This is a genomic window from Chloroflexota bacterium, from assembly GCA_016235055.1.
GTDB lineage: Bacteria > Chloroflexota > Anaerolineae > JACRMK01 > JACRMK01 > JACRMK01.
On sequence record JACRMK010000047.1, the window covers coordinates 1 to 57,671 of the forward strand.

Below are 57,671 nucleotides of genomic sequence, written 5' to 3' on the forward strand. Positions count from 1 at the left end.
TCCCAACGAAGTTGGGAGGGGGTCGGGGGGAGGGCAGCGCCACTTTTTCGGCGGGCCAGCTTGCGCGACAAGCGCCTGAGAGCCAGCGCATCGCAAGCGGCATTGGAAAGTACCCGTACAAAGCCAAATTGAGAATTGCTGAGAGCGCGCTCGACCCCTTGACATCGCAGCTCATTTGTAGTACTATATCGGCATCGGATATATCCGGTGGAGATACAGTATGCCGATACCCTATTCTGAGACGCCTCTACCGTTGCCGCCTGCGGCGTTCCATATCTTGCTGGCGCTGGCGGACGGTGAAAAGCACGGCTATGCCATCATGCTGGAGGTCACCGCGCTGACTCGCGGTCACCTCAAGCTTGGACCCGGTACACTATACGGCACCATCAAGCGCATGCTGGGCAACGGCTGGATTGAGGAATCGGGCGATCGGCCCGCCCCCGAGGAAGACGACGAACGCCGGCGGTATTACCGCCTGACCGACCTCGGGCAAGCGGTAGCGCGCGCGGAGGCGACGCGCTTGGCGCGTCTGGTTGACATTGCACGCTCTAAAGGGCTGATGACCAAGCCGCGCCCGGCCGGCGTGAGGAGCTTATGACTGGCGACCCCTTAACGGTTTCCCTGCGCGTATTCCGGCAACTGCTGCGTCTGTATCCATCGCAATTTCGCTCCGACTATGGCGACGAGATGTTGCACGTATTCCGGCACGTGGTCAGCGACGAGTACACACAGGGCGGCGCGCGGAGCCTGACCGCATTGTGGTTGCGAACGGTCCCGGATCTCGTGGTGAACGCGGCAGACGAACACATACAAGAGGGGGGTGTGACAATGCGCTCAAATCTAATTCGAGTTTTTGCATTGGCCGGGCTGGCCAGCGGCGCGCTCTTGATTGCGTACAGTCTGATCGCCAATATGCGGTCTCCCGGCATCGTAAATGGTCCGCACCGCGACTTGGATGACATCGGCATTTGGTTTATCTGGGGCTTGCTGCTGTTTGCTGCAAGCATGCTGGGCGTATTTCTGCACTTGTCCCGCTGGTGGTCCCTGCCGACAAGGGTCATGTGCTTGCTTGCTGTGTTCGGACCAGTCCTATCAATGCTATCCGGTCTGCTCAGCGACTACTTTCTCGTTTTCATAGCAGGCTACTTATTGATGGTCGGTGGTCTGCTCTTCACCGGTGTGCTGCTGCTGCGCCAGCAGGGCATGCAGATGTTCGGGTGGCTGCTGCTCAGCATCGGCGGCTCGTGTCTCTTCTTCAATTCGGAAGATGCGCGCGTGCTGTTTCTCGCCATCGCCGGCATGTTGATCATGGCGCTGTCGGTGGTGCTCATCAGGGGAGTACCGCAAGATAGGAGCGAACCGCCGCTGGCGGCATAGTCGGTCGCGACGCTGCTCCGCGACACCTCCATCAGTCAGCTCGTTTTTTTCAGAATCGCCGCAAACCGCTTCATCCGGCGGTTCCTCGTTTTGAGGGAAAGGGAGGAAGGGTTATGAGAAGGATTCTGGTATGGGGTGCGCTGATCGGGTTCTGCCTGGCGGCATGGGCGGGCAGCGCGGCGGCGCAGACGGCGAGCGCCACCGCCGAGTTGAAGAACGCCGCAGGTCAGGTAGTCGGCACGGCGACGCTCGTGCAGGCGTCGGGCGGCGTGCGCGTGACAGCCAGCGTGAAAGGGTTGCAGGCTGGCAAGCACGGCATTCACATCCATGCCGTGGGTAAATGCGAAGGTCCCGACTTCACAACCGCCGGCGGGCACTTCAACCCGGACGGCAAACAACACGGCGCGCAGAACCCGGCTGGAGCGCATGCAGGCGATCTGCCGAACCTGACCGTCGCCGTCGATGGCAGCGGCGCGTATGATGCGACCGCGGCGAAGGCAACGCTGGCGAGCGGAGCGCCCAATTCATTGTTTGACGCCGACGGCAGCGCCCTCGTGATTCACCTGAGTGAAGACGATGAGAAAACGGATCCGACCGGCAACAGCGGTGCACGCATCGCCTGCGGCGTGATTGCGCTCTCCGTACTGCCGCAGTCCGGCGCAGACGGCACGCTGCCCGCGCCGCTGTGGCTTGCGGCCATTGTGGGGGCATGCGCGGCGCTGGGTGCCGCCTGGCGCTTGCGTCGCGCATAGCGCCCGGCAGACATGGCTAGTCGCGATGCGCCCGCGTGTGCGGGCGCATCGCTTTTTTCTTGCGAGGACGACGCTCGCCACGCGCTAGCGCGCGTGAGGTCAGTCGGCCCATGCCATTCTCCGGCTGGACGCCTAACACACGCTTCGCTATGCATTTGAGTCTCGGTCTGGACTTGTTGTTACGGGTGTTCCTGCAGCTGATCCGGCGGTAGGCATATGCGGGCAAACAGTGGGACTATGATCCTATTGCGTTTGCGTCCCAACTGTGTTTGACAAACACCCGCATAAGTACCATGATACATATTGAATTACGGCTGCGAGCGCCCGCGCGGGCGCCTCGCTATTGCGCGTTGCTAAAAGGAGGGCATCTATGAATGTGCAACGCAGGTTATTCGTCGCTCTTGCTCTCGTTCTCTCCGTGGCGACGCTCCTTGCGGCGCCGGCGGCGCTGCAGGCCGCCGTGAACGAGCCCGGCCAGGCTGATGAGGGCGTGATGGCGGTTGTCGACATGGTCGGCTACGGCATCGGCGGACCAGGGTGGAACGTGCCGCTGGACACGCCCGGCCTGGTTAATCCGGCAGACAGCATGGACGGGTTGACGACCGTGGCGATGCTGCCGGCGGCAAGCCCGGCGCCGGCTCCCGCTGCGACGAACGTAATCGTGCTCTGGACGTACGGCGTCAAGCGCGGCGACACGCTGTCGGCCATCGCGAAGCGGTATGGTACCACCGTCGGCACGCTGGCGACCATCAACCGCATCCGCAACGTCAACCGCATCTATGTCGGCCAGGCGCTGAAGATCCCGAAGGTCGTGGACGTTACGACGACCGACACCGGCACGACCGATGCCACCACCGACGTCATTCCGGGCAGCGTGCACACGGCTATCTGCAACCCGCTGATTAGCGTGACCGCGCCGCAGGTGAACGAGACGCTGGCTGGCAACTCGGTGCAGATCGTGGGTTCGGTCTCATTGCCGGCCGGTTTCGACCCGGGCTCGAGCGGCTTTTCGTTCTACAAGGTCGAGTGGGGCCAGGGCGTGAAGCCGATCCTGTTCAACGTGATCAATGACGTTCACTACAACACGGTCAGCGGCTCGACGCTTGAGACATGGGACATCACCAACCTGCCGAACGACGTCTACACGCTGCGCCTGTACGCCGTTAGCTCGCGCGGCAACTTCCCGCCGCCGTGCGAAGTGCGGGTCACGATCCAGAAGTAACCCAACCGCAGATCGAGTATTGCGGCCGGCCAATGATGTCCGGCCTTTTTGTTGCCTGCGCCCGGTCGCGGGTTGGCTGAACTGGGATGAATGGCTGTGCAGTCCCGAAGTGTTTCTGACGAGCCGCCCAGCGTCGGAGGCGCGCCGGCGAATCCCTTTCGGGTCTCGACGCTCGGAGCGGCGCTGGCAGTTCGTCGGTATACCCGCAATTCTCTATAACTTTGACAGTCATCCCGGCTGTGCTATACTGTGCCTGTCCCTGTGGAGGGATGGCAGAGTGGACGAATGCGGCGGTCTTGAAAACCGCTATGGCGCCTCGCGTCATCGGGGGTTCGAATCCCTCTCCCTCCGTCGGCCAGCCGCCTGCGCAGCACAATCAGGCTGGCACGAGGACACGATTGGGGAGGTGGCCGAGTGGTCGAAGGCGCCCGCCTGCTAAGTGGGTATAGGGGTGTAAAACCCTTATCGCGGGTTCAAATCCCGCCCTCTCCGCCAAATGGTAACGGCTCGCCCCAATCCGGGCGAGCCGGTTGATTTTTATCGGCCCGACCATCCTCTGCGCTCGATTTCCGACTATGTCCTGGGTTTACCTGATGATCGCCATTGTTTCCGAGGTGATCGCCACGTCGACGCTGAAAGCCACCGCGGGTTTCACCCGGCTGATTCCGTCCGTGATCGTCGTGCTCGGGTACGGCGCTTCGTTCTACTTCCTCTCCCTGACGCTCGACGAGATTCCGGTCGGCATCAGCTACGCGATCTGGTCGGGCATCGGCATCGTGCTCATCGCCGTGATCGGGTTGGTGGTATACAAACAGGCGCTGAGCATCCCGGAGATCATCGGGCTGGTACTCATTGGCGTCGGGATCGTCGTTATCAACCTGTCGTCCAGCAGCACCGCGCATTAGCGCCGGCTCAGTTCATAGCCCCATGCAGATCCTCGCCATATCCGATATTCACGGCAACCGTTCGCAACTGCGCGCCATCCTGGCGCAAGCCCGCCCCGCCGACCTGATCGTGCTGGCGGGCGACCTGACGCACCTCGGCAACCCCGACGAGGCGCAAGCGATCGTCGCGCTGTGCCGCCAGCACACACCGGAGGTGCTGACGGTGACCGGCAACTGCGACGACGCGCTGATCGAGAAATACATGGCGCTGGACGGGCATTCATTGACCGGCGCGGGGCGCATGGTGAGCGATACCGGTTTCTTCGGCGTCTCGGCCGCGCAACCGTTCATCGGCAACACCTGGGAAGTCGATGAGAGCCAGTTGGCGGCCTGGGCTGCGGCCGGCCATGCCGCCGTGGCGGACGCGCCGCGCAAGGCGCTGATCTCGCATCCGCCGCCGCACGGTTTCGTGGATATGTCGTACCACAAGACGCATGGCGGCAGCCGCGCCGTGCGCGAGGCGCTCGACCGGTACCGGGTCGACCTGCTGGTGTGCGGACACATTCACGAGGCGCGCGGTGTGGCCGCCTACAACGGCACGATGATCGTCAACTGCGGCCCGGCGTGGATGGGCTTCTACGTCGAGGTCGATTGGGACGAACGTCCCGTGGTTCAACTGCGGATGGCGGCGTAATACCGATTCCACTTGATGCTGTTCCCATCGAACAATCATGCATGACAGGACAAGGGGACGTTCTCAAGTCGAAACAGGTTGACTTCCGGATTTTAGGTCCTTCGCGCGCGCAGCGCCATGGAAGTGGTGGATACCGCCTGCGCGCTCAGGATGACCTTCATTGGCTCGTTCGGTTCCGTGATCTACTGGGACATGGTCGCGTCCTACCGGCATAACGACCCAAATACAACAAAAAGCGGGGGACGCCAGCACCAGGCGTCCCCCGCGCATTTCAACACGTTCAGTTCTGCAGCGGCGTCAGATAGAGCGTCGTGCCGCTGACCCAGTAGAGCCGTCGGGTCGCCTCGTCGATGGCCAGCCCGCGCAGGTCGCTCATCGACTGCGCATCGTCGGGCTTGTACTGGCGCACATATTCGCCGGTCTTGTTGAACTGCACGATGCGGCGGTTGCCCGCATCGGCCACCCACAGCGACGGCGAATTCGCCTGCGCCACGATCGCGACCGGCTTCCGCAGCGGCGTGTCCAGCCCGCGTTTGTCGAACGCGACCAGGTTGCCGGCGTCGAACTTCATGATCGTGCCATCGGCCAGCGCCACCCACACAAAGCCATCGACCGCCATGCCGGTCGCCCCGGCGAAATCGACATGCTGCAACGGCGACAGGTAGTCCACTGGCGGCGTCTTGTACTCCTCGCCGGTCGGCGCGAACTTGAGGATGCGGTTGGCCTTGGCATCGAGCACATACAGGCTGCCGTTGAACGACTCGCCGAAGGTCGCTTCCTGCCAGCCGGGCGCCACGGCGACCGACAGCACGGTGATGCCGCGCGCCGGCGCGTACTCGATCACCTGCTTCTGTGCGGTCAGCGTGAGCAGGCCGGTGGAGATGCGCCCGCCGCCCGCCGTGCCCCAGAAGATATCCGACAGCGCCCCGACCACGATCGAGCCGCGCTCATCCCCCTGCCGCATCACGACCGGATTCGGCGACGGCACCGGCGACGGCGAGCGCGTCGGGGTTGGCTGCAACTGGTCGCGCGCATCGTTCAGCAGGAACTTGTACAGGCGGTGCGTGCCAGAGTCCAGCACGTACAGCTCGTTGCCGCGCGCGACAACGGCGCCCGGTTTGCTGCCCGGTTCGTCGAACGTATACAGTTGCGGGTGCAAATAGAACGTCGTCGCCTTGTTGAGCACGTCCAGTTCTTTGCCGACCTGCCCCTGCAAGTCCCTGGCACGCGAGTCGCGCACCGCGCTGTCCGACGGCTGGATTTTGATCGCATCATTCAGCAATGCAGCCGCCTTCTCCAGGCCGGTGCGCCGCGCGTTGCCTTCGCTGGCCATCGCCGTCTGGTAGGCGCTGGTGGCCTGCGCCACCAGATCGGAATAGCGCCGGGTGTTGTCGGCGTTGCTCCGGAACCACATGACGGCGCCGAGCGCAATGACGACCGCGGGCAGTCCGAACGCCATGAGCCTGGCGAAACTGGAGTCCAGCGGGTTGTTGTTGTATTCCACCCGGCGCACCGACGGCGTCACGCGCGGCGTCGTGGATTCGTGCTCCGGCAAAGCACGCACGGCGATCGCCCCGCCGATGCGCAGGAACGCCGCCAGCGCCTTGGCGAGATATAGCACGGAGATCGCGACCACCTCAAGGTACGGCCGCAGATCCGGCAAGTGGAACTCGCGGGGCGGCTTGGCTTCGGCCGGCGGGTGCGGCACGGCCAGCGTCAGTCCAACGCGCGATGGCCGCGCTTGCGGCTCAGGATCGGGCACGCGCGGCTCTCGCGGGGCAGATGACTTTTCGACAGCGGGCACCGCTTCGCGCGCGGTGCGCCGGTTTGGCGTCGGCACAGCCGCTGTGCGCGCGTCGGATGGCGCAGGCTCAACGGCGCGCGCGCGCTGCATGTTCGCCGCCGGTATGGCCGACCGGCTGGCTGGCTGGCCGGACGGCTCAATGGCCAGGACGGTAAAGTCGACGTCGGGTGCCAGGCGGTGCAACGCCGCGCCGGGGTCGGCTTCGGACAGCGCCTCCGCGATCAGCAGTTCACCCACGTCGCGTGCCACCGTCGCGGTCGCCAGCATGAGCTTGTCGTCTGCATACAGCCCGATACGCAGCAGGTCGGGGTCGGATTCGCCGAGGCCGCCGCGCATGTGCCGCAGTACCTCGCCGCCGGTATCGCCATCCAGCCAGACCGATTCCAGCGGCCAGCGCATCAGGTGGCCGTCGCGCAGAATCCAGCAGGCCGCCGGTTCCACCTGCGCCAGCAGCGCCTCGTCTTTCTGGATGATCAGCGCGGTCAATCCGCACTGGGCGCCGGGCGACTGACGCAGCACCTGTCCGGCGGCGCGGACCACCTGCTGCAGCGCGCCGGTCAGGCTGCCGCGCGCGCGGCGATAGGTCTCGTCAATGGCGAAGATAATCCGGGCGGCCAACGCATCGTCGGCGCCCGTTTCGACAAGCACGTAGAGCGGCGGTCGCTGGGGAACGTCCGCGACGCTGAGGATATTCGGTGCTCCGGCACTTCCTTGGCCGTTGCGCACACGAAAGCGGGTAATCGCAGCTTGTCGGCTCATCGAGGGATCGCAGCTATTGTACCATAGTTCGCGCGTGCCATGCCAGCGTAGTTTTTGCGGACGGTGTATACGGGCATTTCCCCGTTCCGGCGGCCCCGGAATACCAGGAGCCACCTTCCACAAAACCCGTAGATGCGGCACAACATCGCGGCTGCGCCTCGATCCGCAGGGTGTGCGGTCCCTGCCAGCGCACAGCACGCATGTTTGTATGGTGCGGACTGTCCGAACCGTTCGACTGACTCCCCTTCGACAAGCTCAGGGCACGCCTGTGACAAGGTATACCCGAAAAGTGTCGGAGGCACGATGTCGCCGCCACGAAATAACCCGTCATTCCGGCATGGTTCTGGCCGGAATCCACTCAAAACAGTGACTCTGGTTATGGAGAGAGTGGATGCCGGCTAACTACCTGCCGGCATGACGATTGGTCGCAGCCGCGACAGTTTGTTGGTATACCCCTGTGACAAGTCTGAGGTCGCGTCAGCGCTCGAGTAGTATAGTATACTGCGATAGACCAAACGCACACGGGGAGGCAGACAATGGGCATCTACGAATCGCTCGGCGTGACGCCGATCATCAACGGCACCGGCACGTTTACGCGGCTGGGTGGCACGCTCATGCCGCCGGAGGTCGTCGAGGCGATGGCGCAGGCCTCTCGGCAGTTTGTCGCCATTGAGGACCTGCAATACCGCGCGGGCCAGGCGATTGCCGGTATGGTTGGCGCCGAGGCGGCCTACATCACGTCAGGCTGCTACGCGGCGGTTGTGTTGTCGGTGGCAGCCTGCATCACGGGTGGCGACCCGGCGCGCATGGATCGCCTGCCGCGCACGGAGGGCATGAAGCACGAGGTGATCTTGCTCGCATCGCAACGCAACTCATACGACCACGCTATCGAAGTAGCTGGCGGCCTGATTGTCGAAGCCGGCCACGCCGATGGAGCGACTACAGACGATGTCGCCGCCGCGATCACACCGCAGACGGCCGCCGTTGTCTTCTGGCCGGACTGGCCGGGCACGACGCTGACCATCGCGGATATCGTCGCCGTCGCGCGCCCGCGCGGCGTGCCGGTCGTCGTGGACGCCGCCGGGCGGCTCGGCGTACCGGAGCGATTGAAAGCCTACGTGGCGCAGAAGCCGGATCTCGCCTGCTTCAGCGGCGGCAAGCACATCCGCGGGCCGCAGGTATCCGGCTTCGTCTGCGGGCGCGCCGATCTGATCTCGGCCATCGCGTGGCAGCACCTCGACATGGACTTCACGCCCGCCGTCAGCGTGTCGCCGCGCGCGCTGCTCAACGTGGAGCAAATGCCGTTCGTGCCACGCCAGGGCATCGGGCGCGGATTCAAAGCCGGTAAAGAGGAGATCGTCGGACTGGTGACGGCGCTGCAGTTGTTCATACAGCGCGACCAGAGCGCCGAGCGTGCGCGCTGCGAGCGGGCCATCGGCGACGTCATCGCCGGGCTGGCCGGCAACCCGTTTGCGCGCGCCGAGGCCGTGCCGGGCGACGGCTATTCACAAGTGCGCGTGGTGCTGAACGAGGCGGCGCTGGAGATGAGCGCCTACGAGTTTTGCCTGGAGTTGAAACGCGGCGCGCCGCCGATCCATCCGAGCGAGCGCGAACTGGAGAACGGCGCACTCGTCTTCAACCCGTTCAGTCTGGTCGCGGGCGACGCGCAGACGATCGCGCGGCGCATTAGCGAGATCGTCGCGCGGGCGCGGCCCGGCTAACCCTCGCCGTCGTCGCCGCGCATCAGCCGCTCGGCGCGCTGCAGGAGTTCCTGCGCGCGCGCGGGCGGCACCTTCTTTTCATCGAAGTAGCGCGCCAGCGCCTCGACGGGCGTCAACCCCTCGACGCCGGCCGCCCCCAGCCGCACGCGGTCGGTCTGCCGCACCTCGCGCGTGATGCCCGCCACATGCCACGCTGGCTTGAGCGCCTGCCGGATGTCGTTATCGCGCAGCAGCCCGGCCCTCTCCGGCGTCGTGCGAATGACGAGTCGCACGATCGCGCCATCGATGCTGCGCGACTGGATTGCGGCCAGCACATCGGTCGTCGGGTCGTCCGACTCGGCGTCGGCGCGGATCGTGACGAACGGGCGCGCATGGATGCGCACGAACTGCCAGTCGGCGCGGCCGCGCGCCAGGTCGACGAGCACGAACCCTTTGTCGTCGTTCTCTTCGCCAAAGTCGATGCGGTCGAGGCTGCCCGGGTAGATCACCGGCGGGTTGCTGTTGAGCACTTGGTGCTTGTGGATGTGTCCGAGCGCCACATAATCAAACGCCGGGTGCGCGACGATGCTCGGCGGCAGGACCAAGTCGGCGCCCAGCATCACGCTGCGCTCGGAGCCATAGGTGGCGCCCTGCACCGTGCCGTGCGCGGCCAGGATGGCCGGCACGGCCGGGTCGAGCTGCTCGATCAGGTCCTCGACGATGCGCGCGACCTTCTGCACCATGACGCGGTTGAGCGCGTCAAGCGACAGGTTCTTGAAATCGTCGCGCGCCAGGATCGTCGAGCGCACCAGCCATGGCAGCGCCACGATCTGCACCGGACCGTGGGCCGTTTCGATGCGGTAAATGTCCGGCTTCGAGGCCAGCGTGACGCCCGGCACGTCGAGCGTGGCGAAGATCTCGACCGAGTTGGCGCGCCCGGCCGCGTTTGGCAGGTCGTGATTGCCGACCAGCAGGAAGACCGGGATGCCGGCCGCGCGCAGCCGGTTGATGCGCGCCACAAACTCGCGCTGCTGCGTCGGCGATGGGTCGCGCGTGCGGTAGGCATCGCCGGCGAACAACACCAGGTCGACCGGCGCGGCCACGGCGGCGTCGATCAACTCGTCGAGCGAGTGCAGGAAGTCGAGCAGACGCGTATGCAGGCCGGTGGCCGCGTCGGTCCGGCCGTAGTTCTCCATGCCGAGGTGCAGGTCGGCAAAGTGCAGTATCTTCATCGGCGCTGATTCTACACCCATTGGCCGCGATGCGGCTATCTGGCTATTCGGTCAGGGTATACCGCCAAACTGTCGGAGGCACAACGGATCGTCATGCCGGCATGGTGTTAGCCGGCATCCACGCCAACCGCAACCCTGAGCGTCTGTGTCGAACCGCTTGAGTGGATTCCGGCCAGAAACATGCCGGCATGACGGATTGGCCAGCCGTGCGGCCCCGACACTTTTGCGGTATACCCGTCTGGCCGCCCGCAATTCGATTTGCGCGGGAGGGGGCGGATATGTATAATACTCGCGCCGTATTTCACAAGACCTCCAGCAAGGAGCGTGGCGATGCTCTCCGATTATGCAGCCGTAGGCGTATTCCTTTTAGTGGTTTTGACCATCCCGTTCGGCGGCTACCTGGTGACGTGGCTCCTGCGCCCCAAAAAGCCGTACGCGCTCAAGAACCAGACCTACGAGTGCGGTCTCGAAACGGTTGGCGATACGTGGGTGCAGTTCAAGGTGCAGTACTACATCTATGCCCTCGTCTTTGTCGTCTTCGACATCGAAACCGTGTTCATCTACCCCTGGGCGGTTGCTTACAACGCCGTCGGCATCTTCGCCATGATCGAGATGATCGTTTTCGTCCTGATTCTCGTCGTCGGTTTGCTGTACGCCTGGCGCAAGGGCGCTCTGGAGTGGATTTAACCGCTTGATTCGGATACGATATCTATGACTCCCATCAAAGAGTTGGACATCATTTACTGGCCGTTCCGGGTCATCGGCAACTTCCTGTATGACCTGCTGAATGGCCTGATCGTCAAATCGCTCGGTTGGCCGGGCTGGGTCGTGCAGTTGATCATGATCCTGCTGGGCGTCACCTTCGTGGTCGTGTTCGCCATGGTGACCATGATGTTCCTGACGTGGCTGGAGCGCAAGGTCATCGGCCGCATCCAGGACCGCATCGGCCCCAATCGCGCTGGCCCGTTCGGGTTGCTGCAACCGGTCGCCGACATGCTCAAGTTGTTTACGAAGGAAATGATCGTGCCGGACCGCGCCGACAAGATCGTTTACTATCTGGGACCGGCGATTGTCGTCGTCCCCGCCTTTCTGATCTTCTCGGTGCTGCCGTTCGACCAGTCGGCGATCATCGCCGACCTGAACATCGGCTTCCTGTTCATCGCCGCCATCGGCTCCACCTCGACCATCGGTCTGCTGATGGCCGGCTGGGCGTCGAACAACAAGTACGCCCTGCTCGGCGGCATGCGTGCCGTCGCGCAATTCGTCTCATACGAGATCCCGCAGGTGCTGTCGGTCGTCGGCGTGCTGCTCCTGGCCGGCTCCCTGCAGATGGGCAAGATCGTCGACTCCCAGGCGTACGTCTGGAACGTCTTCCTGCAGCCGGTGGCGTTCGTCATCTTCCTGATCGCTTCGATCTCGGAAATCAACCGCACGCCGTTCGACCTGCCGGAAGCGGAGTCGGAAATCATCGCCGGCTACCACACCGAGTACGGCGCGATTGGCTTTGCCTACTACCAACTCGCCGAGTTCATCAACATGTTCGCCGTCTCCGCCATCGGCGCGACGCTGTTCCTCGGCGGCTGGCAGGAGCCGTTCGGCATCAGTTGGCTCCTCGGCTTCCGCCTCGTGCCGGGCATCGTTTGGTTCATCGGCAAAACGTACCTGCTGGTCTTCGTGATGATCTGGCTGCGCGGCACGCTGCCGCGCCTGCGCGTGGATCAACTGATGAACTTCGCGTGGAAGGTGCTGGTACCGCTGGCGCTGGTCAACCTGGTGCTGGCGGGCGTGGGCATCAGTCTCTCGGACTATATATTCACGTTGATCTATGGCGCGGCGCCGAAGGCGGGCTACACGTCAGCCAACTACTTTGCGGGTTGGTGGACGGCGGTCCCGGTCTTCGTCGTGCTGAACGTGATGATGTACTTCACGTTCCGCGCGCTCTACCGGCGGCCGAAGGTGCAGCGCCGCACGGTCACGATGGTTTCGCGCCCGGCGCCCAGCCAGCCGGTGGCGGGCGGCGGCTCGTAGCCGCGAGGCTCCGAACTCTAACTAGCGGAAGGCGTTCATGGAACTAATCGTCTTTCTGGGCGCGGCCGGCATCGCCGTCATCGGCGCGGCCCTGCTCGTCTCCCTGCACAACCTGGTGCGCGCGGTGCTGGCGATGATCCTGTCGTTCACGGGCGTCGCCGGCCTGTACCTGCTGCTGAACGCCGAGTTCCTGGCGGCGGTGCAGATTCTGGTGTACGTCGGCGCGGTCGCTATATTGATCCTGTTCGCCGTGATGCTGACCAACCGGGTCTCCGACCCAACGCAGCCGGTCAACAACAGCCAGGCGTGGCTCAGTTTTACCGTCTCGTCGGCGGTCTTCGTGCTGCTGATGGCCGTGATGGCCCCGCTCAAATGGCCGGAATTGCCCGATGTCCCGAACCTGCCCAACACCACGGTGCAGGTCTCGTCGGTTGCCAATCTCGGCGCGCAACTGCTCAGCACGTATCTGCTGCCGTTCGAGGTGGCGTCGGTCGTCCTGCTCGTGGCCCTGCTCGGCGCGATCATGCTGGCGCGCGAATAAGCGCCTGAACCCTTCGGAGTGCATGCGTCATGTCTCTTAACGGCTTTTTGATCGTCAGCGCGCTGCTGTTCAGCATGGGGCTGTACGGCGCGCTTGCGCGGCGCAACGCCGTCGCAATTCTGATGGGCGTCGAACTGATGCTGAACGCCGCCGTCATCAACCTGGTCGCGTTCTGGCGCTATATGAACCCGAACGCCCAGTTGACCGGGCAGGCGTTCGCCATCTTCGTCATCACGCTGGCGGCGGCTGAAGTCGCAGTCGGCCTGGCGCTGATTATCGCCATCTACCGCAACCGCAACACGGTCGTGGTCGAAGATGTCGATATGATGAAGGGTTAGCGCGACAGCCGCCGATGAACGATAATCGCCGTGGCTGCCTGGGCGGCCTGCTCGAGTTGTTCCTGCTAACCACGCTATTCGACTGGCTGCAGGACCGCTTCGGGTTCGGCCGAGGCTGCTCCTGTACAGGCATTGGCTGCGGATTGATTATCCTGCTGTTTTTCATCTGCGCGCTCTGCTCAATTGTCACCGGGGTTGACTGGACGAGAATCGGATTTTGAGAGCGCGCGAACGCTGGTAAGCTAAAGCCTGTCAAACCTGACAGGCTTCATTTTTTCGATACAATCCGCCCATGAAACTTTCCGACTTACTTGCCTCCCTGCCCGGCCAACCGCTGTCCGCTGGCAGCCCCGACCCCGTGATCAACGCCATCGTGAGCGATTCGCGGCGCGTGCAGCCCGGAGCGCTGTTCGTCGCCTACGAAGGCGTCAGCCTTGACGGGCACCGCTTCATCGCCGACGCGCTGGCGCGCGGGGCGGTTGCACTGGTCATCGAGGAAAAGCACCGCGCCAGCCTGCCCGCCGGCGTGCCGGTGGCGGTCGTGCCCGACGGGCGCGAGGCGCTGGCGCGCCTGGCGGCGGCCTGGCATGGCTTCCCCTCGCGGCGTATGCGCATCGTCGGCATCACCGGCACCGACGGCAAAACGACCACCTCCTCGATCCTCTGCGCTGTCCTGCAGACGGCCGGCTTCGAGACCGGGCTGGTCAGCACCGTGGCTGCGTTCATCGGCGAGAAGGCGATCGACACCGGCTTCCACACCACCACGCCCGACGCGCCCGACCTGCAACGCTACCTGGCGCAGATGGCCGACCTGGGCGCGCAGTACGCCGTGATCGAATCGACCTCGCTGGGTCTGGCGCAGAAGCGGCTGGCCGCGGTGGAGTACGACGTGGCGGTCGTGACCAACATCACGCACGAGCACCTGAACGACCACCACAACTCGTTCGACGAGTACCGCAGCGCCAAACGCATGATGTTCGAACAGATGCTGTCCAGCGAGCGCAAGCCCGGCGTGCCCAAGGTGGCCGTGCTGAACCGCGACGACTCGTCGTATGAGTTCCTGCGCGCCATCCGCCCGGACGTGCAGTTGTCGTACGGCCTGCACCCGGCGGCCGATGTGCGCGGCGAAGCCGTGCGGCATTCGCCGGCCGGCGTCAGCTTCACGGCGCACCTGCCGTCCGTGGGCCCGCTTACGATCGAGTCGCCGTTGATCGGCAACTATAACGTCTACAACATGCTGGCCGCGCTGGCAGTCGGCTGGTCGCAGGGGCTCGCCCCTGACGTGATCGCGCGCGGCATCAAGGCGGTGCGGCAGGTGCCGGGCCGCATGGAGCGCATCAACCGAGGGCAGCCGTACACGGTCATTGTGGACTTCGCGCACACGCCCAACGCGCTGGAAAACGCGCTTAAGACCGCGCGCGGGCTGACGGAAGGCAAGGTCGCGGTCGTGTTCGGCTGCGCCGGGCAGCGCGACGTGCAGAAGCGCCCGATGATGGGCGAAATCGCCGCGCGGCTGGCCGACCGCGTCGTCCTCACGGCGGAAGACCCGCGTACCGAGCCGTTGGACGCGATCCTCGACCAGGTCGCCGCAGGCTGCGAGCAGGCCGGCGGTTCGTACACCCGCGTGCCGGACCGGATGGAAGCGATCCGCTTTGCGCTGTCGCAGGCCGCGCCGGGCGACGTGGTCATGATCACCGGCAAGGGACACGAGCGCTCGATGTGCTTCGGCACGACCGAGTATCCCTGGAGCGACCAGGACGCGGTCAAGCAGGTGCTCGGCTGATGACGCGGCGGATCGCGGCGCTGTTCGTCGCCGCGCTGTTCATGCTCGCCTGCGCGTTCGGCGAGGTCGCCACTCCGGAGCCGACGCGCCGTCTCACCCGCACGCCGCAGCCGTTCACGCCCGAAGCACAGACTATAGCCACCGCTATCCCGGTCCCGTCGCCCACGCCCGACCTCAGCGCCGAGTTGTGCCCGCTGACCGGCCTGCGCGATCCGGCCAAACCGTGGCTGGCGCGGCGGCCGCTGCTATTCAAGATCGACAATAGCCCGCCGGCGCGGCCGCAGTCTGGCATCAGCCGGGCGGATATCGTCATCGAGCATCTGGCCGAAGGCGGCGTGACCCGCTTCGATGCGGCGTTCTGGTGCAGCAGCGCCGACGAGATCGGGCCAATCCGCTCGGCCCGCATCATCGACCTGGACCTCGTCGCGATGTTCCAGGCCGTGCTGGTGCATGTCGGCGCCAGCAATGAGAACCTCGCGGCCCTGCGCGCCGCCTATGGCAACCGGCTGATGGACGAGGGCACGGACAAAGCGGCGTTCCACCGCACAAGCGACCGCGAAGCGCCGTACAATACCTACACGAGCAGCGAGGGCGTGCAGGTGCTGCTGCCGGGCCGCACCATCGCCCAGACCGGCATCGCGCTGAAGGGGCTCAAGTTCGGTGAGGCGGTCCCGGGCGGCGGCAAGCCGGCGGCGCGGGTGCATGTGCCGTACGACCGGCAGTTTTCCGATTCGACCTGGGAATACGCGCCCGATGCGAAGCAGTTCAAACGCGGGCTGATGGGCGAACCGCTGATCGACGCCAAAGCGGGACAGGCGGTGCAGGTCGCCAATGTGGTCGTGTTGTTCGCAGAGCACACGGTCACCGATATTGTCGAAGACTCGCTCGGCTCGCGGTCGATCCAGATCGAGCTGAAGGGCAAGGGGCGCGCGGTCGTGCTGCGCGACGGGCAGGCGTTCGAGGGCCAGTGGTTGCGCGATGACCCGAAGGGTTTCATCCGTTTCACCGATGCGAACGGCCGGGACATACCACTGCGGCCGGGCCGCTCGTGGTGGCAGGTTGTGCCGACGGATCTGAAACTGACGTATCCGTAGGGGCCGACGGTCGGGCGCACACATAGGTGCGCCCCTACCGGTTCGCCACGTGTAGGGGCCGACCTGCGTGTCGGCCCGGCAAATCCAAAGACCCGCAACGTCGCGGGCCACACAAGGAGGTGCGATGAACGCGTTTGTCTTGAGCGGGGGCGGCAATCGCGGCGCGCTGGAAGCCGGCGCGCTGGTCGCGCTGTTCGAGCGCGGCATCCGTCCTGATATCCTGGTCGGCACATCGGCCGGCGCGGTCAACGCGGCGGCGCTGGCGCTTAACCCGACGCTCGAAGGCGCGCAGCAGGTGGCCGCGATGTGGAAGACGATGAAGCAGAGCGACATCTTCCCGGGCAACTGGCTGACCTTCGCGTGGCGATTCCTGACCGGCGCCGACAGCCTCTCGCCAAACGATAACATCCGCAAGTTGATCGAGCGGCAACTGCCGCCCGGCGTGCGCACCTTCGGCGATATCCAGGGCGTTAAGCTGTACACGACGACCGCGAACATTAACACGGCCGAGATCTTCGTGTACGGCGACGATCCGTCCGCTCTGCTCGTCGATGCGGTCATGTCGAGCGCCGCGCCGCCGCTGGCGCTGCCGCCGATCGTCATCGACGGCTACCAGTATGTGGATGGCGCGGTGTGCGCCGACGTGCCGATCAGCATTGCGGCGCAAAAAGGGGCGACGGACATTTACGCCGTCAATGTCGGTACGGGGGCGTTGCCGCGGAAGAACATCCACGGCATCGTCAATCTCGTCCAGCGCTCGATCGCGGTCACCGTGTACCAGCAGTTGCTGAACGACCTCGACGATGTGTGGCAGAACCCGTCGATCCGCCTGCACTACGTGCCGATGCAAACGTACCCGGAGATCGCGGACTTCGATCACGCGCCGCTGTTCATCGACGAGGGCTACCGGATCATGAAGGCGTATCTGGACGGCCAGCCTCCGGACGCGGTCGTCGTCCCGCTGGAGGCAACGCCGCCGCCGGGGGCCGTCAAGTGGGTGCGGTCACGACGCTGGAAGTGACGCGGGAGGTTGGGTTGTCGTTGTGTTAAATCGAACGCTACCCTACGGCCAACGGCGCTTCTCGACCATCGCGCAGGCATCATGTACAAGTTGCAGGCCGTTGGCTTCGCAGTAGGCGATCGCGGCGGACGATTCGGCGCCGGGCTGCATCCAGATGCGCGTGAAGCCGAGTTCGCGGCACTGGCGCACGACCATCTCGGTCTGTGCAGGCGGCACGACGATGTCGATGACCTCCGGTACCACCGGCAGGTCGGCGAGCGAAGGGTACGCTGGTTCGCCCTCAATGATCGTTTCTTTGGTGTTCACGGCATACACGATGTAGCCGGCGCGGCGCAGATCGCGCAGTATCTTGTTGCCGAACTTGCGCGGGTTGCCGGTCGCGCCGACCAGCGCCCACGTGCGGCGGTTGACGAAATCGCGGATTAGATATTCCACCGGGCTATTATCCTGTGGGGAGTAAACAGTGAACAGTGAAGAGTGAGCAACCGGCGCATCAAGGCCGCATACTGTTCACTGTTCACCGTTCACTTGATTATACATGGAACGGAGTCTGTCTTTGAACCGGAACTGGTTGTTAATGTTGCTGGTCTTTGTGGCGGGCACGGCGTCGCTGGCGTCAGAGGTCGCGGCGTCGCGCTTGATCGGGCCGTTCTTTGGCACGTCGGTGCTCGTCTGGGCCATCCTGATCGGCAACACGCTGGTCTATCTGACGATCGGCTACGCGCTCGGCGGGCGGCTGGCCGATCGCCGTCCCAGTGAGCCGGCGCTCTACTGGATCGTGGCGCTGGCCGGCTTCGCGCTCGGGCTGGCGCCGTTCGTTGCGCGGCCGGTGCTGCTGCTGGCCTGGCAGGGCTTCGCGACGTACGACGCGGGCGTGCTGGGCGCGACGCTGGTCGGCTTCAACCTCATTTTCGCCGTGCCGACGATCCTACTCGGCATGGTGTCACCGTACGCGGTCCGGCTGACGCTCGGCAAGGTGGCGCAGGCCGGACAGTCGGCCGGATCGGTTTACGCGCTGTCCACACTGGGCAGCATCGCCGGCGCTTATGTCCCGGTCTTCCTGCTGACGCCGCGCACCGGCGCGCGCCTGACGTTCGTCATCGTGGCGGCGGTGATGGCGCTGGCCGCGTTTGTGCCGTCGCGCTGGCGGCGCACCGCGCTGATCGTCACCGCCGGGTTCGCCACGCTCAGCGTCGAGTTGACCGCGTCGCGCGTGCTTGGGCCGGACTTCGGCACGTCGATCCAGATCTGGGCCGTGCTGATCGGCATGTCGCTGTTGTACCTGACGCTCGGCTACGAGTTCGGCGGTCGGCTGGCCGATCGCTGGCCGAATGAGGGCGCGCTGCGGCGCGTGGCGCTGGCGGCGGCGGGCTTCATACTGCTTGTCCCGCTCGCCTCCGGACCGGTGCTGTCGGTCACGCGCGGGCTGTTTGCCGGCGCCAGTTGGGGCTATATGGTTGGCGCGCTGGCGGCATTCAATTTGCTGTTCGCCATCCCGATTCTCCTGCTCGGCATGTTCCCGCCGTTCGCCATCCGGCTCTCCGGCCCGCTGCAGGCCGTCAGCGGCGCGGGCCACACGGCCGGCTCGCTGTACGCGCTCTCGACGGTCGGCAGCATCGTCGGGACGTACGCGCCGGTGCTGGTGCTGGTGCCGCTAATCGGCACACGCAACACCTTCCTGCTGTTCGCGCTTGCGCTGCTCGCCGTCGCCGTGCTAGGGCTGGCGGTGCGCGCCTCGAAGCAGGCGCCGCTGGCGGGCGGCCTGGTGGCGGTGCTGGCCGTGGCAGCATTCGCCTTCCCACAGTCCTATATCAAGCCGCTGGAAGAAGGCGGCAAGCGCACGCTATACGAGACCGAGTCGCTCTACAACTACATTCGCGTGATGCAGTATGGCGACTACACAATTCTGGAGCTCAACGAAGGCCAGGCGATCCACTCACTGTACAACCCGCGCGAGTTCCTGACCGGCGGCGTGTGGGATTACTTCCTCGTCGCGCCGTACTTTGCGAACGACGAGCGGCCGGCGAACGTCAAGAGCATGGCGCTGATCGGCTCGGCGGCCGGCACCGTCGCCAAGCAGTACACGCGCGTGTACGGCCCGATCACGATCGACGGCGCGGAGATCGACCCGGAGATCGTCTCGGTCGCCCGGCAATACTTCGGCATGACCGACCCCAACTTCACGGTGTATAGCGAGGACGGGCGCTACTTCCTGCGCAACACACAGCGCAAATATGACGTCATTGCGGTGGACGCGTATCGCCCGCCGTACATCCCGTTCCACCTGACGACGCGCGAGTTCTTCGCGGACATCAAGGCGCACCTGAACGAGAACGGCATCCTGGTCATCAACGCCGGGCACACATTGAGCGACTACGGCCTGGTGGACGTGCTGGGCTCGACGATGAAGGCCGAGTTCCCCAACGTGTACGCGCTCGACGTGCCGATGCGCGGCTCGACAGTCGGCAACTCGCTCGTCATCGCGACCCGGCAGCCGACGAAGCTGGCGAATTTCAAGGCGAACCTGGCCGCCGTCAACGATCCCGTGCTAAAGCAAATTGGCGACAGCGCGGAGAACGTGCGCGAGGTGACCGCCATGCCGGTCGTGTTCACCGACGACCTGTCGCCGGTTGAGGAAGTGGTGCACCGCGTGCTGATCAACTTCATCCTGACGGGGCAATAACGTCAACGGATGATCAACGGATAAACGGATGTGGGCCGCTCAGCTGCAGGGAATCCGATGAGGCTTCGCGCAGTCGCGCTCGTCAATCCGTTTATCCGTTTGCTATCCGTTGACAAACACATCGACACCAGCCCCTGCGAGCTTCCGGAAAGCCGCAGGGGCTTTGTTATTGGCGTCGATTCGCGTTATTCGCGGATTGTTGGTTGTGGCGCGGACAGTTGCACGTCGCGCCAGGCGACCAGCGCGAAAAGCACGCAGCAGGCCGCCACGTCTACGCCGAGCACCAGCGGCAGTGTGCCCGGCCCGGCCGGCTCGAACCACTGCCCGATCAGCCACGGGATGAGCATGTTGCCGGCGCTGGCGCCGACGAAGAACCACCCGGTGACGGCGCCGGTGATGGTCATGTGCCGCGCGGCGAGGCTGATCGTCATGGGGAAGATCGACGCCATGCACAACCCCACCCCGGCAGCGCCGATGGCGGTCAAAACGAAACTGCTGCTGCCCGCCGCACCGATAAGCCCGATGCAGAGCAGGCATCCCGCCAGATCGATTGCGATCAGCACAGCCGGCCGCACGCGCATCGATAGGGGAATCGCGAGCAACCGCCCCAGGGTGAAGGTCCCCCAGAACAGCGACGTCAGGTACGCCGCTACCGTTTCGTCGCTCAAGCGCAGCGCAACCGCATAGCTGTAGACCCAGCCGCCAAAGGCCGACTCGGCGCCCGAGTTCCCGAAGAAGAAGATGACGATCAGCGCCAGCAGCAAGCGGTTGGTCCGCACCACCCCGCCGTGCTGCTCGGCGTGACGCGCGGCGGGCGGCGGCAGGCGAAACAGCCACGCGATGCACGGGATGAAGAGCAGCGACAGCGCCCAGTAAGCGCCGGCGATGCCGCCGCTCAGGATAATCGCTGCGGCGACGACCAGCGGCGACAGGAACGCGCCGATGCCGAAGAAGAAGTGCAGCGCGTTCATGAACGGCCCGACGCGCTCGCGGATCGCCCAGACGATCAGCGTGTTGCCGCCGACATCGAGCGCGCCCTCCCCCATGCCGAGCACGAACAGCGCGGCCGTCAGCGCCGGCAGCCATGCAAGCAGCGGCGCCAGCGCCATCATCGCCGCGATCAACGCCAGCATCGCGGCCATCAGGCGATGACCGGGAATGCGGTCGTAGGCGCGCCCGCCGAAATACGAGCCGACGAGGTAGCCGAAAGCGCGCGCGGTGAACAGGAAGCTGATTTCGTTCAGCGCGGAACGGGTCTGCGTGGCTAGCCCGGGCAGCGTGGGTCCCAGCGATGCAGCGGTGAGCCCCAGCGCGATGAAGGCCAGGTAGTATGCGGCCGCCTGCTGGTACGGCAGCGGCATGGAGCGAAGCGCGCGCGTGTCAGTCCTCCGAGGCGATCTTGACGAACCGCGCGTGATAATAACGGCTCTCATGCCGAAAGTCAATGCGCCCGCAGCGTCAGGTATAACGGCAAACTGTCAGAGGCCAAGAAACCGGCCGCGGCCTAACAACTTGTCATTCCGGAACGCTTTTGGCCGGAATTCACTCGAACGGGGTAACATCGGGGATGAGAGCAGCAATTCTCATTTTGGCTTTGGACAGGTATTTTCCAATGCCGGCTTGCTATGAACTGGCCCCTGGTACTTGTCACGCAAGCTGGCTCGACAAGAAAGCGGCGTTGCCCTCCCCATTAGCTTTTCCCCTTCTCCCCGCGCGCGCGGGGAGAAGGGGCCAGGGGATGAGGGGCATACTGGCGACCGACTCCAAAATGAGAATTGCTGGGATGAATCGCTATGAGGACATGGCCAAGTTGAAATAGTATTAGAGTGGATGCCGGCTAACTTGCATCCTGTGCCGCGCCGCGCAGCGGCGCCGACGCACCTGTGGCGCGTGGCACAGGACATTGCCGGCATGACGAGCCTGTGCGTTTCGACAGATTGTCGGTATACCCTCGCGCCACCGGCGTATGAACGACAGAAACAGATCGCGAGCATACTCAAACGCGCCAATGTCGCAGCGGCTCGTCAACCAGCAGGCTTTTGACCGAAAGACAAGCGCCATTAAAATCAGTGAACGTCAGAGACAAGGTTCACCGATCAAGGTTGCCATGAAAGATGTGCTGATTTCGCAGATGCCGCTGCTGGCTTCATTGCCCGCGGACGAATTGGAGCGCCTCTCGGCCACGCTGACCGTGCGCGTGTTTCCGGCGGGCACGGTGCTGTTCCGCGAGGGCGAGCCGGGCACGGTATTGTACAGCATCGTCGAAGGGCAAGCGCAGATCGTCAAGGCGCTTGGCACCGACGATGAGCGAGTCATCGGCGTCTGTGGACCGGGTGATTTCGTCGGCGAGATGAGCCTGCTGTCGCCAGACGCGCACCGCACGGCCAGCGTACGCAGCGCCGGCGAGTTGCGGGCGCTGGAGTTACCGCTCGCAGAACTCAGCGCCGTGCTGAAGCGCTATCCGGAGGTCGGCTATCAGTTGGTCGCCACGCTCAGCCGGCGACTCGATGCGACCAATGTCGCCACGATCCACGACCTGCATGAGAAGAACGTCGAACTGAGCGCATCGCACGGACAGTTGTCGCAAGCCTATAGCCAACTCAAGCGCACGCGGCATTTCGCCATCGCCTTGCTGGTCGTGTTGCTGCTGATTGCCGCGGCCGTCGCCGGGCTGCTCGCGTACTATCAGTTCGCGGTGCGCACCGCGCTCGAAACACCGTCCGATCTGCTGCTGACGATGGCCCAGGTTGGCCGCACGTTGAATGTGCCGGCCGAAGCCGACGCACTCAAGAACCCGATCCCGCTGACCTCCGACGGCGTCGTTATCGCGCGCCGCACATACACTGGTCACTGCAACACCTGTCACGGGCCGGACGGCAAGGGCGACACGCCGGTTGGCACGCATACATTTCCGCGCGCGTCGGATTTGACGGCGGCGCAGACGCAGGGACGCCCCGACGGGGCGCTGCACTGGCTTATCGAAAACGGCTCGCCGCGCACCGGCATGCCGGGCTGGAAGGGCACCCTCGACGAGGAAGAAATATGGCAACTCGTGTCGTACATGCGCCTGCTGGCCGAGGGCCAGCAGGCGATCGTGAAGCGCCTGCCGACCCCCATGCCCAGGCCGAGCGCACCGCCGGCTCCACCCACGCCCACCGCCGCACCCGGCGCCACGCCGGTACAGGCCGCGCGCACGTTCACCGTGACGATTGACGACTACCAGTTCGTGCCGGCGGAGTTGGTGGTGCCGGTCGGGTCAACCGTCGTGTGGGAGAATAAAGAGGGCGATTCGCACAACATCATCTCGCTCAGCAAGCCGCCGTTCCTGGAATCGCCATTGCTGTACTTCCGAGGCACGTACGCCGTGGTCTTCAACACGCCCGGGACGTACACGTACGCTTGCACCTTCCACGACTTCATGCACGGCACGGTGGTGGTGCAGTAGCGCGGCCGGGGGCTCCGGAAGCGACCTGCGTGCCGCCGAGCATCACACGCCGCGCGTCACATGCGCCGACACGGCAAGCCAGCGCCCTTCCCGGCGCGCCCACACATCGGTGTAGCGCCCCGACGCCGCGCGTCCGTCCGGCAGTGTGTAGTTGGTGCGGGCATGGATGATGGCAACGTCGCCCATGATCCTGATCATGACGTCGTGCGCCGCGAGGTGCGAGATCTGAACCGGCGCCGCCGTCTGCTTCAGGAAGCCCTCCCGGTCCACCAGCGATCCGTCGGGATTGGAGCAATAGAAGTCCTGCGCCAGAATCGCGTCGAAGCGCTGTACGTCCGAGTGCTGAACCGACCGGATATAGTCGTCGTTGAGCGCGAACAGCGTCTCGTAGGCGGAACGGGGCGTGCTGTCAGCGTGCATAAGGCGCCTCCCTTTTGATGGCGTTCAGCGCAGCGGGTGACCACGTCTACCGGGCTTGCGCACGAAACAGGACAGTCCGCGTTCATCTCTCATGGCGCGCGAAGTTCATCCCAGCAACGCGCCGGCTCGCCTGCAGACGATTAACCGATAGGCTCCGCATTGGCTAGCCGCGCTTCCATGTCCAGCACGTCGATGACGCGCTTGTAGAGCGTCTCAGCGGCTTCGTGCGTGTCGGCAATGGCCGTGAAGCCAACGCTGCCCATGTCGCCGATCGCCGGCAGCATATGCAGGACGATGCCGGTCTGCGTCGTGTGATCGAAATGCAGCTGGTGGCGGCTGACGATATCGAACAGGTCCTCGGACGTGAACACGCGATACGCCGGCGATGTGAGATGGTCGGTCGCCACGTAGCACTTCTCGTGGCCAAGCGCGGTTCTGAATACCGCATTCTCCGAATCGTACATGCCGTCGGTCAGGTACGCCAGTGTGAGGAACGGGTGCGTGGTGCCGCCCTTGCGCAGGTTGATCTCGATGGCATAGACCTGCCATTCGCCGCCGTCGCCGCGCACGGCGACGAAGTCGAGCGCGAAACGGCCGACGATGCCTTCTTTGGCGAAGCGCCGCCCGACCTTCGCAGCCTCGCGCATGATCGCCGGCCCGTACTCGGCGTTGGCCGGGAAGCGGCAGCCGAGGTACGATTGCCCGCTGGGGCCGCCAAGCATCTGGTCGTGCGTCGAAAGCAGTTCGACCTGGCCGAGCGGCGTAGCGCGCAACTGCGTGCTGGGGCTGTGGAAGTCGGTGCCGCTGATCAGCTCCTCGACGATGCCGCCGCGCTCGCGCAGCTTGTCGATGTAGGCGTCGTAGCTCTGGCCCACCAGCTCGAACTTCATGGTGCGCAGGCGCTGCCCCAGCGCAGCCGCCTCGTCCGGATCGCCGGGCGGCGGCACGCCGTTCAGTTGGACGACCGCGTTGCCCTCACCGGACACGCCCTCATTCAGCTTGACGATCGCCTTCTGCATCGACGGGCGTTCGGCACGCATCATCGCCAGCGAGCGCACGATCTCGTCGGGCGCGTAGAGGTTCTCGTACCCGAGCGGATATGGCACGCCCTCTTCGCGGAACATGCGGCGGCTGCCACTCTTGGTGCCGAAGGCGAAGTATTCCGGGTCGGCGGCGTACATCGGAATGCCGAGCCGCAGCGCCAACTCGCGCTCCGTGTCGGTCGTGTTGTACGGCACCAGGTGCGCGCGGTCGAGGTCGGGAATCAGCGAGCGAATCTTTTCGATCAGGCGCGGGCGCTCCAGCAGCTTCTGCGAGAGCGTGCGCGGCGACGAGTCCTGCGGCGCAATGAGGAACAGGCGCTTGCGCGCGCTGCTGATGACCGCGCCGGGCAGGATCTGCAGGTAGTAGTCGATCGTGCTGGGGCGGATCTCCTGCGAGGTGACGTAGATCAACCGGATGTCGGGCTGGCGCAGCAGGAACAGCATGAACAGGAAGCGCTCTTCGTAGGACTGCAGCTCCGAGCCGACCATCGAGGCGCTGTCGATCGACATGGACGGGATGACGACGACCGTGTTCTGCTCTTCAATCGAGCCGCCGGGCGTGCTGCGTCCGATGGCGTTCCAGAGCGGCACCAGTTTTTGCTGGAGCGCGGTGAAGCGGGCTTCCACTTCGGCGTGGGTGGCCGGTGTGCTCATGACGTTCCTCCGGAAGGACAAAGGAATAGTAACGGCGCGCGGCGCACGCCGCGCACGACAATGCCGAGTATGATATGAGTGTTACGGGGATAAGTCAATTTGCGCGCGATGCGCCTGTGCATAGCGGCGCGCGCGTCGTGCTATAATGGCTCGACACTGTGCCCGGTCGGCCCAATGAAGGCGCCTTACCGCCGCAGCCGATGGTGTCGCAGATCCGGGCGGTGCTGCAGCGCTATCAGAGCGCCGGCGGGCGCGTGCAGATGGAGATGTTCGAGGGCTCCGGACACGGCCCGCTCTTCGATGCGGCCAAGCGATGGAGTGCGCTGTATTTCGGGTTCCTGCAGTCGATTGCGTAGCAGTCCGAGGTGCGTGCGGCGAAACTGCCAGATCGGGACCGGGTTTCCCTGCACAGGTGGTCGATCACGAAGGCGGAGGCATATACCATGCCGGACATGGATGCGCGTTTCCGAGCAGCCGAAGAAGCCTATTTTGCGCTGCGCGGCAAGTTGAGCACGGGGCGTATTGCGCGCGCAGAGTTCGACGCCGAGCTGCGTGCCCTGACGGTGCAAGATGCGCAGGGCCGCTTCTGGGCGCTGGGCGCAGACAACGCCCAATGGCACCTGTACGACGGCACGCAGTGGGTCGCCGCTAATCCGCCCACCCAAACGCCGCCGGCCGGCGGGCCGCCCGCACTGCCGGAATCCCGCCCGGCGATCGCTCCGCTCCCCGCCGGCCCCGCCCCGCGCGCGAACCCCGCGCCCGCGCAGTCGGGGGGCGGCTGCGGCCGGACGATCGGATGCGGCTGCCTTGCGCTTGTGCTGCTGGTGCTGCTGTGCGGCATCGGCGGCTATTTCGCCTTTCAGAACCGTCTCATCACGCAGACGACGATCCTCAATCTGGCGGGGCTTGGCCCGGGCGACATCGAGGTGGACAACTTCCGCGACGACCAAATCGCGATGCGCGTAACGCAGACCGACCCGGGCAAGGACCCCGTGCCGCTGGACGAGATCAGCCTGAGCGCGTTTGATGTGAAATCATTCCGCATCCCGCAGCCGGGCCGGGTGCGCGTCGAGTTCTTGTCCGCCGGTCGGGCGAACCTGGCAGTCTGCACGCTGACGATCCGGTCGGGCGACCGCTATCAATTCGTCGCGCTGCCGGACAAGTTCGTCGTGAACCGCGTCGGCAGTCCGCCGTCCACCGGTCGCGATCTCATTCTGGCCACGTCGTCGCTGTGCCGCTAGGAGGCCATGATGCGTCGTCAACTTCTGCTCGTGGGCGTCGTCCTGTTCGTCACGGTGCTGGCGGCCTGCGGCCCCAGCGTGACGGTCAGCAATATGACCACGATACCCGTGCGCGTCATCATCACATCCGCCGGACAGCACAGTATGGTTTCGCCATCGCCCCATGAAAGCTCGACCGCCGAGGTGCAGGCTGGGCCCTACGTGGCATCGGTGGTTCAAGACAGCGAGTGGCTCGCGTACGCGAAGTTGGTACGCCAGGACCTCAACGAGCAACTGGCAAATGCCGACCGGCTCAGCGGCGCGCAACTGCTTGACGTTATTCGCCGGCTCAAAGACATCGCCGCGCGGATGCAGGCATTTGAAAAGGCGGCCGGTGTCGCGGCCACGTGCACCGGGACCGTTGAAGAAGACGGTTCGGCGGCGGTCGAAATCACCCAGGCACCGACCGGCGCGCTCGTGATCCGCTGCAAATAACGCGCGGCCAGGCCCGGCCATTTCGCAGGCCGATTCAGGAGCATCGCATGACTCAATCCAATCGCAACTACCTTGACAACACCGGCCGCGACGACGTGCTGTCCGGCGGCGTCAAGCTGATACCAATCGAGACGCCCAAGGGTGCCTTCCGCGTCTGGACCAAGCGGGTCGGCAACAACCCGACGATCAAGCTGTTGCTCCTGCACGGCGGTCCCGGCGCCACCCACGAGTACTTCGAGCCGTGCGACTGCTACCTGCCCGCCGCCGGCATCGAGTATTACTATTATGACCAGCTCGGCTCGGCGTACAGCGACCAGCCCGACGAGCCGTCGCTCTGGGAACTGCCGCGCTTCGTGGAAGAGGTGGAGCAGGTGCGCCAGGCGCTCAAGCTCGACGCGCAAAACTTCTTCCTGCTCGGCCACTCGTGGGGCGGCGTGCTCGCCATGGAATACGCCCTCAAGTACCAGCAGCACCTCAAGGGCCTGATCATCTCGAACATGATGGCCAGCGGCCCGAAGTACAACGCCTACGCGCATGACGTGCTGATGCCGGCGATGGATCAGGCGGCGCTAGCCGAAGTGCAGCGGCTGGAAGCGGCGGGCGACTACAATAACCCGCGCTACATGGAACTGCTGATGCCGCACCACTACGAACACCACATCCTGCGCATGCCTGCCGCCGACTGGCCCGATTCGGCCAACCGCGCGTTCAAGCGCATCAACCCGGCGATCTACGTGCCGATGCAGGGGCCCAGCGAGTTGGGTCTGAGCGGCGCGCTGCTGGAGTGGGATCGCACGGCCGACCTGCACCGCATCGCCAAGCCGACGCTGGTCGTCGGCGCGCGCCATGATACAATGGATCCGGCGCACATGGAATGGATGTCCACAGCCGTGCAGCGCGGGCGGTATCTGTTCTGCCCCAACGGCAGCCACATGGCGATGTTCGACGACCAGGCCACCTATATGGCCGGGCTGATTCGCTTCATGCAGGATGTGGACGCCGGGCAGTTTTGAGCGCCGGCGAGGGGCAGAGGGGAAGAGAAATCTCTTTGGGGAGTTGAGCCGTAGCCGATGGACCGTATTACCCGCGAACGACGCACGATAAAATACATGATCGAGATCTACTGCAAGGAGCACGGGCATGCCGGCAATTCGCTCTGCTCGGAGTGCCAGTCTCTATACGACTACGCCATGCAGCGCGTCGACAAGTGCCCGTTTAAGGACGACAAGCCGACCTGTGCCAAGTGCCCGGTGCACTGCTACAAGCCGGCTATGCGCGAGCAGGTGCGGCAGGTCATGCGCTTCTCCGGACCGCGCATGGCGCTCCGGCACCCGCTGCTGACCGTCCTGCACTTCCGCGACGAGTACGTGCGCGCGCGGCGCGAGAAGGCCGCCCTGAAGCGTGAGCGCGCGTAAGCACCTGCCCGCGCACTACGCATAAATGCCGAAGGCCGCCTTGTACAGGCGGCCCTCGTATTTTTGTGAAGTTTTGGCAGCTACGCCTGATCCGCCTTCTCGATCTTCGCCCAGGTGTCGCGCAGCGACACGGTGCGGTTGAACACGAGCTTGCCGGCGCTGGAATCCGGGTCAGCCGTAAAGTAGCCGGTACGCTCGAACTGGTAGTGACTGCCCGGCGCGGCACCCGCCAGCGACGGCTCGACCCAGCAGTTCGACAGCACCTCCAGCGAATTCGGGTTGAGCGCGGACTTCCAATCCTCGGCCTCGTCGGGTTTCGGCACGGCGAACAGCTGCTCGTACAGCCGCACTTCGGCGGGGATGGCGTGCTGCGCCGACACCCAGTGGATCGTGCCCTTGACCTTGCGGCCGTCGGGCGTGCCGGTGCGGGTCGCCGGATCGTAGGTGCAGCGCACCGCCGTGATCGCGCCGCTCTGCGGATCCCTGTCCACGCCCACGCACTTGATGATGTAGCCGTAGCGCAGGCGCACTTCCACGCCCGGCGACAGCCGGAAATACTTCTTGGGCGGGTCCTCGCGGAAGTCGTCCCGCTCGATCCAGATCTCGCGCGTGAACGGCGCCATGCGCGTGCCCGCCGACGGGTCTTCCGGGTTGTTGACCGCTTCGAGCTGCTCGACCTGACCGGCCGGAAAGTTCTCAATGATAACCTTGAGCGGGCGCAGGACGGCCATCACACGCGGCGCACGGCGGTTGAGGTCTTCGCGCACGCAGTGCTCCAGCAGCGCCACCTCGATCAGGTTCTGGTTCTTCGCGACGCCGACGCGCTTCGCAAAGTCGCGGATCGACTCCGGCGTGTAGCCGCGCCGGCGCAGGCCGGACAAGGTCGGCATGCGCGGATCGTCCCAGCCCGACACCAGGCCCTCGTTCACCAGTTGCAGCAGCTTGCGCTTGCTCATCACCGTGTGGCTCAGATTCAGGCGCGCGAACTCGATCTGCTGCGGCGCGTGGATGCCGAGCGCATTCACGAACCACTCGTACAACGGGCGGTGATCCTCGTACTCCATCGAGCAGAGCGAGTAGGTCACGCCCTCGATCGAGTCGGACTGGCCGTGCGCCCAATCGTACATCGGGTAGATGCACCACGTGTCGCCGGTGCGCTGGTGCGTCGCCTTGCGGATGCGGTACATGACCGGGTCGCGCAGGTTCACGTTCGGCGAGGCCATGTCGATCTTGGCGCGCAGGGTGCGCGCGCCGTCCGCGAACTCGCCGGCGCGCATGGCGTCGAACAGTTCGAGATTCTCCTGCACCGGACGGTTGCGGAACGGGCTTTCGCGGCCCGGCTCGGTCAACGTGCCGCGGTACCCGCGCACCTCGTCGGCCGACAGGTCATCCACATACGCCAGCCCGGCCTTGATCAACTGCGCCGCCCACTGGTATAGCTGCTCGAAATAGTCGGAAGCGTAGTACAGGTGCTCGCCCCAGTCGAAGCCGAGCCAGCGGATGTCATGCATGATGGCATCCACGTACTCCTGCTCTTCTTTGGTCGGGTTGGTGTCGTCGAAACGCAGGTTGCAGTGGCCGCCAAAATCCTCGGCGATGCCAAAGTCGACGCAGATCGCTTTGGCATGGCCGATGTGCAGGTAGCCGTTGGGCTCCGGCGGGAAGCGCGTCACGACGCGCCCGCCGCGCTTGCCGCTTGCGACGTCCTCAGCGACGATGGCGCGAATGAAGTCGGCCCCGCGAGTAGTTGGTTCTGGTGCGCTCATAAACACATCCCTATCCGGCTGATTTGCACGCGGAGCGCTCGTCCATCCGCGTCATGCGGTCACACTCCGAATGCAAATTATACACAAAAAGCCACCCGCGGGCGAAGCCACCCGCGCTGGCAACAGGGCTTTTTCATTTTCGGCAGGCGGGTACGGAACTGCACCGCTCCAAGCGCGAATTGCCTGTCCAAGCGTTCAATTGAACGTCCGTACGCCATGATCGCAGCTTTTCAAGCGAACTTGAAAAAGCCCTACGCCGGCAAGTAGGGCTTCCCCAAAGTCCAATAACCCGTCACTGCGAGCGAAGCGAAGCAGTCTCGGTCTGACAGAAAGAGGTCGCTTCGGCGCAACCAACACGTCTCGCAACGACGCTAGAGCACAACCTGGGTCGACTGTCAACCGACAATGGAAAAGCCCAGCACTTCTCAATTTGGCTTTGGACGCGTACTGTCCAATGCCGGCTTGTCATGCGCTGGTGTTCAGGTGCTTATCACGCCAGCCAATTCGACGAGTAATGGCTGCTTCCCTCCCCCCGGCCCCCTCCCAACGAAGTTGGGAGGGGGAGAGATTCTAAGGGGGATGAGGGGGCATACTGGCGGCCGACTCCAAAATGAGAATTGCTGGGGAAAGCCCTATGATATCGTGATCTCCCCGGACCCAAGCTGCCGATCGTGGTTTGACTGCCTCGACGGAGGATGATATGAGGCAGTGACCGCACTGTCCCACAGGACCGCAGCGTCGCGATGATGAATCGCGGCGTTTCTATTTCAGTTCTTGGCAGGTGGTGCCACAGGCGCACGTTCGGCGAACGCTTCTCCATAGCGCTGACCTGCTTTCGATTTGACAGTGGACAACCGACGTTGTAGGCTGTGTGCATCACAGAAGTCCGGAGAGAATCGCATAGGGTGAAGAATTTATGCCCAAGTCCTCTTGACGGATGTTATACGGAATTTTTCCACTAATTTGCAAGTTTGGCGGTTCACTACACTGCCGCGCATTTTTGAAGTCGTCCGACTGAGATGCCCTCTACGAATGGACAGGAAATCAAATGTCATCTGAACATTGGTCAGAACAAGACAAGGACAAGCTTTTGCTGAGGGCCTTTCGAGATTTAGAGCCTCGCGGCATCAAATCCGAATTGGCAAAGTCGGCAACACCTTTCACCCAACTTCGAAATGAGTGCGAGAGGCTCATGTGCAACGGATCTTTTGCCAAATCTGTCGAAGAGTATTTACGAGTGCGAAGCATTCTGCGTCGTTCCGTGGAAATGTTCTTCACTTATATTGCCATGTCAGCGCGTGCTAACTGGGAAAATGTTCCGATTGCAATCCGACCTATCACAGCGCGTGGCTGGTTTTTAGGCCGATGGCTTCCAACCTTTCTTGTCATTGACGGACCAATCGGACGTTTCCTGAATAGCCGCGAGTCGCCGCTAAGCCAAATCCTACCTGTTGCTTCTCCGATGCTGGATGCCGCCCGCGATTTCTTGCGAAATAAGGAGTTTTACACGCTACGCAACGGTTTCGCTCATTGGGGATTCGATTGGGAAATAGTCGGTGAAGAATCCTACGTGGTTGCGTACAATTGGGAAAACGACCTTCCGATAATGAAATTGCACCAAAAAGAAGCAGACGCATATCACATCATCACTTTTGCAATTATCGAAATACTCGACATCACAATGCTCCATCCGAAGTCAGACAGACCTCGGTAATTTCAATGCAGACAACCGCCCAACACCGGGTTGCGGCCGACACGCTCCGCTGCGCCTCGGCCTCGTGGCTGACGCTGGCCGTTGGGCCGCTCGTTCTAACCACGCTAATCGATAAGTTAGGCGACATCCCTTTGGATAACGGGAGCGACCAATGGAACTTGTAATAAAGTTGCTGACAATTCTTGGTTTGGGTGCAATTGAGCTCTGGGCAGCTATTCCCGCTGGCTTGGCGTTGCAGCTCCATCCCGTGTCAGTAGGTATTACAGCAGCCATTGGCGCTATGCTGGGCGCACTGGTAGTTGTCTTGTTCGGTGAGCGCGTGCGAACTTGGCTAGCACAACGTCACGGCCGGAAAGAGGAGAAAGGGCGACGCGGACTTATCTATCGGATTTGGCGCCGCTATGGAGTGATAGGGCTGGGATTACTGGCCCCTCTGCTCACGGGTGCGCCGCTGGGGGCCGCGTTGGGGCTTACACTTGGCGTACCCGCTGGCCGTCTATTGTTTTGGATAAGTCTTGGCACGATTCTCTGGAGCACGGGGCTGACGTTGGCTGGCGCACTGGGATTAGCAGGCATCGAGACGCTAGGCCACTAAAGGCGAGTTATCGTAGGGCCATCGCCTTGAGCTATGGCACGTCACCTGACACTCATCTCGCGACCAAGCCGCGCTCTGCGTTTACATCAGGCTCACCTTCAGGGCAAAGAGCGGGCTGACGGTCGCGTTGCGGCCGGCCCGCTGCGCTACGCGGGCGGATAATGTACGCCGTTGGGCCGCTGAAACCTGCGGGCTCGCCGGCAGCAAGGAGACGAAGTGACTCATCCACTTGTGCTTCAATTGCGTTTCACGCGCCATGAATTCCGGCGCGCGCTCAAGGGCCTCGGCGATACCGAGGCGCGCCGGCGATTCACGCCGATGAACTGCATCAGTTGGAATGTCGGCCACCTGGCCTGGCAAGAACAAAGGTATTTCGTCTTCTACGGTCAGGGCCGGATGCTCTTGCCAGAGATTGACAAGGCGTTTGCCTATGGCGCTCCGGCCAGCCGACCGGCGCTGGATGAAATGTGGACGGCGTGGAATACGGTGACGACCGCCGCCGATCCATGGCTGGATGCGTTGACTGTCGAGAAGTTGCGGCAGCGCGTTATGCGGAACGGCAAACGCAGCCCTTATCTCTTCGGCTCGCTGCTGCAGCGCGTGATATACCACTACTGGTATCACATCGGCGAGAACCTGGCAATTCGCCAGCGGCTGGGGCACAAGCGCTTGCCACAATTCGTCGGCGATCTCGATGGTCAGGCGCCGTACGACCCGGAGCGTCCACATCCAAACCGGTTCATGCAACCGGCAGACGGGTGAATGCGGCGGGGAGCGCAATACCATACAACTGACAACTGGATCACGCTGAGCAGCGCCTTGCGCATGCCCGGCCGCCCCTGGGAGGGGGAGACATGAACACACGAGTCATCTATCTCGCGCTGGCTTTGGCCGTGAGCTTGCTCACGCTGTCGCTCGTCACACTGGCGCTGGCGCAGGGCGGCACCGACAGCCAGCCTGACGGGGCGCTGGTCCGCCCCGCACAAGCAACGCCGGCCGCGCCGTCGCCGACAGGCGACGACAGCAATCCAATCAACCCACCGCACGTCGTCATTCCCGACGCGTACCGCTCAAATGCGGCCAGCGTCGCAGCGGCGGCTGAATCGGTGGTCTATTTCACGCCGCAGGATGAGAATACCAGCACAACGGTGCTGTTTCTGTACAACACCAACTCGACCACAGCCACGGTGGGCTTGCAGACCTACTACATTAACGGTTCGCTCACGATCAGTACCAGTGTCGCGATCCCGCCCAACGGACTGGTGCGTATTTGCGGCGACACCGTTATGACCGTCTCGGCGTCGTGGTCGAACTACGTGCTGGTGAACTTCACGACGTTCAGCGCATACGGCAAGTTGACGCTGCCGCCCGGCGTCAAAGCGGAAGGCTATGTGGCATGGGATTATACGGGCGTTTACGATCCGCTGACGAACACGCCGACGCTTCCCATGCGGTTCAGCCAGGTCGCGCCCGGCGCGTCGACCGTCTACTTCACACCGCAGGACGAGAACACCAGCACGACGGCGTTGTTCCTGTACAACACGAACCCGACCACCGCCACGGTCAATCTGCATACCTACTATGTTGATGGCTCGCTCACGATCAGCACGAGCGTAATCGTTCCGCCGAACGGGATGACGCGCATTAGCGCGGACACCGTCACCACTGTGTCGGCGTCGTGGTCCAACTATGTGCTGATCAACTTCACGACGTTTAGCGCATACGCCAAGATGACGGTGCCGCCCGGCGTGCTGTACGACGGCTATGTGGCATGGGATGTTTCGGGCATCTATGATCCGCTGGTAATATCGCAGACGCTGCCGCTGCGCTTCAGCATGGATCCGTCCATGGTTTTCCTGCCATCCGTCCAGCGGTGACGTCACACGAGCCGCCGGGCGTTTTGGCGCGCTCCGCGCCTTGCGGCCCGCCGCGACATGGACTACAATCGCGCTGATTCAGATTCGTTGCACGGTATCCACACGCGATATTCGGGTGACGTATGACCGCGTCGCTCGTCGCAAACACGGAGCAGACAGTAAGGCGCCTATGAACGAAAAACCGCTTCACGTTATCACCGGCGCATTTGGCTATTCTGGCAGCTACATCGCAGCGCGGCTTCTCGCGAACGGGGCGCGCGTGCGAACCATCACGAACTCGCTCGACCGCCCCAGTCCCATGCAGGGCCGCATTGAAGCGCACCCGCTCAACTTCGACCACCCGGAGAAACTGGTGGAGTCCCTGCGCGGCGCTGACGTGCTCTATAACACCTACTGGGTGCGCTTTAACGCGGCGGACTTCAAGCATTCGGCGGCGGTCGACAACACACGCACACTGTTCGCGGCCGCGCGCGAGGCCGGCGTGCGGCGCGTCGTGCACGTCAGCATCACGAATCCGTCCGAAGACTCGCCGCTCGAATACTTTCACGGCAAGGCGGTGCTGGAGCGCGCGCTGCGCGAGTCCGGGCTGTCCTACGCGATCCTGCGGCCAACCGTTCTGTTCGGCCTGCAGGACATCCTGATCAACAACATCGCTTGGCTGCTGCGGCGCCTTCCGCTGTTCGGGGTCTTCGGCGACGGCCAGTACCGCCTGCAGCCGATCTTCGTGGACGACCTGGCGGCGCTGGCGGTGGCGCAGGGCGCGGGCCGCGAGAACGTCGTGATCAACGCGATCGGCCCGGAGACGTTTACCTACCGTGAACTCGTCCAGACAATCGGGCGCGCCATCGGCTGCGTGCGACCGATCGTCGGCGTCCCGCCCGCGCTCGGTTACGGCGTCGGCTGGGCGCTCGGCAAGCTCGTCGGCGACGTGATCATCACCCGCCCGGAGATCGAGGGGTTGATGGCCGATCTGCTGCACGTCGACGCGCCGCCTGCCGGCCCGACGGCACTCTCAACCTGGGCCGCCGCGAACGCCGCCACGCTCGGCGCACAGTACGCCAGCGAGATGGGTCGCCGGCGCGACCGCAAGCGCGAGTACCGCGCATAAGTTGCCGGGCGTTCGCCCATGCGGCTTGGCTCAATGCGATGGTCACTACGCTGAGCCGTTTCGGCCCCAGATTCCCGCAGCGATGCACAACCCTCCGCCCATTGTTCAGGGCGCAAAGCGGGTTTACTGTCACCGCCTGCCCGAACTGGCGGGTCAATGATCCGCCTCCACACGAGCCACCTGCGCCGGTCATTGACACGCTTGCGTGGCTGTGGCAGAATCCAGGTCGTGCGCCGCCTGGCGCGCGTTAGATGAGGGGCGTATCCGCGCCCGGAGTAGCCATGACAAACCCTGACCCGTCCGCTTTTCCGCTGATTGCCACGCACTGGGGCGCCTATCGCGCCGAGACTGGCGCAGATGGCGCGCTTCAATTGCACCCGTTCGAGCGCGATCCGCACCCCTCACCGATCGGCCGCTCCATGGTGGGCACGCTCAACGACGCCGCGCGCATCGCCCAGCCGATGGTGCGCCGCGGCTACCTGCGGCACGGGCCGAAGGCCGGCGACAACCCGCGCGGCGCCGAGCCGTTCGTGCCCGTTTCGTGGGACACGGCGCTGTCGCTCGTCGCTCAGGCGTTGACCGACGTGAAGCAGAAGCACGGCAACGAGTCGATCTTCGCCGGCTCCTACGGCTGGTCGAGCCCCGGCCGTTTTCATCGCAGCCAGGGGCAGTTGCAGCGCTTCATGAGCCTGTTCGGCGGCTTTGTCGGCTCGGTCAATACCTACAGCACGGCGGCGATGGACGTCATCCTCGGCCGCATCATCGGCAACCAGTACGAGCTGTTCGGCTTGATGCCGACCTTCGAGGAGATCGCGGCCAACGCGAGGCTGGTCGTCGCGTTCGGCGGCATGGCGCTCAAGAATAGCCAGGTCAACAGCGGCGGCGTCGGCGTGCATTCGACCGAAGACGGCCTGCGCTCGCTGCGAGCCGCCGGAGTGCAGTTTGTGAACATCAGTCCCGTGCGCGACGATGCGGCCGCCTTCCTCGACGCCGAGTGGGTGGCGCCCCGGCCTAATACTGATACGGCAATCATGCTTGGCTTGGCGCATACTCTTGTTGCGGAAGACCTGCACGACAAGGACTTTCTGGCGTGCTGCTGCACCGGCTTCGACCGCTTCCGCGCCTATCTGATGGGCGAGAGCGACGGTCAGCCGAAGGACGCCGCGTGGGCGGCCGGCATCTCCGGGCTGGACGCCGATTGGATTCGCGCACTGGCGCGCCGGATCGCCGCACAGCGCACCCTGATCGCGCTGAGTTGGTCCATCCAGCGCGCCGACCACGGCGAGCAGCCGTACTGGATGGCGGTCACGCTGGCGGCGATGAGCGGCTCGCTGGGCCAGCCGGGTGGCGGCTTTGGCACCGGCTACGCCGCCGAGCACTCGATGGGCCACGCGCTATCGCCGTCGGCAGCGGCGCTGTCGAGGCTCACAAACCCGGTCAAGACGGTTATCCCCGTGGCGCGCATCGCCGATCTGCTGCTCTATCCGGGCCAGACGATCGACTACAACGGCCGCAAGATCACGTACCCGGACATCCGGCTCGTCTACTGGGCCGGTGGCAACCCGTTTCACCATCACCAGGACATGAACAAGTTACTGCGCGCGTGGCAGCGACCGGAGACGATCATCGTCCACGAACCGTGGTGGAACCCGCTGGCGCGGCACGCCGATATCGTGCTGCCCTGCACGACGCCGCTGGAGCGCAATGACATCGTTTCGGGCGATGGCGACACGATGATCCTGGCCAGTCAGCGCGTCGCGGAGCCGTTCGGGCAGGCGCGCACCGACCACGACATCTTCGCCGCGCTGGCCGGGCGACTCGGCGTCCGCGAAGCGTTCACCGAGAATCGCAGCGAGATGGAGTGGCTGCGCTTCCTCTATGACTCGACGCGCGAGCGCATGCTGGGGCGCGGCGTGACGCTGCCGGAGTTCGATGAATTCTGGGCGCGCGGCTACGCCGACAACCCGCCACCGCCCAAGCCGGTCTTCCTGGCGGCCCTGCGCGCCGACCCGGCTGCGCACCCACTCAAGACGCCGTCCGGCAAGGTCGAGATCTACTCGGAGGCGATCGCGGCGTTCGGATACGACGATTGCCTGGGGCATCCGGCGTGGATGGAGCCGGCCGAATGGCTGGGCGCGCCGCAGGCGCGGCGCTACCCGCTGCACATGCTGTCCAACCAGCCGCGCAACCGCCTGCACAGCCAACTCGACAACGGCGTGTATAGCATCGAAGGTAAGGTGGCTGGCCGCGAAGCGTTGACGATGCACCCGCAGGATGCGGCGGCGCGCGGCCTGAGTGCCGGGAACGTGGTGCGCGTGTTCAATGCGCGCGGCGCGTGCCTGGCCGGGCTGGTGGTGAGCGACGGGGTGCGCCCCGGCGTCGTGCTGCTGCCAACCGGCGCATGGTACGACCCGCAGGACCCCGGCGAGGTGGGCAGCCTGGACAAGCACGGCAACCCGAACATGCTGACGCTGGACAAGGGCACGTCGAAGCTGGCGCAGGGGCCGAGCGCGCAAACCGCGCTGGTCGAGGTCGAGAAATACGCCGGAGCGCTGCCGACCGTAACGGCGCACCGGCCGCCGGCGACTGCGACGCCGTAGGGGTGGTTGCGAACCGTCCGTGGTGCGTCGGGACGCATGGCCGTGCACCCGTACAGCATCGGTGATGCCGGCGCACCTTACGTAGGGGCGATTCGTGAATCGCCCTTGCGCCGTGACCCCTGGGAGGATAACCAGTCCGGTCACGGCGCTTTCCTGTGTCACGCCAACGCAGTATCATGACCTCCCATGCCCCCGCCCAGCCATAGACCGCGCCATACCTTTCGCAATGTGCTGCTCATCGCCACGCTAGCTCTGCTCTTCGTATGCGCCGGCTCGTTGGTGCTCAATCGCGCCGCCATCAGCGGCTATCTGGGCGGGGTGACCGGCGAAGACGAGTTCAGCAAGCAGGCGCGTGCCTTCCCGGAATACCTGTCCGGGATTGCGCGCCAACAGCCCCGCACCGACGACTTCGTGCCGATCGCGCACAACGGCGTCAACCCGTTTGGCGTCAACACGTTCCTGAACCAGGAGGTCGAGCCGCAAAAGCGCGCGCGGCAGCTCGACCTGATTCGCGATGCCGGCTTCAAGTGGATCCGGCAGGAGTTCCCGTGGGAGGATATTGAGATTCACGGCAAAGGGGACTTCGACGACCGGCGCAACCCGCCGGCGGTCGTCAGCGCATGGGACAAGTACGATGGCATCGTGCGCATGGCGGCTGAGCGCGGCATCGGCGTCATCGCACGCCTGAGCACGCCACCGCGCTGGACGCGCAGCGATCCGAACGCGATCGCGACGACCCCGCCGGACAACCTGAACGACTATGGCGACTTTGTTGCGGCGGTTGTGAGCCGCTATCGCGGCCAGATTCGCTACTACCAGATCTGGAACGAACCGAACGTCTACCCGGAGTGGGGCGACCGCGCGGTCTCGCCGGAAGGCTACGTCGATTTGTTGAAGGCCGGCTACACCCGCGCCAAACAGGCCGACCCCGAGGCCGTGATCATTGCCGCGCCGCTCGCGCCGACCATCGAGCTCGGGCCGCGCGACATGAACGACTTCGTTTTCCTGCAACGGATGTACGATGCGGGCGCGAAGGACTTCTTCGACATCCTGTCCGTGAACGACTACGGGCTCTGGTCGGGGCCGAGCGACCGGCGCATGCGGCCGCGCGTGCTGAACTTTGCGCGGCCGCTTTATGTGCGCGACATCATGGTGCGCAACGGCGATGCGGGCAAGGCGATCTGGGCCAGCGAGATCGGCTGGAACGCGATCCCGGAAGGGCACCCGGCGGCGCCGGCCTTCGGGCGCGTCAGCGACGACGATCTGGCGCGCTACATGCCCGCCGCCTACCAGCGCGCGCAGGCCGAGTGGCCGTGGATGGGCGTCATGTCGTACTGGTTCTTCAAGCGCGCCTCCGATGCGGAGAGGGACCAGTCGTTCTACTACTTCCGCATGCTGGAGCCGGACTTCACGGCCCTCCCAGTCTACGCCGCGATGCAAGCGTATACGCGTCAGAAGCCAATCATCTACCCCGGCTACTTCCAGGAAGATCACTGGGCGATCAGCGCAAGCGATGGCTGGCAGACGGTGAAAGACGCGCGTGCAGTACTCGGCGCGTATCGCCAGAGCAGCACGCCGAACGATTCACTGACGTTTACCTTTCAAGGGAGCGGGCTGGACGTCGTCTTTGTGCGCAGACCGGGCGCGGGGGTCGCGCGCGTTAACGTGGACGGCCAGCCGGTGGAGTTCAATCTGGTGGCGTCTGATACGCGCTTCGGAGAGCGAACGAGCATCGCGCGCGGTCTGCCGGGCGGGCCGCATACGGCGCGCATCGAGGTCGTCTCCGGCAGCGTGGGCGTAGACGGGATTTTGGTGCTGAGATGACGGACGTAGCAACTCCGCTGGGACCTCGCGTCCGAGTACGAGCGGTTGAGCCGCTCGAACGATTCAACGTCCGCGTGACATTTGACAACGGCGTGACATGCGAGATTGATCTTGCGCCTTATCTGCGGGGGCCAATATTCGACCCGGTTCGCTCCGACCCGGCTGTGTTCCGCGCCGTGCGGGTCGAGGGCGGCACGGTCGCCTGGGAAAACGGCGCCGATATCGATCCTGATGTGCTCTACTACAAACTCAAACCCGCTTGGATGGAAATCGAGACGCTTCCCTCAGCGTAGCCGCTACCGCTTCTGCAGATTCGCCTGCGTCTGCTGCCGTGCTTCATTGGATACGGCGTAGAACTCGGCCGTCCATGGCAGCGCGGGCTTGAAGAACTCCTCATACAGCACGCGCGCGTATTCGCGGATTTCGTACTGCGCGTCGGGCGCGGCGCGCAGGTCGAGGAAGTGCATCAGCGCGTGCGCGTTCATCTTCACGATCATCACGCTGTAGGTGTTCAGCGGCAGGATCATGCGCGCCAGTTCGCGCGCCACGCCTTGCTCGAGCATCTGGTGGTAGAGGCGATACGAGCTCTGGCAGGCCGCCTCAAGTTGCGCGCTCAGTTCGGCATGCGGCAGGTCGCCGGTGTGGCTGGCCTGCTTGTTGCGCGCATCCTGCACGCGCCACGCGGCCGGGATGTAGAACTCCTCCTTCAACTCCGAGTAGCGTCCGCTCCACTCATTGTACTCTGCCACTCTATGCCTATGCCACTGGCGGAACACAAAGATCGGCGCCTTGACGCGGAACGCGAACTCGACCATCTCGAACGGCGAGGTGTGGCGGTGGTACAGCAGGTACTTCAGCAGCTTCTTGTCGCGCTCGTCGCCCCGGCTGTCGCCGCCGTACGACACCCGCGCCGCTTCGACAATCGTGTGGTCATCGCCTAAAATGCCTGTGCAGGCGATTTCGCCTTTGTCGAGTACCGGAACGCGTTTGCCGACGAGGGACTGCGGATTGGCGTGCATGCGGATTCTCCTCCAGGATGGCCGCGCCGATAGGCGCACTTGACGCGCCCGATTATACTTGAGCCTATGTCTGGGATGAAACGAGCAACGCTCATTCTGATCGCGCTGCTGGCGCTGGCGGCCGGGCTGCGCTTCTACCGCATCGACGCGCAGAGCCTCTGGTCGGACGAGGGCTCCAGCGTCGCGCAGTCGCTGCGCGACATCCCGGCGATCGCCGGCAACGCCGCGCGCGACATCCATCCGCCGCTCTATTATATCGCGCTGCACTTCTGGGTGCTGCCGTTCGGCACAAGCGAGGCCGCCGTGCGCGGGCTGTCGGCGCTGCTCGGCGTCGCGCTCGTCGCGCTGTGCTACGCGCTCGGGCGGCGGCTGTATGGCGAGCCGGCCGCGTTCGTAGCGGCGTTCCTGGCGGCTGTGAACCCGTTCCAGGTGTACTACGCGCAGGAAGCGCGCATGTATATGCTGATGGCCGTGCTGGGCGCGCTGTGCGTGCTGGCGTCGCTCTGGTGGCTCGATGATGACGCGCGCACGCGGCGGCTGGGTCTGCTGGTGTATGCCGTCGCGGCCGTGCTCGGCCTCTACACGCACTACTTCTTCCCCGTCGTGATCGCCGTCTGCAACGTGATCGTAGTTGCACGCTGGCTGGCGGTCGGTCGGGTCACGCGGCAACTCGCCGTGTGGCTGGTCGCACAAGGAGTCGTGCTGCTGGCATTTGCGCCATGGCTGCCAGTCGCCCTGCACCAGGTCACGACCTGGCCGGCGGGCGCGCAGACGTTCACGGCGACCGATGCGCCGCTGGTGCTCTGGCGGCTGCTGGCGCTTGGTCTCAGCGCGCCACGCGATGCCGGGCTGGCGCTGGCGCTCTGCGGCCTGCTGGCGCTGGCCGGCCTTTATGTGCGCGGCGCGGCGGGCAGCACGCGGGCCGCCCGCTGGGCGGCGTCGCCGACGTTCGTCGTCGTGCTCTACCTGCTCGCGCCGGTCGCGCTCATGTTCACGCTGGCGCTCTTCAAAGACGCGTTTCTGAAGTTCATGCTGATCGCGTCGCCGCCGTTCGTCTTGCTGGCGGCCAACGGCGTCGTAAACATCGGGCGCGGCGCGGCAGGACGGAACCGGTTTGCCGTGGTCGTGCGCGGCGTCAGCGCCGCAGCCTTCCTCGGTGCGGTCGCGTTCTGGTCGGCGCTGTCATTGCAGAGCTACTTTACCGATCCGCAGTACGCGCGCGACGATTACCGCTCGCTGGCGGGATTGATCGATGCGCTGGGCCGCAACGGCGATGCGGTCATTCTGGATGCGCCGGGCCAGCAGGAGATCTTTGGCTACTACTATCGCGACAGCTTGCCGGTCTACCCGCTGCCGCGCCAGCGCCCGGCCGACCGCGCTGCCACCGAGACCGAACTGGCGGCGATCACGGCCAGGCATGGGCGGCTGTTTGTCGTTTTCTGGGCGACCGACGAGAGCGACCCGCAGCGACTGGTCGAAGCGTGGCTCGATGCCCATGCCTACAAGGCCAGCGAGGCGTGGTACGGCAACGTGCGCCTCGCCCTGTATGCGGCCGTGGCGACCGCCAGCGCGCCATCGCGTATGCTTAACCTTCGCTGGGGCGACCGCATCACGTTGCGCGGCGCCAGCCAGCCGGACGGACCCGTGGCCGCGGGCGAGATCATGCCGCTGACCCTGTTCTGGACGGCCGAGCAAGCGGTCGGCGCGCGCTACAAAGTCTTTGTACACCTGCTCGATCCGCGCGGCTTCGTCGTCGCCCAGCGCGACTCGGAGCCGGTGGGCGGCTCGCGCCCGACGACAAGTTGGGTCGCCGGCGAGACAATCGCCGATCCGTACGGCCTGTTCATTCCGCCGGGCACGGCGCCGCTGGCCTACCCGATCGAAATTGGACTGTACGACCCGGAATCCGGCCGGCGCCTGCGCCTGTCAAACGGCGACGATCGCCTGCTGCTGCCGTCGCTGCGTGTCGAAGCGACGCTGTCGGCGCGCGCGATACCGGGGCTGGTGCCGTTGGAGGGTGGCGCGCGCGCCAACGGACTGATCCTGATAGGCTACCATCTCGATCTGGTGGGCGCGGAAGGGCAGCGTGTGGCGAGCGTGCCGCGAGGCGCGCGGCTGCGGCTGTCGCTGTACTGGCGCAAGCCGGGCGGCATGCAGGGCAATGGCGAGTATCGCTGGCAACTGGGCAGTGCGCGGAAGCAGACGACGCCGACCGACGGTCTCTATCCGGTGTGGCAGTGGCGCGAGGGCGAGGTGGTGCGGGATGACCAGTTGGTGCCGGTGCCGGCGGACCTGCCGGCCGGCGCATACGAGTTGTTGGTGGACGGACGAGTCATCGCCCGCGTGGACGTGCGAACTAGCGACTAGCGGCTAGCGACTAGTTGCTAGTTCGCCGGGTCGGGTATAATTAGTTCCTGTCCGATCCTGATCAGGTCGGCGTTGGCGATGCCGTTCGCGGCCAGGATTTTGGCGGCCGGGACGCTGAAGCGCGCGGCCAGGCCGGACAGTGTATCGCCCTGCTTGACCGTGTAGCGGAACGGGTACTTGAGCGGTGTGCCCGGTGTGTAGATCGGGATGGCGGCCTTGTTGACAGTCGGGGACGGCGCCGGTGTTGCGGTCACGGCCGGCGTCGGGCTGACCACGCGGGTGGGCGTCGCCGTCATGGTTGGCTGCGGTGTCGGCGTGTCGGGTGGTGCGGGCGTGCCCGACGGCTGCGCGCCGGCAGTCGTCGGCGTGGGCGTCAGCGTGATGCGCGGCTGACGCGCATTTTCCAGCCGCGTCGCGGCCTCGCCGCCCGCCTGAAACAGCAGGACCGCGAGATTGCTGAAGACCAGATAGTTCGCCAGGACCAGAACGACGATAATGCTGACAACGCGTGCGCGCGACATGCTGAGATTATATGATTCTATGGGGCGCGCCGTCAAATAGGTTTTTTTGCGGCGCGACCCGCGTCATGATTGCAACGCGGCATCAAGTTCTCCCTCACGCCCTCGCTGGTTTTGAAAACCTGTGAGGACTGGCCGGCCATGCCCACCGTATCCCTGATTGCCACCGTATTGAACGAGGCCGAGTCGATCGGCCGCCTGCTCGATTCGATCGGCGCCCAGACCCGCCCGCCCGACGAGGTGGTGCTGGTCGATGGCGGATCGCGCGACGACACCGTGCGCCGCATCGAAGCGTGGGGCGCGCAACAGCCGTTCGCGGTGCGCGTGCTCACCGTGCCGGGCGCCAATATCTCGCAGGGGCGCAACGCCGCCATCGGCGCGGCGAGCGGCCCGGTCATCGCTTCGACCGATGCCGGCGTGCGCCTCGATCCGGTCTGGCTGGCGGAGTTGCTCGAACCGTTTGACGCGCCGAACCCGCCGGCGGTCGTCGGTGGGTTCTTCCAGCCGGATCCGCGCAACGCGTTCGAGACGGCGATGAGCGCCACGGTGCTGCCCGCGTTCGCCGATGTCGATCCGCGCACGTTCCTGCCGTCTTCGCGCTCGATCGCCTTCACGAAGGAGGCCTGGTCGGCGGTTGGCGGCTACCCGGAGTGGCTCGATTATTGCGAGGACTTGATCTTCGATCTCGGCTTGCGTGCGCGCTACGAATTTGGCTTCGCGCCGCAGGCGGTAGCCCATTTCCGTCCGCGCGGCAACCTGCGCTCGTTCTTCAAGCAGTACTACCTCTACGCGCGCGGCGATGGCAAGGCCGATTTGTGGCGCAAGCGGCACGCCATCCGCTACGCGACTTATCTGGTAGCTGCGCCGGCGCTGGTCGTGCTGGCCGTGCTGGCGTCGCCGTGGTGGTGGTTGGCGCTGGCGCTCGGCGTGGCCGCCTACACGCGCGCGCCGTATCGCCGCCTCGCGCCACACCTCGGCCGGCTTGGCCCCGGTGCGCGGCTGTACGCCCTCGTCATGGTGCCGGTCATTCGCGTCGTCGGAGACCTGGCGAAAATGATCGGCTACCCCGTTGGCGTCTGGTGGCGTCTGACGCGCCAGTCCGGGCGCACATGACCCGGACCGACGCGCCGGCCCGCCCGCTGTCCGACCTGCACAGTCCATCCCGCAATCGAAGCTATCGCTGCTGCCCGGCAAGGAATTCGCCGATGAGCGTCGCAAACGCCTCCGGCTGTTCGTCGAAAGAAAAATGACCCGCCTGGGGAATGATGCGGAAGGTCACGTTGGAGAGCGCATCGGCGTACGTGCGGCTCGCCAGTTCGGTCTGCATGTCGTTCGCCCCGTGGATGATGAGCACCGGGGCGCTCACGCTCTGCATGGCAGCGCGGTAGTCATGGCTCTGACCCATGCTGAGGTACATGGCTTGCACCATCCACCCGCCCGCACTCCCGTGGGCCGGGATTGGGGCGTTGGTGGCTGCCGTGTAGTATCTGGACAACTCGTCGTTCAGACTGATCAGATCGCTTTCTGACTTCGAGAAGATCTGTTGAAAGTCAAGGTATCTCTTCAGGAAGGCGGCGTACTCGGCTTGCATCGCCGGCGGCAGGCGCCGCTCAATTGCCGCAAAGAGCCCGCCGTCGGCCGCCGGCATCACGAGCACGTTGGCCGGCGCAACCAGCACCAATGCATCAACGCGCTCCGGGAATTCTGCCGCATAGAGGGACGCGAGCAACCCGCCCCAGGAATGTCCGATGACTACCAATCGCTCATCACCCAGAATCCGGCGTATGCGCTCGATGTCAGCCACTTGCGCGCCGAGGCCGAGCGGCCTGTCCAGGGCGAGCATGTTCGCGTAGTAATTGGATGACGCGAAACGGTCGATGGGTCGCGTCGATTGGCCGCACCCGCGCTGATCGTAGTAGTGGAACCGGTAGCGGTCCGTCAGCGACGCCAGGGCAGGCCAGGGCCGGGTGAACGGATAGCCGGGCCCGCCGTGAATGACGAGGACATTGCGCCCCCGCCCTTCGGCAAAGTGGAACAACTGAATATCTGGCTCGACCGTCCAATACGCCGCGTCGCCGGATTGTGCCGGCGGCGCCAGTGGTCCGCGCAGGCGGCCGCCAGCGCGCACCATGCCCGGCTCATAGAGCGGCTTCCCCATGCTGTACCAGGCATACCCCAAGATAATCAGGGTGGCCAGGAGCAGCACCGCGCCACCGGCGAATATGAGCTTTACCGATCTCCTCATGGACGGCCTCCGTATCGTGCTTCCCGTGGGGCCCGCGGCCGAACCGCAGGGCCGGACGCATGACCGCCGCTCGCTAGGCTTTCTCCACGGGGAGCTGTACCTCGGTCAGGTAGGCGCTGGCATCGCCGGACTCGGGCCCGCGCAGGTACACCTCGCGGCTTGGCCCGACGGTTCGGTAGCCGTTGCTCTCGATCCAGTTCATGAGCGCCGTGTATGCGGAGCCAATGGCGTCATAGCTACCGGAGTGCAACAGACACGCCATTAAGCCGCCGGGTAGCTGCCGGATGGCGGTCTCGTGGGCGGCGCTTGTGGCGTTCACGGGGATATCCAGCTCCACGTCCACATCATGATCGCGGTATTCGGCGTCATAGTAGAGCGCAACCGGCGCACCGACGGGCTTGAGCTCCAACCGGCCCAACTGGGCAAACACCCGGCCGAACAACTGGCCCAGATCGGCGTACGTCGGTATCGTGTCGTGGACGTAGACAACAGTTTGCGGTTCGATTGTTTTTACGACCACATCGTAGGTTGGCATCGCAGTCTCCTGTTCGATTTGTCTGAGTCGCGTCTCGATGCGCACAAGGCGCGACTGCTGTTCGTCGATTTGGGCTTGAAGCTCAGCCCGCTTTGCTTGCAGCAAGCGGTACAACTCGCTGGCGGAACCGTCCTTGTCCAGCAAGCCGGCGATTTGCTCCAGCGCGAAGCCCAGGTCCTTCAACGCCAGAATACGGTTGAGCCGGCGTAACTGCTCCACGGCGTAGTAGCGGTAGCCGCTGAAGCGATCGGATTGCAGCGGCCTCAGCAGTCCGATCTCGTCGTAGTAGCGCAACGTTTTCACCGACACCCGGCTGAGTTTGGAGAAGTCGCCTATCTTGAGCATCGTCGCACCTCTTTCCCCGGCTATTCGTGCTCATACATGCACATGATACACCCTCCAGCGACCGGAGAGTCAAGGGGGTGAGTCGAGATCCAGCAATTCTCATTTTGGCTTTGGACGGGTACTTTCCAATGCCGGCTTGCTATGAACTGGCCCCCCTGGTGCTTGTCACGCAAGCTGGCTCGACAAGAAAGCGGCGTTGCCCTCCCCCCGACCCCCTCCCAACGAAGTTGTCCATTCATGGGAAACCCTTGCCGCATGGCACAGGCTATTGCCGGTATGACGGACTTGTGAGTTCCGCCAGTGCGTTGGCATGCCTGCACACCGGCCTCATAATGTGATCCGTAAGCAGATGGCACTATAATAACGGAATAAGCACCATCTGTCGGTTCGGCGGGCTGGAAGTTTGCCTCGCTAACATAGTTTGGACCGCCGGGCATCCGATGCGCAGCCTTGATTCGCGTGAATAGCCTCATGCTCCGTGGCTCGACTGGTCCTCTACTGATGATTCGGCGCACTATGCAAGAAGACGGAATCCGCAACCTTGCCTTTATCAGGGCTTTGCTCCATTGAAGATCGCCCCTCTACCGGTGCCCAGTAGTGCACGCCGATACCGTCAACTGTGCGTCACCAAGGAGAAGGCATGCCGCCTGACCACGCCCTTAAGTTGATGCTTGTGGCCTGCATGGTGAGCGTGCTGGCATCGTGCGGCGCCGCTGTGCCGACGCCGAATCCGGTCCCATCGTGGGCGCACGAGCTGATGTTCTACGACTGGGATAGTGACATGCCCCGGTCCGTGCTGGATGCCTTCACGGCGGAGTATGGCGTGCCGGTCAAATACCTGACCTATGAATCCAGCGAAGCCGCCGTTGACGCGATCAAGTCGGGCATGGTGCTCGATGTCGTCGTGATGGAAGCGCGCCTGGTGCCGTTATTGATCGACGGCGGCTGGCTGGCGAAGCTCGACTACCGCAACATCGCCAATTTCAAGAACGTCTCGGCCAACTTCCGCGATCTGTCGTATGACCCGAAGAACGCCCACAGCGTGCCATTCAACTGGGGCACCACCGGTCTGGTGGTGCGCAGCGACCTGGTCGCGTCGCCGGTCAGCCGCTGGTCCGACCTGTGGGACCCGCGCTATGCCGGGGCCGTCGGCATCTGGCGGGGACAGCAACGCGACGTGATGAGCATGACGCTCAAATCGCTGGGCTACTCGGCCAACTCGGAGGATCCGGACGAACTGGACGCGGTCCTGCGGCGACTGCTGGCACTCAAACCGCACTGCATCTTCATCGACGACTTTGACCCCTCCACGTCGGCGCGGCTACTGGCCGATGGTCGGCTGATCATCGCAATGGGCTATGCGACAGACGCACTCCAGGGGCGCAAGTTGAACACTGCGATCACCTATGTCATGCCGTCGGAAGGCACGGCCATGTGGGGGGACAATTTCGTCATCCCAGCCGCGAGCAAGAACCAAACCACGGCCGAACTGTTCCTTAACTTCCTGTTGCGGCCCGAGATCAGCGCCCAGATCATCAACGCCAACTTCTATCCGATGCCGAACGATGCGGCGATCCCCTATATCGCTCCCGAGATCCGCAACGACCCGGCTGTATTCCCGCCAAGCGACTTGCTGAAGAGAGCGGAAATCATCATGCCGCTCAGCCCGGAAGGCCAGGCACTGCACGACGATATCTGGGCGCGCTTCCTTGCGGGCGGCCGCTAGCTTGCCGATGACTCGCTTGTCCCGAACCGGTCGGCTGCCGCGCGCAATCGATTGGCGCTTCTGGCAGACATTGCGCGCCCGGTTGATGGGGCTGCTCGGCATCATCTTCCTGGTGACCGTGCTGGTTGTCACGCTGGGCGTTTCCGCATTTGTCTCGCGCACCGAGGACGAGGCGTGGCGCGACCGGCAGGGTGAGGCCGCGAACAACGCCGCGATTCGCGTCGCGCTGTTCCTCGACGGCATCGCCGATACCATGCGCACCCTCGGCATCATCAAGCGTTCCGATCTGGAAGATGATCCACAGATCGCGCAGCGACTGCTGACCCGGGATTCAGGCCTGTTGGAATTGATCCGCATCGACACCAGCGGGCAGGTTTATGCCGGCGCATACCGTGACGAGCCGCTGCTGGCCAACTTGTATACCATCCGGCAATCCAACTGGTTCAGGCTGGCCCGCGCGGGGGAACCGTACATCGGTGACGTGCAGATCTCCTCGCTCAATGAACCGTACCTCATCCTCGCCCTACCGCTGCCGGAGCATGAAATTGTGGCGGCGCGGGTGCGCATGCAGCTCCTATGGGATATCGTCGCGCATCTCACCTTCGGCGACACTGGAAGCGCGTATGTGGTCAACCGCGACGGGCTGATCATAGCGCACACACGCCCGCGCTTCGTGCTGGCCCATACGACGATCCAGGCGCGACCCGAGTTCACGGCCATCATGCAAACGCGCAATCATGCCTGGAGCGGCCAGTACACGAATCTTGAGGGCGCGGCGGTGTTTGCGGTATCGGCTCCGGTGGTCGGATCGGATTGGATCATCATCACCGAATTGTCGCAAGTGGAGGCCAAGGCGGCGAGCTGGACCGCGCTGCTCACGCTGGGCGGCGGTATGCTCCTGTTCGCGCTGGGCGTCATACTGATCGGTCGGCGGTACCTGGAATGGGGCGTCTTCCGCCCGATCGAGGCGCTGCGCGACGGCGCCGAATTGATCGGGCGCGGCCACTTCGATCATCGCATCACCGTCATGCGCCGCGACGAGATCGGGCAGGTCGCCGAGGCGTTTAACGAAATGGCGCGCCGTGTGCGCGAAGGCAATCAGCAGCTGCAGCATGCGAAAGATGAACTGGAGCACAAAGTCGCCGAGCGCACGACGGAGGCGCGCGCCAGCGTCGAGCGGTTGACAATATTCAATGAGATCAGCCGCTCGGTGTCCACGACGCGCCGCCTGGACGATGTGCTGGACACGATTCACGCTCGCGTCAGGCGCCTCATGCCGCTGGACGTGTTTGTCGTCGGCCTGTTTTCATCCGACGGGCGCGAGATGTCGTTCCCGGCAACTTATGACAGCGGCGTGCGTTACGAAGGCACGCGCGCGCCGCTGGCGCAGATGCCGCTGATGGCGCGCGTGCAGGCATCGGGGAAACCGTTATTGATCAATCTCTCGCCGGACGATATGGCGCAGTTGCCGCCGCACTCGTTTGGCGATCCGACCCGGCATTCAGCGGCGCTGGTCACCGTGCCGCTAGTCGCGGAAAGCGGCATCATCGGCGTCATGTCCGTCCAATCCTACACGGCCGGCGTGTACACCGCCGCGCACATCGAATGGCTCGAGGGTGTCGCGAATCAAACCGCCATCGCGATTGAGAGCGCGCGCCTGTTCGACGCGCTGGCCGCCGAACTGGCCGCGCGGCAGCTTGCCGCCGCCGAACGCGAAACGCTGATCGAGAAGCTGGAGGAGCGCAACACCGAGCTGGAGCGCTTCACCTACACCGTCTCGCACGATCTCAAAAGCCCGTTGATCACCATGCGCGGCTTCCTCGGATATGTGGAGCAAGACGCGCGCGCCGGCCAGTGGGATCGCCTGCAGCAGGACATGCAGCGCATCACCGACGCCACGGGCAAGATGCAGCGGCTGCTCGACGAGTTGCTGGAGCTCTCGCGCATTGGCCGCAAGATGAACGCACCCGAAGACGTGCCCTTTGAAATGGTGGCGCGCGAGGCGGTCGGCCTGGCGGGCGGGCGGCTGGAGGCGCGCGGCGTGACGGTGGTCATCGCGCCGGGTTTGCCGGCGGTGTACGGCGATCACGTGCGGCTCGTGGAGGTCGTGCAGAACCTGGTGGACAACGCGGCGAAGTTCATGGGCGACCAGCCCGCGCCGCGCGTGGAGATCGGCGTGCGGACCGGCAGCGCCGGCGGGCCGGTGTTCTATGTCAAGGACAACGGCATCGGCATCGAGCCGCAGTACCATGCGCGCGTATTCGGCCTGTTCGACAAGCTCGATGCGCACAGCGAAGGCACGGGCGTCGGGCTGGCGTTGGTGAAGCGCATCGTCGAGGTGCACGGCGGGCGCATCTGGGTGGAATCGGAGGGCCAGGGCAGAGGCGCGACGTTCTGCTTCACGCTGGCAACGCCGGCCGCCGCAGCGCAAGCGTAGCGACTGGCATGCGGACAAACCGGCGACCTGTCTCTACATCCTGTACCATGTAAGGGTACGCACAACTCTTCTGCACAGGGTATACCGCAAAAGTGTAGGGATCGTACGGAATGCCAGCACGTCATTCCGGCACGTTTTTTGGCCGGAATCCACTCAAAAAGATGGCGCTGGTTATGGGGACGGTGGATGCCGGCTTACTACACGCCGGCATGACGGACTGCAGAGTTCCGACAGTTCGTCGGTATGCCACTGGAATGGACGCGCATCACGCGCTTTGTCGGCCTTTGGCAGTGTGCTACAATAGCCGCGTGGCGAGCCTGTCGATAGTTATTGTCAACTTCAACACCTGCGAACTTCTGCGCGACTGCCTCCGCTCCGTCTTGGCCTCGCAGGCCATCGCGGTGCCGGAAGTCTGGGTCGTTGACAACGCCTCGTCCGACGGCAGCGCGGCGATGGTGCGCGCCGAGTTCCCGAGCGTCCGGCTGATTGCCAACGCCGACAACCGCGGCTACGCCTACGCCAACAATCTCGCGCTGCGCCAGTGCCGCGCGGATTTTGTGCTGCTGCTGAACCCTGATACCGTCCTGCCGCCGGATGCACTGGCCCGGACGCTTGAGTTCTTTGCGGCGCATCCTGATGCTGGCGTCGTCGGGCCCCGGCTCGTGCGGCCGGACGGCTCGCTCGACATGGCCTGCCGCCGCAGTTTCCCTACGCCCGAAGTTTCATTCTACCGCATGGCTGGCCTGAGCCGGCTCTTTCCGCGCTCGCCGCGCTTCGGGCGCTATAACATGACCTTCCTCAGCGCCGAGCAGACGGCCGAGGTGGATTCGGTCGTCGGGGCGTTCATGCTGGTGCGCGGCGAGATCCTGTCGCAGGTCGGCCTGCTCGACGAGCAGTTCTTCATGTATGCCGAAGACCTCGACTGGTGCAAGCGCATCAAGGAAGCGGCCAACCCGCGCACGGGGCGGCCGTGGCAGGTCTGGTATGCGTCGCACGTGCACGTGCTGCACGTCAAACGCGCGGCGAGCACCGGCAGCGTGCGCGCCCAGCAGGCGTTCAACGACACCATGCTGCAGTTCTACCGCAAGCACTACGCTGCCACCACGCCGTTCTGGCTCGACCGGCTCGTCGTCGGCGGCATCACGCTGCGCGGCCTGCTGGTGCGGATGCGCGCGAGGCAGCCCGCGTGAGCGCCGGCGCCGCACCGGCCCAGCATCCACTCGTCAGCGTGTCGCGCCGCCGGCCGATCTTCTTCTCGTCCGCGGCCATGGTGGTGCTGGATGCCGTGCTGATCGCACTCGCGTTCTACCTGGCGCATCGCTGGCGCATCGGCACCGAGTACCCGCGCCCGCAGAATATCCAGTCGTTTCGCTTCTACCTGCCGATGCTACTGGTGCAGGAGTTGTGCATCATCGGCATGTTCTTCTTCTACAAGCTATACCACCGCAAACGCAGCACCAGCCATCTCGACGAGGTGGCCGCGATCTTCGCCGCCGTGTCGGTGGGCACCACGATCTCCACGGCCATTATCTCGTTCGCCTTCAAGAGCGACTTCGATTACCCGCGCCTGATGATCGTGTATGCCTGGGGACTGTCATTCGCGCTGGTCGCCACCGGGCGCATAGTTCACGCGCGCCTGCAGTGGGCGCTGCAGACCAGTGGCTTCGGGGCAACCAAGGTGATCGTCGTCGGGGCGGGCGAGGCCGGGCAGATGATCGTCAGCACCATCAAGAAGTCGCCCGGGCTCGGCTACCGGCTGGTCGGCGTGGTGGACGACCGTCCCTGCGATGGCGATATGGGCGTGCCGTGGCTCGGCCCGACGGCCCAACTGGGCGAGTTGATCGACCAGCACCAGGTGGGCGAGGTGTTCGTCGGCATGCCCGACGCGCCGCACCAGAAGATCCTGAACATCATCTCCAACGCGCAGCGCGACCAGGTCGGCATCAAGATCTTCCCGGACATCTTCCAGATCATCTCGTCACCGGTCGGCATCGGCGATCTGAGCGGCCTGCCGATGGTGACCGTGCGCGACGTGGCGCTGCGCGGCTGGCGCCTGACGCTCAAACGCGCGCTCGACGTCGTGATTTCAGCAAGCATACTCATCCTCTCGTCGCCAGTCCTGCTCGTGACGGCCATCCTCATCAAGCTGGATTCGCCCGGATCGGTGTTCTACACTCAGGTGCGCATGGGACTCGATGCCCGCCCGTTCGCCATCCTCAAGTTTCGCACGATGCGCACCGACGCGGAAATGAGCGGCCCCGGCTGGACGGTAAAGAATGACCCGCGTAAGACGCGCCTGGGCGTCTTCCTGCGCCGCTTTCACGTGGACGAAATGCCGCAGTTCATCAATGTCCTGCTGGGCGATATGAGCATCGTGGGGCCGCGCCCGGAGCGCCCGGTTTTTGTCGAGCAGTTCCGCCGCCTCGTACCGCGCTACATGGAGCGCCATCAGGAAAAGGCCGGCATCACCGGCTGGGCGCAGGTCAACGGCCTGCGCGGCGACACCTCGATTGTCGAACGCACCAAATACGACCTGTACTACATCGAAAACTGGTCATTGCTGTTCGACATCAAGATCATCCTCCGCACCATCTGGGTGGCCCTCTCCGGCCAGTCCGAGTAACCAGCCACTAACCACTAGCAACTAGTCGCTAGTCGCTAGACTTGTTACATTTTTATTAGAGATATTGACATCAAAATCGCATCGTGGTATCATTTTACCTATGAATTAGCACTCGTAAATCGAGAGTGCTAAAGACGAACTATGGAACTCACCGCTCGTCAAGAAGCGATTCTAGCGCAAATTGTACAGCACTATATTACGACCGCGGCGCCTGTAGGCTCCGAAGCGATTGCGCTGCGCATGCCGACGCGCATGAGCTCGGCCACCGTGCGCAACGAGATGGCGATGCTCGAAGAGCTCGGCTATCTGATGCACCCGCACACGTCGGCGGGGCGTGTGCCGACTGCCAAGGGCTATCGCTATTTTGTCGAGCGGCTGATGGATCAGTCCGACCTGTCCAGCACGGAAAAGCGGATGATCCAGCACCAGTTCCATCAGGCCGAGATGGACCCCGAGCAGTGGATGAAGCTGGCGGCGTCAGTTCTGAGTCATACGACCCGCACGGCGGCCGTCGTCACAGCGCCGCGCAGCGTGCAGACGGAGTTCAAGCACATCGAGTTGCTGGCGATCAACGACAACCTGATCCTCGCGGTGCTGGTGCTGCGCGACGGCACGGTGAAGCAGCAGATGATCGCTGCCCCGCAGCCGGCGCCGATGCAGGATGAATTGTCGGCGCTGGCCGCCCGCCTGACCGCGCAACTGGCCGGCGTATCGGCCGTGCAGGTATCGACGCTGATGAGCATGGCGTCCGGCCTGGAAGCGCAGGTGCTCGATCGCATCGCGACGATGATGTACCAGCAGGATCACAGCGGCAGCATGGCCATCTACCGCGACGGCCTCAGCCTGATCTTGCAGCAGCCGGAGTTTGCCGAAAGCCCGCGCGCGCAGCGCCTGGTGTACGCGCTGGAAGCGGGCAATTCGATGGAGCAGGCGCTGGATGAGGCGACCTCGTCGGGCGGCGTGCAGATCGTCATCGGCGGCAACGACCGCTGGAACGAGATGCAGGACGTCAGCCTGATCCTGGCGCGCTACGGCATGACGCAGACCGCCGTCGGCGTGGTCGGCGTGCTGGGGCCGCTGCGTATGCCGTACGGCCGCGCCATCTCGACCGTGCGCTACGTCGCCAGCGTGATGGATGGACTGGTGGAATGGATATTCAAGTAGCAGACCGCCGGCCGCGCGAGCGACCGGACGCATCTGATCGTGGAGGACAAACAAGGCATGTCACAGGAACAGACCGTCGAAACACCCGCGGCTGGACCGCAGAGCCAGCAAGCAGACGCGGCAGAGCAGGCGCGGGCCGACGCGGCCGACTACAAGGACCGCTGGATGCGCAGCGTGGCGGAGTTCTCAAACTATCGCAAGCGCACCGAGCGTGATTGGGCCGACGTGCGCGCCACGGCCGGCGCCGATGCAATTAAGAACCTGCTGCCCGTGCTGGACGATCTCGACCGCGCTCTTAGGGCGGTGCCCGCGGAGTTGCAGTCGCAGCCGTGGGTGGAGGGCTTCCGGTTGATCGAGCGCAAGGCCGTGGGTGCACTGGCGCAGGCCGGCGTCACGCCGATTGAGGCGATCGGACAGATGTTCGACCCGAACCTGCACGAGAGCGTGGCCGCCGAGCCAAGCGACCAACCGCACGGCACCGTGCTGGAAGAGTTCCGCAAAGGTTATCGCATCAATGACCGCGTATTGCGCCCGGCCATGGTAAAGATCGCGCAATAAGACACGTAAAGCAATCATTCGACAGGAGATTACAATGGGCAAGATTATCGGTATCGATCTGGGCACGACAAATTCGGTGGTGGCGGTGATGGAAGGCGGCGAGCCGAAGGTTATCCCCAGCGCGGAGGGCTCCAATCTGGTGCCGTCCATCGTTGCGGTCAACCCGAAGAGCGGCGAGCGGATGGTCGGGCAGGTCGCCAAGCGCCAGGCGATCACCAACAGCGAGAACACCATCTTCTCGATCAAGCGCTTGATGGGCCGCAAGTTCAAGGACGCCGAAGTGCAGAAGGCGCTCAAGGTGCTGCCGTACAAGGTGGTCGAAGCGCCCAACGGCGACTGCCGCGTGCTCATGGGCGGCAAAGAGCACTCGCCGCAGGAGATCTCGGCGATGATCCTGCGCAAGCTCAAGGAAGACGCGGAGACCTACCTCGGCGAATCAGTTACCCAGGCGGTCATCACCGTGCCGGCGTACTTCAACGACTCGCAGCGGCAGGCGACCAAGGACGCCGGCAAGATCGCCGGCTTGGAAGTGCTGCGCATCATCAACGAGCCGACGGCCTCGGCGCTGTCCTACGGCCTCGACAAGAAGAAGGACGAGAAGATCGCCGTCTATGACCTGGGCGGCGGCACGTTCGATATCTCGATTCTCGAGCTGGGCGACGGCGTCTTCGAGGTCAAGTCGACCAACGGCGACACGTTCCTCGGCGGCGACGACTTCGACCAGCGTGTGATGGGCTGGATCATCGACGAGTTCCGCAAGGAGCAGGGCATCGACCTGCGCAACGACAAGATGGCGCTGCAGCGCCTGAAGGAAGCGGCCGAGACGGCGAAGAAAGAGCTGTCGTCGGCGCAGCAGACCGAGATCAACCTGCCGTTCATCACGGCGGATGCCAGCGGCCCGAAGCACATGATCATGACGCTGACCCGCTCGAAGCTCGACCAGTTGACGTCGGACCTGGTCGATCGCTCGATCCAGCCGGTGCGGCAGGCGCTCGAGGATGCCAAGCTGCGCGTCAACGAAGTGGACGAGGTCGTGCTGGTGGGCGGCATGACGCGCGTACCGCTGGTGCAGGAGACGGTCAAGAAGTACTTCGGCAAGGAGCCGAACCAGAGCGTGCATCCCGACGAGGTGGTGGCGGTCGGCGCGGCGATTCAGGCCGGCGTGCTGGGCGGCGAGGTCAAGGATGTGCTGTTGCTCGACGTGACGCCGCTGACGCTCGGCATCGAGACGCTGGGCGGCGTGGCGACGCAGTTGATCGAGCGCAACACGACGATCCCCACCAAGAAATCGCAGATCTTCTCGACCGCGTCGGACAGCCAGACGTCGGTGGAGATCCACGTCGTGCAGGGCGAGCGCCCGCTGGCGGTGGACAACAAGACGCTCGGCCGCTTCATCCTGGACGGCATTCCGCCGGCGCCGCGCGGCATGCCGCAGGTCGAGGTCACCTTCGACATCGACGCCGACGGCATCCTGCACGTCACGGCGCTGGACAAGGCGACCGGCCGCGAGCAGAAGATCACCATCACGGCGTCGTCCGGCCTCAACAAGGACGAGGTCGACCGCATGGTGAAGGAAGCGCACAAGCACGCCAACGAGGATGCCAAGCGCAAGGAAGAGATCGAGACGCGCAACACGGCCGACAACCTGGCCTGGCAGGTCGAGAAGTTCGTGCGCGAAAGCGGCGACAAGATCCCGGCCGACGGCAAAGCCCAACTGGAGCAGAAGGTCGGCGCGCTGCGCGAGGCGCTGAAGGGCAAGGACGTGGACGGCATCAAGCGCCAGCAGGAAGATCTGCAGCAGGCGTGGCAGGCGATCGGCCAGACGATGCACCAGCAGCAGCCAGGCCCGGGCGCCGGCCCGACGCCGGGCGGAGACGCCGGCGGCGAGGGCAAGAAGCCGGATGATGGCACCGTCGAGGGCCAGTATCGCGAAGTCTAACGGCAGGCCGGGGCGGGCAGGCGGGGCTGACCCCGCCTGCCCGCTTTGGTGTTTGTTCAATTGGTATGGGTATAGTAAACTCCACGATTAAATGAACGAGAAACGCG

Annotated in this window: 51 protein-coding genes and 2 tRNA genes (1 of these 53 running past the window's edge); 42 read left to right on the forward strand and 11 right to left on the reverse strand. The window is 64.4% G+C overall.

Going from position 1 to position 57,671, the window contains the following annotated elements; genetic code table 11:
• Window positions 1-220: 220 nt before the first annotated feature.
• The 8 genes from HZB53_11265 (at window position 221) to HZB53_11300 (ending at window position 4,929) form a co-directional block, all read left to right on the forward strand.
• The gene (locus HZB53_11265) at window positions 221-598 is read left to right on the forward strand and encodes a helix-turn-helix transcriptional regulator (GenBank protein MBI5878220.1); all 378 of its coding nucleotides are present in this window, start codon (window positions 221-223) and stop codon (window positions 596-598) included.
• Window positions 595-1,377: a hypothetical protein gene (locus tag HZB53_11270; GenBank protein ID MBI5878221.1), complete on the forward strand. Its 783-nt coding sequence runs from the start codon at window positions 595-597 to the stop codon at window positions 1,375-1,377. Before HZB53_11265 ends, HZB53_11270 begins: the two co-directional genes overlap by 4 nt.
• A gap of 113 nt (window positions 1,378-1,490) precedes the next feature.
• Window positions 1,491-2,129 carry a superoxide dismutase family protein gene (locus HZB53_11275; protein MBI5878222.1) on the forward strand — a complete coding sequence of 213 codons (639 nt, stop codon included), beginning with the start codon at window positions 1,491-1,493 and terminating at the stop codon, window positions 2,127-2,129.
• Window positions 2,130-2,499: 370 nt separating this feature from the next.
• Window positions 2,500-3,351, forward strand: coding sequence for a LysM peptidoglycan-binding domain-containing protein (locus tag HZB53_11280; GenBank protein ID MBI5878223.1), 852 nt, complete (start codon window positions 2,500-2,502; stop codon window positions 3,349-3,351).
• A gap of 263 nt (window positions 3,352-3,614) precedes the next feature.
• A tRNA-Ser gene (locus tag HZB53_11285) sits at window positions 3,615-3,702 on the forward strand.
• A gap of 49 nt (window positions 3,703-3,751) precedes the next feature.
• A tRNA-Ser gene (locus HZB53_11290) sits at window positions 3,752-3,846 on the forward strand.
• A gap of 80 nt (window positions 3,847-3,926) precedes the next feature.
• Window positions 3,927-4,256, forward strand: coding sequence for a multidrug efflux SMR transporter (locus tag HZB53_11295; protein ID MBI5878224.1), 330 nt, complete (start codon window positions 3,927-3,929; stop codon window positions 4,254-4,256).
• Between the two features lie 22 nt (window positions 4,257-4,278).
• Complete coding sequence (locus HZB53_11300; GenBank protein ID MBI5878225.1) at window positions 4,279-4,929, forward strand: metallophosphoesterase family protein; 651 nt, start codon at window positions 4,279-4,281, stop codon at window positions 4,927-4,929.
• A 280-nt stretch (window positions 4,930-5,209) separates the two neighbouring features.
• Here HZB53_11300 and HZB53_11305 read toward each other — a convergent pair whose 3' ends face one another.
• Entirely contained in the window at window positions 5,210-7,492 is a 2,283-nt protein-coding gene (locus HZB53_11305) for a hypothetical protein (GenBank protein MBI5878226.1), read from the reverse strand.
• Between the two features lie 536 nt (window positions 7,493-8,028).
• Between HZB53_11305 and HZB53_11310 the strand changes: the two genes are divergently transcribed.
• Window positions 8,029-9,213: a hypothetical protein gene (locus tag HZB53_11310; GenBank protein ID MBI5878227.1), complete on the forward strand. Its 1,185-nt coding sequence runs from the start codon at window positions 8,029-8,031 to the stop codon at window positions 9,211-9,213.
• Here the strand turns inward: HZB53_11310 and HZB53_11315 are convergent.
• The gene (locus HZB53_11315) at window positions 9,210-10,424 is read right to left on the reverse strand and encodes an exonuclease SbcCD subunit D (GenBank protein MBI5878228.1); all 1,215 of its coding nucleotides are present in this window, start codon (window positions 10,422-10,424) and stop codon (window positions 9,210-9,212) included. The two genes, HZB53_11310 and HZB53_11315, sit on opposite strands and share 4 nt — an antisense overlap.
• 330 nt (window positions 10,425-10,754) lie before the next feature.
• On the opposite strand from HZB53_11315, the gene HZB53_11320 reads away from it, so the two are divergent.
• The 8 genes from HZB53_11320 (at window position 10,755) to HZB53_11355 (ending at window position 17,229) form a co-directional block, all read left to right on the forward strand.
• A complete protein-coding gene (locus HZB53_11320; GenBank protein ID MBI5878229.1) occupies window positions 10,755-11,111 on the forward strand; it encodes an NADH-quinone oxidoreductase subunit A in 357 nt (118 codons plus the stop codon).
• Window positions 11,112-11,264: 153 nt separating this feature from the next.
• Entirely contained in the window at window positions 11,265-12,452 is a 1,188-nt protein-coding gene (gene nuoH, locus HZB53_11325) for an NADH-quinone oxidoreductase subunit NuoH (GenBank protein ID MBI5878230.1), read from the forward strand.
• Between the two features lie 37 nt (window positions 12,453-12,489).
• Complete coding sequence (locus HZB53_11330) at window positions 12,490-12,993, forward strand: NADH-quinone oxidoreductase subunit J (GenBank protein MBI5878231.1); 504 nt, start codon at window positions 12,490-12,492, stop codon at window positions 12,991-12,993.
• Window positions 12,994-13,022: 29 nt separating this feature from the next.
• Window positions 13,023-13,331 (forward strand): NADH-quinone oxidoreductase subunit NuoK, encoded by a 309-nt coding sequence (gene nuoK, locus HZB53_11335; protein ID MBI5878232.1) that lies wholly within the window; start codon window positions 13,023-13,025, stop codon window positions 13,329-13,331.
• Window positions 13,332-13,345: 14 nt separating this feature from the next.
• Complete coding sequence (locus tag HZB53_11340) at window positions 13,346-13,552, forward strand: hypothetical protein (GenBank protein MBI5878233.1); 207 nt, start codon at window positions 13,346-13,348, stop codon at window positions 13,550-13,552.
• Between the two features lie 71 nt (window positions 13,553-13,623).
• Entirely contained in the window at window positions 13,624-15,114 is a 1,491-nt protein-coding gene (locus HZB53_11345) for a UDP-N-acetylmuramoyl-L-alanyl-D-glutamate--2,6-diaminopimelate ligase (GenBank protein MBI5878234.1), read from the forward strand.
• Window positions 15,114-16,208: a DUF3048 domain-containing protein gene (locus tag HZB53_11350; GenBank protein ID MBI5878235.1), complete on the forward strand. Its 1,095-nt coding sequence runs from the start codon at window positions 15,114-15,116 to the stop codon at window positions 16,206-16,208. The genes HZB53_11345 and HZB53_11350 overlap by 1 nt, the downstream gene beginning before the upstream one ends.
• Window positions 16,209-16,332: 124 nt before the next feature.
• The gene (locus tag HZB53_11355) at window positions 16,333-17,229 is read left to right on the forward strand and encodes a patatin-like phospholipase family protein (protein MBI5878236.1); all 897 of its coding nucleotides are present in this window, start codon (window positions 16,333-16,335) and stop codon (window positions 17,227-17,229) included.
• A gap of 42 nt (window positions 17,230-17,271) precedes the next feature.
• Here HZB53_11355 and HZB53_11360 read toward each other — a convergent pair whose 3' ends face one another.
• Window positions 17,272-17,664, reverse strand: a complete 393-nt coding sequence (locus HZB53_11360; protein MBI5878237.1) for a CoA-binding protein — start codon at window positions 17,662-17,664, stop codon at window positions 17,272-17,274.
• A 121-nt stretch (window positions 17,665-17,785) separates the two neighbouring features.
• Here HZB53_11360 and HZB53_11365 point away from each other — a divergent pair, with 121 nt between their 5' ends.
• Window positions 17,786-19,912 (forward strand): fused MFS/spermidine synthase, encoded by a 2,127-nt coding sequence (locus HZB53_11365; protein MBI5878238.1) that lies wholly within the window; start codon window positions 17,786-17,788, stop codon window positions 19,910-19,912.
• Window positions 19,913-20,097: 185 nt separating this feature from the next.
• Here HZB53_11365 and HZB53_11370 read toward each other — a convergent pair whose 3' ends face one another.
• Window positions 20,098-21,273, reverse strand: coding sequence for an MFS transporter (locus HZB53_11370; protein ID MBI5878239.1), 1,176 nt, complete (start codon window positions 21,271-21,273; stop codon window positions 20,098-20,100).
• A gap of 746 nt (window positions 21,274-22,019) precedes the next feature.
• On the opposite strand from HZB53_11370, the gene HZB53_11375 reads away from it, so the two are divergent.
• Complete coding sequence (locus HZB53_11375) at window positions 22,020-23,357, forward strand: cyclic nucleotide-binding domain-containing protein (protein ID MBI5878240.1); 1,338 nt, start codon at window positions 22,020-22,022, stop codon at window positions 23,355-23,357.
• 42 nt (window positions 23,358-23,399) lie between these two features.
• Here the strand turns inward: HZB53_11375 and HZB53_11380 are convergent, their stop codons facing one another.
• Complete coding sequence (locus HZB53_11380; protein ID MBI5878241.1) at window positions 23,400-23,777, reverse strand: nuclear transport factor 2 family protein; 378 nt, start codon at window positions 23,775-23,777, stop codon at window positions 23,400-23,402.
• Between the two features lie 140 nt (window positions 23,778-23,917).
• A complete protein-coding gene (locus tag HZB53_11385) occupies window positions 23,918-25,474 on the reverse strand; it encodes a hypothetical protein (GenBank protein ID MBI5878242.1) in 1,557 nt (518 codons plus the stop codon).
• A gap of 200 nt (window positions 25,475-25,674) precedes the next feature.
• Here HZB53_11385 and HZB53_11390 point away from each other — a divergent pair, with 200 nt between their 5' ends.
• The 5 genes from HZB53_11390 (at window position 25,675) to HZB53_11410 (ending at window position 28,604) form a co-directional block, all read left to right on the forward strand.
• Entirely contained in the window at window positions 25,675-25,830 is a 156-nt protein-coding gene (locus HZB53_11390; protein ID MBI5878243.1) for a hypothetical protein, read from the forward strand.
• Between the two features lie 87 nt (window positions 25,831-25,917).
• A complete protein-coding gene (locus HZB53_11395; protein ID MBI5878244.1) occupies window positions 25,918-26,715 on the forward strand; it encodes a hypothetical protein in 798 nt (265 codons plus the stop codon).
• Window positions 26,716-26,724: 9 nt separating this feature from the next.
• Window positions 26,725-27,189 carry a hypothetical protein gene (locus tag HZB53_11400; GenBank protein MBI5878245.1) on the forward strand — a complete coding sequence of 155 codons (465 nt, stop codon included), beginning with the start codon at window positions 26,725-26,727 and terminating at the stop codon, window positions 27,187-27,189.
• Window positions 27,190-27,236: 47 nt separating this feature from the next.
• Window positions 27,237-28,202, forward strand: coding sequence for a proline iminopeptidase-family hydrolase (locus HZB53_11405; protein MBI5878246.1), 966 nt, complete (start codon window positions 27,237-27,239; stop codon window positions 28,200-28,202).
• 57 nt (window positions 28,203-28,259) lie between these two features.
• A complete protein-coding gene (locus HZB53_11410) occupies window positions 28,260-28,604 on the forward strand; it encodes a nitrous oxide-stimulated promoter family protein (protein MBI5878247.1) in 345 nt (114 codons plus the stop codon).
• 80 nt (window positions 28,605-28,684) lie between these two features.
• On the opposite strand, the gene HZB53_11415 is transcribed toward HZB53_11410, so the two are convergent.
• The gene (locus tag HZB53_11415; GenBank protein ID MBI5878248.1) at window positions 28,685-30,370 is read right to left on the reverse strand and encodes a glutamine--tRNA ligase/YqeY domain fusion protein; all 1,686 of its coding nucleotides are present in this window, start codon (window positions 30,368-30,370) and stop codon (window positions 28,685-28,687) included.
• A 1,048-nt stretch (window positions 30,371-31,418) separates the two neighbouring features.
• Here HZB53_11415 and HZB53_11420 point away from each other — a divergent pair.
• From HZB53_11420 to HZB53_11455, 8 genes are all read left to right on the forward strand, one after another.
• Entirely contained in the window at window positions 31,419-32,084 is a 666-nt protein-coding gene (locus HZB53_11420) for a hypothetical protein (GenBank protein ID MBI5878249.1), read from the forward strand.
• A gap of 151 nt (window positions 32,085-32,235) precedes the next feature.
• Window positions 32,236-32,679, forward strand: a complete 444-nt coding sequence (locus tag HZB53_11425; GenBank protein ID MBI5878250.1) for a small multi-drug export protein — start codon at window positions 32,236-32,238, stop codon at window positions 32,677-32,679.
• 216 nt (window positions 32,680-32,895) lie between these two features.
• Window positions 32,896-33,441, forward strand: a complete 546-nt coding sequence (locus HZB53_11430; GenBank protein ID MBI5878251.1) for a DinB family protein — start codon at window positions 32,896-32,898, stop codon at window positions 33,439-33,441.
• Between the two features lie 92 nt (window positions 33,442-33,533).
• Window positions 33,534-34,556 (forward strand): hypothetical protein, encoded by a 1,023-nt coding sequence (locus tag HZB53_11435; GenBank protein MBI5878252.1) that lies wholly within the window; start codon window positions 33,534-33,536, stop codon window positions 34,554-34,556.
• Between the two features lie 169 nt (window positions 34,557-34,725).
• Window positions 34,726-35,664 (forward strand): NAD(P)H-binding protein, encoded by a 939-nt coding sequence (locus HZB53_11440; GenBank protein MBI5878253.1) that lies wholly within the window; start codon window positions 34,726-34,728, stop codon window positions 35,662-35,664.
• Window positions 35,665-35,945: 281 nt separating this feature from the next.
• On the forward strand, window positions 35,946-38,264 hold the full coding sequence (locus HZB53_11445) for a molybdopterin-dependent oxidoreductase (protein ID MBI5878254.1): 2,319 nt from the start codon (window positions 35,946-35,948) through the stop codon (window positions 38,262-38,264).
• Between the two features lie 186 nt (window positions 38,265-38,450).
• Window positions 38,451-40,088, forward strand: a complete 1,638-nt coding sequence (locus HZB53_11450) for a cellulase family glycosylhydrolase (protein ID MBI5878255.1) — start codon at window positions 38,451-38,453, stop codon at window positions 40,086-40,088.
• Entirely contained in the window at window positions 40,085-40,381 is a 297-nt protein-coding gene (locus HZB53_11455) for a DUF2442 domain-containing protein (protein ID MBI5878256.1), read from the forward strand. The genes HZB53_11450 and HZB53_11455 overlap by 4 nt, the downstream gene beginning before the upstream one ends.
• A 3-nt stretch (window positions 40,382-40,384) precedes the next feature.
• On the opposite strand, the gene HZB53_11460 is transcribed toward HZB53_11455, so the two are convergent.
• Complete coding sequence (locus tag HZB53_11460) at window positions 40,385-41,107, reverse strand: FAD-dependent thymidylate synthase (GenBank protein MBI5878257.1); 723 nt, start codon at window positions 41,105-41,107, stop codon at window positions 40,385-40,387.
• 75 nt (window positions 41,108-41,182) lie between these two features.
• On the opposite strand from HZB53_11460, the gene HZB53_11465 reads away from it, so the two are divergent.
• The gene (locus HZB53_11465) at window positions 41,183-43,474 is read left to right on the forward strand and encodes a glycosyltransferase family 39 protein (GenBank protein ID MBI5878258.1); all 2,292 of its coding nucleotides are present in this window, start codon (window positions 41,183-41,185) and stop codon (window positions 43,472-43,474) included.
• Between the two features lie 17 nt (window positions 43,475-43,491).
• Here the strand turns inward: HZB53_11465 and HZB53_11470 are convergent, their stop codons facing one another.
• On the reverse strand, window positions 43,492-43,995 hold the full coding sequence (locus HZB53_11470; GenBank protein MBI5878259.1) for a LysM peptidoglycan-binding domain-containing protein: 504 nt from the start codon (window positions 43,993-43,995) through the stop codon (window positions 43,492-43,494).
• Window positions 43,996-44,133: 138 nt separating this feature from the next.
• On the opposite strand from HZB53_11470, the gene HZB53_11475 reads away from it, so the two are divergent.
• Window positions 44,134-45,105 (forward strand): glycosyltransferase, encoded by a 972-nt coding sequence (locus tag HZB53_11475; GenBank protein ID MBI5878260.1) that lies wholly within the window; start codon window positions 44,134-44,136, stop codon window positions 45,103-45,105.
• A 61-nt stretch (window positions 45,106-45,166) separates the two neighbouring features.
• On the opposite strand, the gene HZB53_11480 is transcribed toward HZB53_11475, so the two are convergent.
• Both HZB53_11480 and HZB53_11485 read right to left on the reverse strand, forming a co-directional pair.
• On the reverse strand, window positions 45,167-46,237 hold the full coding sequence (locus HZB53_11480; protein ID MBI5878261.1) for an alpha/beta hydrolase: 1,071 nt from the start codon (window positions 46,235-46,237) through the stop codon (window positions 45,167-45,169).
• Between the two features lie 73 nt (window positions 46,238-46,310).
• Window positions 46,311-47,117 carry a MerR family transcriptional regulator gene (locus HZB53_11485; protein MBI5878262.1) on the reverse strand — a complete coding sequence of 269 codons (807 nt, stop codon included), beginning with the start codon at window positions 47,115-47,117 and terminating at the stop codon, window positions 46,311-46,313.
• Window positions 47,118-47,757: 640 nt separating this feature from the next.
• Between HZB53_11485 and HZB53_11490 the strand changes: the two genes are divergently transcribed.
• From HZB53_11490 to dnaJ, 8 genes are all read left to right on the forward strand, one after another.
• Window positions 47,758-48,843, forward strand: a complete 1,086-nt coding sequence (locus HZB53_11490; GenBank protein MBI5878263.1) for a spermidine/putrescine ABC transporter substrate-binding protein — start codon at window positions 47,758-47,760, stop codon at window positions 48,841-48,843.
• Between the two features lie 16 nt (window positions 48,844-48,859).
• Complete coding sequence (locus HZB53_11495) at window positions 48,860-51,280, forward strand: GAF domain-containing protein (GenBank protein MBI5878264.1); 2,421 nt, start codon at window positions 48,860-48,862, stop codon at window positions 51,278-51,280.
• A 308-nt stretch (window positions 51,281-51,588) separates the two neighbouring features.
• A complete protein-coding gene (locus HZB53_11500; protein ID MBI5878265.1) occupies window positions 51,589-52,470 on the forward strand; it encodes a glycosyltransferase family 2 protein in 882 nt (293 codons plus the stop codon).
• The gene (locus HZB53_11505; GenBank protein ID MBI5878266.1) at window positions 52,467-53,903 is read left to right on the forward strand and encodes an undecaprenyl-phosphate glucose phosphotransferase; all 1,437 of its coding nucleotides are present in this window, start codon (window positions 52,467-52,469) and stop codon (window positions 53,901-53,903) included. Before HZB53_11500 ends, HZB53_11505 begins: the two co-directional genes overlap by 4 nt.
• 141 nt (window positions 53,904-54,044) lie before the next feature.
• Entirely contained in the window at window positions 54,045-55,067 is a 1,023-nt protein-coding gene (hrcA, locus tag HZB53_11510) for a heat-inducible transcription repressor HrcA (GenBank protein MBI5878267.1), read from the forward strand.
• 57 nt (window positions 55,068-55,124) lie between these two features.
• Entirely contained in the window at window positions 55,125-55,625 is a 501-nt protein-coding gene (locus HZB53_11515; protein ID MBI5878268.1) for a nucleotide exchange factor GrpE, read from the forward strand.
• 34 nt (window positions 55,626-55,659) lie between these two features.
• On the forward strand, window positions 55,660-57,564 hold the full coding sequence (gene dnaK / locus HZB53_11520) for a molecular chaperone DnaK (protein ID MBI5878269.1): 1,905 nt from the start codon (window positions 55,660-55,662) through the stop codon (window positions 57,562-57,564).
• A 91-nt stretch (window positions 57,565-57,655) separates the two neighbouring features.
• Window positions 57,656-57,671 carry the 5' end (the start) of a molecular chaperone DnaJ gene (dnaJ, locus tag HZB53_11525; protein MBI5878270.1) on the forward strand. 1,106 nt of this gene lie beyond the right edge of the window, so only the first 16 of its 1,122 coding nucleotides appear in the window; it begins with the start codon at window positions 57,656-57,658; its stop codon lies off the right edge, out of view.

Coding starts and splice junctions, on each gene's coding strand:
- HZB53_11265 (MBI5878220.1), top strand. CDS start 221: ATGCCGATACCCTATTCTGAGACGCCTCTACCGTTGCCGCCTGCGGCG.
- HZB53_11270 (MBI5878221.1), top strand. CDS start 595: ATGACTGGCGACCCCTTAACGGTTTCCCTGCGCGTATTCCGGCAACTG.
- HZB53_11275 (MBI5878222.1), top strand. CDS start 1,491: ATGAGAAGGATTCTGGTATGGGGTGCGCTGATCGGGTTCTGCCTGGCG.
- HZB53_11280 (MBI5878223.1), top strand. CDS start 2,500: ATGAATGTGCAACGCAGGTTATTCGTCGCTCTTGCTCTCGTTCTCTCC.
- HZB53_11295 (MBI5878224.1), top strand. CDS start 3,927: ATGTCCTGGGTTTACCTGATGATCGCCATTGTTTCCGAGGTGATCGCC.
- HZB53_11300 (MBI5878225.1), top strand. CDS start 4,279: ATGCAGATCCTCGCCATATCCGATATTCACGGCAACCGTTCGCAACTG.
- HZB53_11305 (MBI5878226.1), bottom strand. CDS start 7,492: ATGAGCCGACAAGCTGCGATTACCCGCTTTCGTGTGCGCAACGGCCAA.
- HZB53_11310 (MBI5878227.1), top strand. CDS start 8,029: ATGGGCATCTACGAATCGCTCGGCGTGACGCCGATCATCAACGGCACC.
- HZB53_11315 (MBI5878228.1), bottom strand. CDS start 10,424: ATGAAGATACTGCACTTTGCCGACCTGCACCTCGGCATGGAGAACTAC.
- HZB53_11320 (MBI5878229.1), top strand. CDS start 10,755: ATGCTCTCCGATTATGCAGCCGTAGGCGTATTCCTTTTAGTGGTTTTG.
- nuoH (MBI5878230.1), top strand. CDS start 11,265: ATGATCCTGCTGGGCGTCACCTTCGTGGTCGTGTTCGCCATGGTGACC.
- HZB53_11330 (MBI5878231.1), top strand. CDS start 12,490: ATGGAACTAATCGTCTTTCTGGGCGCGGCCGGCATCGCCGTCATCGGC.
- nuoK (MBI5878232.1), top strand. CDS start 13,023: ATGTCTCTTAACGGCTTTTTGATCGTCAGCGCGCTGCTGTTCAGCATG.
- HZB53_11340 (MBI5878233.1), top strand. CDS start 13,346: ATGAACGATAATCGCCGTGGCTGCCTGGGCGGCCTGCTCGAGTTGTTC.
- HZB53_11345 (MBI5878234.1), top strand. CDS start 13,624: ATGAAACTTTCCGACTTACTTGCCTCCCTGCCCGGCCAACCGCTGTCC.
- HZB53_11350 (MBI5878235.1), top strand. CDS start 15,114: ATGACGCGGCGGATCGCGGCGCTGTTCGTCGCCGCGCTGTTCATGCTC.
- HZB53_11355 (MBI5878236.1), top strand. CDS start 16,333: ATGAACGCGTTTGTCTTGAGCGGGGGCGGCAATCGCGGCGCGCTGGAA.
- HZB53_11370 (MBI5878239.1), bottom strand. CDS start 21,273: ATGCCGCTGCCGTACCAGCAGGCGGCCGCATACTACCTGGCCTTCATC.
- HZB53_11375 (MBI5878240.1), top strand. CDS start 22,020: ATGAAAGATGTGCTGATTTCGCAGATGCCGCTGCTGGCTTCATTGCCC.
- HZB53_11380 (MBI5878241.1), bottom strand. CDS start 23,777: ATGCACGCTGACAGCACGCCCCGTTCCGCCTACGAGACGCTGTTCGCG.
- HZB53_11385 (MBI5878242.1), bottom strand. CDS start 25,474: ATGAGCACACCGGCCACCCACGCCGAAGTGGAAGCCCGCTTCACCGCG.
- HZB53_11390 (MBI5878243.1), top strand. CDS start 25,675: ATGGTGTCGCAGATCCGGGCGGTGCTGCAGCGCTATCAGAGCGCCGGC.
- HZB53_11395 (MBI5878244.1), top strand. CDS start 25,918: ATGCCGGACATGGATGCGCGTTTCCGAGCAGCCGAAGAAGCCTATTTT.
- HZB53_11400 (MBI5878245.1), top strand. CDS start 26,725: ATGCGTCGTCAACTTCTGCTCGTGGGCGTCGTCCTGTTCGTCACGGTG.
- HZB53_11405 (MBI5878246.1), top strand. CDS start 27,237: ATGACTCAATCCAATCGCAACTACCTTGACAACACCGGCCGCGACGAC.
- HZB53_11410 (MBI5878247.1), top strand. CDS start 28,260: ATGGACCGTATTACCCGCGAACGACGCACGATAAAATACATGATCGAG.
- HZB53_11415 (MBI5878248.1), bottom strand. CDS start 30,370: ATGAGCGCACCAGAACCAACTACTCGCGGGGCCGACTTCATTCGCGCC.
- HZB53_11420 (MBI5878249.1), top strand. CDS start 31,419: ATGTCATCTGAACATTGGTCAGAACAAGACAAGGACAAGCTTTTGCTG.
- HZB53_11425 (MBI5878250.1), top strand. CDS start 32,236: ATGGAACTTGTAATAAAGTTGCTGACAATTCTTGGTTTGGGTGCAATT.
- HZB53_11435 (MBI5878252.1), top strand. CDS start 33,534: ATGAACACACGAGTCATCTATCTCGCGCTGGCTTTGGCCGTGAGCTTG.
- HZB53_11440 (MBI5878253.1), top strand. CDS start 34,726: ATGAACGAAAAACCGCTTCACGTTATCACCGGCGCATTTGGCTATTCT.
- HZB53_11445 (MBI5878254.1), top strand. CDS start 35,946: ATGACAAACCCTGACCCGTCCGCTTTTCCGCTGATTGCCACGCACTGG.
- HZB53_11450 (MBI5878255.1), top strand. CDS start 38,451: ATGCCCCCGCCCAGCCATAGACCGCGCCATACCTTTCGCAATGTGCTG.
- HZB53_11455 (MBI5878256.1), top strand. CDS start 40,085: ATGACGGACGTAGCAACTCCGCTGGGACCTCGCGTCCGAGTACGAGCG.
- HZB53_11460 (MBI5878257.1), bottom strand. CDS start 41,107: ATGCACGCCAATCCGCAGTCCCTCGTCGGCAAACGCGTTCCGGTACTC.
- HZB53_11465 (MBI5878258.1), top strand. CDS start 41,183: ATGAAACGAGCAACGCTCATTCTGATCGCGCTGCTGGCGCTGGCGGCC.
- HZB53_11470 (MBI5878259.1), bottom strand. CDS start 43,995: ATGTCGCGCGCACGCGTTGTCAGCATTATCGTCGTTCTGGTCCTGGCG.
- HZB53_11475 (MBI5878260.1), top strand. CDS start 44,134: ATGCCCACCGTATCCCTGATTGCCACCGTATTGAACGAGGCCGAGTCG.
- HZB53_11480 (MBI5878261.1), bottom strand. CDS start 46,237: ATGAGGAGATCGGTAAAGCTCATATTCGCCGGTGGCGCGGTGCTGCTC.
- HZB53_11485 (MBI5878262.1), bottom strand. CDS start 47,117: ATGCTCAAGATAGGCGACTTCTCCAAACTCAGCCGGGTGTCGGTGAAA.
- HZB53_11490 (MBI5878263.1), top strand. CDS start 47,758: ATGCCGCCTGACCACGCCCTTAAGTTGATGCTTGTGGCCTGCATGGTG.
- hrcA (MBI5878267.1), top strand. CDS start 54,045: ATGGAACTCACCGCTCGTCAAGAAGCGATTCTAGCGCAAATTGTACAG.
- HZB53_11515 (MBI5878268.1), top strand. CDS start 55,125: ATGTCACAGGAACAGACCGTCGAAACACCCGCGGCTGGACCGCAGAGC.
- dnaK (MBI5878269.1), top strand. CDS start 55,660: ATGGGCAAGATTATCGGTATCGATCTGGGCACGACAAATTCGGTGGTG.